Origin of the sequence: Streptomyces sp. A1277 (assembly GCF_004795015.1) — a bacterium.
Lineage (GTDB): Bacteria > Actinomycetota > Actinomycetes > Streptomycetales > Streptomycetaceae > Streptomyces.
On record NZ_SSBI01000040.1, the window covers coordinates 1 to 55,749 of the forward strand.

General features: G+C 71.0%; 54 protein-coding genes and 1 pseudogene (1 of these 55 only partly in view). 21 read left to right on the forward strand and 34 right to left on the reverse strand.

Translation table 11 applies throughout. The features are described from left to right. Positions 1-543 (forward strand): hypothetical protein (locus tag E6R18_RS24150; protein ID WP_136319008.1); only part of this gene is annotated, 543 nt, incomplete at its 5' end. A gap of 15 nt (positions 544-558) precedes the next feature. Here the strand turns inward: E6R18_RS24150 and E6R18_RS24155 are convergent. The 11 genes from E6R18_RS24155 to E6R18_RS24205 form a co-directional block, all read right to left on the reverse strand. Further along, positions 559-1,650, reverse strand: a complete 1,092-nt coding sequence (locus tag E6R18_RS24155) for a pectinesterase family protein (RefSeq protein WP_136319009.1) — start codon at positions 1,648-1,650, stop codon at positions 559-561. 78 nt (positions 1,651-1,728) lie between these two features. Next, entirely contained in the window at positions 1,729-3,063 is a 1,335-nt protein-coding gene (locus tag E6R18_RS24160) for a polysaccharide lyase family 1 protein (RefSeq protein ID WP_136319010.1), read from the reverse strand. A 204-nt stretch (positions 3,064-3,267) separates the two neighbouring features. Then, entirely contained in the window at positions 3,268-4,602 is a 1,335-nt protein-coding gene (locus E6R18_RS24165) for a sugar ABC transporter substrate-binding protein (RefSeq protein ID WP_136319011.1), read from the reverse strand. 81 nt (positions 4,603-4,683) lie between these two features. Beyond that, positions 4,684-6,231 carry a glycoside hydrolase 43 family protein gene (locus tag E6R18_RS24170; protein WP_136319012.1) on the reverse strand — a complete coding sequence of 516 codons (1,548 nt, stop codon included), beginning with the start codon at positions 6,229-6,231 and terminating at the stop codon, positions 4,684-4,686. Further along, on the reverse strand, positions 6,228-7,055 hold the full coding sequence (locus E6R18_RS24175; RefSeq protein WP_136319013.1) for a PmoA family protein: 828 nt from the start codon (positions 7,053-7,055) through the stop codon (positions 6,228-6,230). Before E6R18_RS24175 ends, E6R18_RS24170 begins: the two co-directional genes overlap by 4 nt. Further along, complete coding sequence (locus E6R18_RS24180) at positions 7,052-8,239, reverse strand: Gfo/Idh/MocA family oxidoreductase (RefSeq protein WP_136319014.1); 1,188 nt, start codon at positions 8,237-8,239, stop codon at positions 7,052-7,054. Before E6R18_RS24180 ends, E6R18_RS24175 begins: the two co-directional genes overlap by 4 nt. Next, positions 8,236-9,153, reverse strand: coding sequence for a carbohydrate ABC transporter permease (locus tag E6R18_RS24185; RefSeq protein WP_136319015.1), 918 nt, complete (start codon positions 9,151-9,153; stop codon positions 8,236-8,238). The genes E6R18_RS24180 and E6R18_RS24185 overlap by 4 nt, the downstream gene beginning before the upstream one ends. After that, a complete protein-coding gene (locus E6R18_RS24190; protein WP_136319016.1) occupies positions 9,150-10,079 on the reverse strand; it encodes a sugar ABC transporter permease in 930 nt (309 codons plus the stop codon). The genes E6R18_RS24185 and E6R18_RS24190 overlap by 4 nt, the downstream gene beginning before the upstream one ends. Positions 10,080-10,216: 137 nt before the next feature. After that, positions 10,217-11,950, reverse strand: coding sequence for an L-arabinonate dehydratase (gene araD, locus E6R18_RS24195; RefSeq protein ID WP_136319017.1), 1,734 nt, complete (start codon positions 11,948-11,950; stop codon positions 10,217-10,219). Further along, positions 11,947-12,849, reverse strand: a complete 903-nt coding sequence (locus E6R18_RS24200; RefSeq protein ID WP_136319018.1) for a dihydrodipicolinate synthase family protein — start codon at positions 12,847-12,849, stop codon at positions 11,947-11,949. The genes araD and E6R18_RS24200 overlap by 4 nt, the downstream gene beginning before the upstream one ends. A 29-nt stretch (positions 12,850-12,878) precedes the next feature. Continuing rightward, entirely contained in the window at positions 12,879-13,535 is a 657-nt protein-coding gene (locus E6R18_RS24205) for a GntR family transcriptional regulator (RefSeq protein ID WP_136319019.1), read from the reverse strand. 265 nt (positions 13,536-13,800) lie between these two features. Between E6R18_RS24205 and E6R18_RS24210 the strand changes: the two genes are divergently transcribed. After that, entirely contained in the window at positions 13,801-15,009 is a 1,209-nt protein-coding gene (locus E6R18_RS24210) for an MFS transporter (RefSeq protein ID WP_136319064.1), read from the forward strand. Here the strand turns inward: E6R18_RS24210 and E6R18_RS24215 are convergent. Continuing rightward, the gene (locus E6R18_RS24215) at positions 14,995-16,170 is read right to left on the reverse strand and encodes a hypothetical protein (RefSeq protein WP_136319020.1); all 1,176 of its coding nucleotides are present in this window, start codon (positions 16,168-16,170) and stop codon (positions 14,995-14,997) included. The two genes, E6R18_RS24210 and E6R18_RS24215, sit on opposite strands and share 15 nt — an antisense overlap. After that, the gene (locus tag E6R18_RS24220; protein ID WP_136319021.1) at positions 16,167-17,126 is read right to left on the reverse strand and encodes a 5-dehydro-4-deoxyglucarate dehydratase; all 960 of its coding nucleotides are present in this window, start codon (positions 17,124-17,126) and stop codon (positions 16,167-16,169) included. The genes E6R18_RS24215 and E6R18_RS24220 overlap by 4 nt, the downstream gene beginning before the upstream one ends. Positions 17,127-17,510: 384 nt before the next feature. Here E6R18_RS24220 and E6R18_RS24225 point away from each other — a divergent pair, with 384 nt between their 5' ends. From E6R18_RS24225 to E6R18_RS24235, 3 genes are all read left to right on the forward strand, one after another. After that, positions 17,511-18,326, forward strand: a complete 816-nt coding sequence (locus E6R18_RS24225; RefSeq protein ID WP_136319022.1) for an NAD(P)-dependent oxidoreductase — start codon at positions 17,511-17,513, stop codon at positions 18,324-18,326. Between the two features lie 51 nt (positions 18,327-18,377). Next, positions 18,378-18,596, forward strand: a complete 219-nt coding sequence (locus E6R18_RS24230) for a hypothetical protein (RefSeq protein ID WP_136319023.1) — start codon at positions 18,378-18,380, stop codon at positions 18,594-18,596. 101 nt (positions 18,597-18,697) lie between these two features. Next, entirely contained in the window at positions 18,698-19,927 is a 1,230-nt protein-coding gene (locus E6R18_RS24235; RefSeq protein ID WP_206308415.1) for a TerD family protein, read from the forward strand. Positions 19,928-20,006: 79 nt separating this feature from the next. Here the strand turns inward: E6R18_RS24235 and E6R18_RS35010 are convergent, their stop codons facing one another. The 3 genes from E6R18_RS35010 to E6R18_RS24245 form a co-directional block, all read right to left on the reverse strand. Next, positions 20,007-20,237, reverse strand: a complete 231-nt coding sequence (locus tag E6R18_RS35010; protein WP_037711258.1) for a hypothetical protein — start codon at positions 20,235-20,237, stop codon at positions 20,007-20,009. A 151-nt stretch (positions 20,238-20,388) separates the two neighbouring features. Further along, a complete protein-coding gene (locus E6R18_RS24240; RefSeq protein ID WP_136319024.1) occupies positions 20,389-21,897 on the reverse strand; it encodes an alkaline phosphatase PhoX in 1,509 nt (502 codons plus the stop codon). 203 nt (positions 21,898-22,100) lie between these two features. Next, on the reverse strand, positions 22,101-23,603 hold the full coding sequence (locus E6R18_RS24245; protein WP_136319025.1) for a hypothetical protein: 1,503 nt from the start codon (positions 23,601-23,603) through the stop codon (positions 22,101-22,103). 266 nt (positions 23,604-23,869) lie between these two features. Here E6R18_RS24245 and E6R18_RS24250 point away from each other — a divergent pair, with 266 nt between their 5' ends. The 3 genes and pseudogenes from E6R18_RS24250 to dapA all read left to right on the forward strand — a co-directional run bounded on the left by E6R18_RS24250 (position 23,870) and on the right by dapA (position 25,774). After that, positions 23,870-24,301: a GNAT family N-acetyltransferase gene (locus E6R18_RS24250; RefSeq protein WP_136319026.1), complete on the forward strand. Its 432-nt coding sequence runs from the start codon at positions 23,870-23,872 to the stop codon at positions 24,299-24,301. 44 nt (positions 24,302-24,345) lie between these two features. Further along, positions 24,346-24,767 (forward strand): annotated as a pseudogene (locus tag E6R18_RS24255) (recombinase family protein); the annotation flags it as partial. A 113-nt stretch (positions 24,768-24,880) separates the two neighbouring features. Then, positions 24,881-25,774 carry a 4-hydroxy-tetrahydrodipicolinate synthase gene (gene dapA, locus E6R18_RS24260; RefSeq protein WP_136319027.1) on the forward strand — a complete coding sequence of 298 codons (894 nt, stop codon included), beginning with the start codon at positions 24,881-24,883 and terminating at the stop codon, positions 25,772-25,774. On the opposite strand, the gene dapD is transcribed toward dapA, so the two are convergent. Continuing rightward, positions 25,771-26,760: a 2,3,4,5-tetrahydropyridine-2,6-dicarboxylate N-succinyltransferase gene (gene dapD / locus E6R18_RS24265; protein ID WP_136319028.1), complete on the reverse strand. Its 990-nt coding sequence runs from the start codon at positions 26,758-26,760 to the stop codon at positions 25,771-25,773. The genes dapA and dapD overlap by 4 nt on opposite strands. A 73-nt stretch (positions 26,761-26,833) precedes the next feature. Between dapD and E6R18_RS24270 the strand changes: the two genes are divergently transcribed. Continuing rightward, complete coding sequence (locus tag E6R18_RS24270) at positions 26,834-27,145, forward strand: hypothetical protein (protein ID WP_136319029.1); 312 nt, start codon at positions 26,834-26,836, stop codon at positions 27,143-27,145. Beyond that, complete coding sequence (locus E6R18_RS24275) at positions 27,145-27,477, forward strand: hypothetical protein (protein ID WP_136319030.1); 333 nt, start codon at positions 27,145-27,147, stop codon at positions 27,475-27,477. Before E6R18_RS24270 ends, E6R18_RS24275 begins: the two co-directional genes overlap by 1 nt. A gap of 18 nt (positions 27,478-27,495) precedes the next feature. Here E6R18_RS24275 and E6R18_RS24280 read toward each other — a convergent pair whose 3' ends face one another. Both E6R18_RS24280 and E6R18_RS24285 read right to left on the reverse strand, forming a co-directional pair. Further along, complete coding sequence (locus E6R18_RS24280; RefSeq protein WP_136319031.1) at positions 27,496-28,032, reverse strand: TetR family transcriptional regulator; 537 nt, start codon at positions 28,030-28,032, stop codon at positions 27,496-27,498. After that, positions 28,032-28,352 (reverse strand): multidrug efflux SMR transporter, encoded by a 321-nt coding sequence (locus E6R18_RS24285; RefSeq protein WP_136319032.1) that lies wholly within the window; start codon positions 28,350-28,352, stop codon positions 28,032-28,034. Before E6R18_RS24285 ends, E6R18_RS24280 begins: the two co-directional genes overlap by 1 nt. A 207-nt stretch (positions 28,353-28,559) precedes the next feature. On the opposite strand from E6R18_RS24285, the gene E6R18_RS24290 reads away from it, so the two are divergent. The 3 genes from E6R18_RS24290 to E6R18_RS24310 all read left to right on the forward strand — a co-directional run bounded on the left by E6R18_RS24290 (position 28,560) and on the right by E6R18_RS24310 (position 33,635). Further along, on the forward strand, positions 28,560-29,579 hold the full coding sequence (locus tag E6R18_RS24290; protein ID WP_136319033.1) for a hypothetical protein: 1,020 nt from the start codon (positions 28,560-28,562) through the stop codon (positions 29,577-29,579). Between the two features lie 1,329 nt (positions 29,580-30,908). Then, complete coding sequence (locus E6R18_RS24300) at positions 30,909-32,153, forward strand: helix-turn-helix transcriptional regulator (protein ID WP_136319034.1); 1,245 nt, start codon at positions 30,909-30,911, stop codon at positions 32,151-32,153. 582 nt (positions 32,154-32,735) lie between these two features. Beyond that, the gene (locus E6R18_RS24310) at positions 32,736-33,635 is read left to right on the forward strand and encodes an IS982 family transposase (RefSeq protein ID WP_136319035.1); all 900 of its coding nucleotides are present in this window, start codon (positions 32,736-32,738) and stop codon (positions 33,633-33,635) included. Positions 33,636-33,760: 125 nt separating this feature from the next. Here the strand turns inward: E6R18_RS24310 and E6R18_RS24315 are convergent, their stop codons facing one another. The 8 genes from E6R18_RS24315 to E6R18_RS24350 form a co-directional block, all read right to left on the reverse strand. Further along, complete coding sequence (locus E6R18_RS24315; protein ID WP_136206906.1) at positions 33,761-34,099, reverse strand: metal-sulfur cluster assembly factor; 339 nt, start codon at positions 34,097-34,099, stop codon at positions 33,761-33,763. After that, positions 34,096-34,551, reverse strand: coding sequence for a Fe-S cluster assembly sulfur transfer protein SufU (sufU, locus tag E6R18_RS24320; RefSeq protein WP_026250374.1), 456 nt, complete (start codon positions 34,549-34,551; stop codon positions 34,096-34,098). Before sufU ends, E6R18_RS24315 begins: the two co-directional genes overlap by 4 nt. A 19-nt stretch (positions 34,552-34,570) precedes the next feature. Next, positions 34,571-35,827, reverse strand: a complete 1,257-nt coding sequence (locus tag E6R18_RS24325) for a cysteine desulfurase (protein ID WP_136319036.1) — start codon at positions 35,825-35,827, stop codon at positions 34,571-34,573. Beyond that, positions 35,824-36,588, reverse strand: coding sequence for a Fe-S cluster assembly ATPase SufC (gene sufC / locus E6R18_RS24330; protein ID WP_136319037.1), 765 nt, complete (start codon positions 36,586-36,588; stop codon positions 35,824-35,826). The genes E6R18_RS24325 and sufC overlap by 4 nt, the downstream gene beginning before the upstream one ends. Positions 36,589-36,595: 7 nt before the next feature. Further along, entirely contained in the window at positions 36,596-36,913 is a 318-nt protein-coding gene (locus E6R18_RS24335; RefSeq protein WP_018555702.1) for a bifunctional 3-phenylpropionate/cinnamic acid dioxygenase ferredoxin subunit, read from the reverse strand. Next, positions 36,913-38,094, reverse strand: a complete 1,182-nt coding sequence (gene sufD, locus E6R18_RS24340) for a Fe-S cluster assembly protein SufD (protein ID WP_136319038.1) — start codon at positions 38,092-38,094, stop codon at positions 36,913-36,915. Before sufD ends, E6R18_RS24335 begins: the two co-directional genes overlap by 1 nt. Before the next feature lie 83 nt (positions 38,095-38,177). Continuing rightward, on the reverse strand, positions 38,178-39,599 hold the full coding sequence (sufB, locus tag E6R18_RS24345; RefSeq protein ID WP_136319039.1) for a Fe-S cluster assembly protein SufB: 1,422 nt from the start codon (positions 39,597-39,599) through the stop codon (positions 38,178-38,180). Continuing rightward, on the reverse strand, positions 39,596-40,339 hold the full coding sequence (locus E6R18_RS24350; RefSeq protein ID WP_136319040.1) for a metalloregulator ArsR/SmtB family transcription factor: 744 nt from the start codon (positions 40,337-40,339) through the stop codon (positions 39,596-39,598). The genes sufB and E6R18_RS24350 overlap by 4 nt, the downstream gene beginning before the upstream one ends. Positions 40,340-40,475: 136 nt before the next feature. On the opposite strand from E6R18_RS24350, the gene E6R18_RS24355 reads away from it, so the two are divergent. The 3 genes from E6R18_RS24355 (at position 40,476) to E6R18_RS24365 (ending at position 43,276) form a co-directional block, all read left to right on the forward strand. Further along, complete coding sequence (locus E6R18_RS24355) at positions 40,476-41,423, forward strand: ABC transporter ATP-binding protein (protein ID WP_136319041.1); 948 nt, start codon at positions 40,476-40,478, stop codon at positions 41,421-41,423. Continuing rightward, positions 41,420-42,187, forward strand: a complete 768-nt coding sequence (locus E6R18_RS24360; RefSeq protein ID WP_136319042.1) for an ABC transporter permease — start codon at positions 41,420-41,422, stop codon at positions 42,185-42,187. Before E6R18_RS24355 ends, E6R18_RS24360 begins: the two co-directional genes overlap by 4 nt. Positions 42,188-42,262: 75 nt before the next feature. Continuing rightward, positions 42,263-43,276 (forward strand): COX15/CtaA family protein, encoded by a 1,014-nt coding sequence (locus E6R18_RS24365; RefSeq protein WP_136319043.1) that lies wholly within the window; start codon positions 42,263-42,265, stop codon positions 43,274-43,276. 82 nt (positions 43,277-43,358) lie between these two features. Here the strand turns inward: E6R18_RS24365 and E6R18_RS24370 are convergent, their stop codons facing one another. Beyond that, complete coding sequence (locus tag E6R18_RS24370) at positions 43,359-43,724, reverse strand: hypothetical protein (RefSeq protein ID WP_136319044.1); 366 nt, start codon at positions 43,722-43,724, stop codon at positions 43,359-43,361. 92 nt (positions 43,725-43,816) lie between these two features. Further along, on the reverse strand, positions 43,817-44,770 hold the full coding sequence (locus E6R18_RS24375; RefSeq protein WP_168712423.1) for a heme o synthase: 954 nt from the start codon (positions 44,768-44,770) through the stop codon (positions 43,817-43,819). A 446-nt stretch (positions 44,771-45,216) separates the two neighbouring features. Here E6R18_RS24375 and tkt point away from each other — a divergent pair, with 446 nt between their 5' ends. Genes tkt through pgl form a run of 5 tightly spaced genes read left to right on the forward strand, consistent with a single transcriptional unit; the run spans position 45,217 to position 51,781 of the window. After that, complete coding sequence (tkt, locus tag E6R18_RS24380) at positions 45,217-47,304, forward strand: transketolase (RefSeq protein ID WP_136319045.1); 2,088 nt, start codon at positions 45,217-45,219, stop codon at positions 47,302-47,304. 34 nt (positions 47,305-47,338) lie between these two features. Beyond that, positions 47,339-48,457, forward strand: a complete 1,119-nt coding sequence (gene tal / locus E6R18_RS24385) for a transaldolase (protein ID WP_136319046.1) — start codon at positions 47,339-47,341, stop codon at positions 48,455-48,457. Positions 48,458-48,462: 5 nt separating this feature from the next. Beyond that, a complete protein-coding gene (gene zwf, locus E6R18_RS24390; RefSeq protein ID WP_136319047.1) occupies positions 48,463-49,995 on the forward strand; it encodes a glucose-6-phosphate dehydrogenase in 1,533 nt (510 codons plus the stop codon). Beyond that, the gene (opcA, locus tag E6R18_RS24395) at positions 49,992-50,999 is read left to right on the forward strand and encodes a glucose-6-phosphate dehydrogenase assembly protein OpcA (protein WP_136319048.1); all 1,008 of its coding nucleotides are present in this window, start codon (positions 49,992-49,994) and stop codon (positions 50,997-50,999) included. The genes zwf and opcA overlap by 4 nt, the downstream gene beginning before the upstream one ends. Next, positions 50,996-51,781 (forward strand): 6-phosphogluconolactonase, encoded by a 786-nt coding sequence (gene pgl, locus E6R18_RS24400; RefSeq protein ID WP_136319049.1) that lies wholly within the window; start codon positions 50,996-50,998, stop codon positions 51,779-51,781. The genes opcA and pgl overlap by 4 nt, the downstream gene beginning before the upstream one ends. A 67-nt stretch (positions 51,782-51,848) precedes the next feature. Here the strand turns inward: pgl and pgi are convergent, their stop codons facing one another. The 5 genes from pgi to E6R18_RS24425 all read right to left on the reverse strand — a co-directional run. Further along, positions 51,849-53,516: a glucose-6-phosphate isomerase gene (pgi, locus tag E6R18_RS24405; protein ID WP_136319050.1), complete on the reverse strand. Its 1,668-nt coding sequence runs from the start codon at positions 53,514-53,516 to the stop codon at positions 51,849-51,851. Positions 53,517-53,663: 147 nt separating this feature from the next. After that, positions 53,664-53,999: an RNA polymerase-binding protein RbpA gene (locus E6R18_RS24410; protein WP_136207022.1), complete on the reverse strand. Its 336-nt coding sequence runs from the start codon at positions 53,997-53,999 to the stop codon at positions 53,664-53,666. 109 nt (positions 54,000-54,108) lie between these two features. Next, positions 54,109-54,345, reverse strand: a complete 237-nt coding sequence (gene secG / locus E6R18_RS24415) for a preprotein translocase subunit SecG (RefSeq protein WP_018104607.1) — start codon at positions 54,343-54,345, stop codon at positions 54,109-54,111. Positions 54,346-54,455: 110 nt separating this feature from the next. Further along, positions 54,456-55,232 (reverse strand): triose-phosphate isomerase, encoded by a 777-nt coding sequence (gene tpiA, locus E6R18_RS24420; RefSeq protein WP_136319051.1) that lies wholly within the window; start codon positions 55,230-55,232, stop codon positions 54,456-54,458. Between the two features lie 6 nt (positions 55,233-55,238). Continuing rightward, a protein-coding gene (locus E6R18_RS24425; RefSeq protein WP_136319052.1) for a phosphoglycerate kinase crosses the window boundary here: on the reverse strand, positions 55,239-55,749 show its 3' portion. It continues 701 nt past the right edge of the window; the window shows 511 of its 1,212 coding nt (coding positions 702-1,212); its start codon lies beyond the right edge, outside the window — the gene reads right to left on this strand; it ends in the stop codon at positions 55,239-55,241.

Sequence of the window (55,749 nt, forward strand, 5' to 3'; positions counted from 1 at the left end):
GATCTGTTCGCCGTCACCTCGGCGGGCGGCGACGACGGGGCGCACGGCCGGCGGGTGGCGGCGGCGCCGTCCGCCCAGGAACCGGACCCGGGCCCGTCCCCCTCCGCGGCCGTGACACCGCCGCCGGCGCTCGGCGGGCTGCGCCCCGAGGACGGGCCGCTGTGGACGGGCGGCGTGGTCGACCCGCACAGCAACGCGTACTGGGCGCAGAGCAATGTGACCCTGCGGACCACCGAGCCGCTGTCCTCGCTCACCGTGGAGCTGCGGATCGCGCTCACCGGCGGGGTGAACAGCACCGGCTCCTGGCGTTCGCTTCCGGAGACGGACTTCACCGTGTCGGCGACCGAGGACGGCGGCTACCTGGTCTACCGGTGGACGCTGAGGACCGGGCGCACGGTCCCGGCCGGCACGCACACGTTCGCCGGGCAGTACAACCACGCGGAGGGCGAACGCGACGCCACCGGCGACTACGTGAGCGCGCACGCCGTCCGGGTCACGGGCCAGAAGGCGGCGGTGGGCGACCGCTTCGGCCAGGACCGCTGACCGGCAGGGCACTCCTCAGGGGCGCCAGTCGCCGAACCAGGCGGCCGGGGTGTGCAGCCGCGCCTCGGACGCGGTGAGCCGGGGGCGGTTGGCGGGTACGGTGACGCGCGCGCCGGGGCCCGTGTTGCGGTACTCGGCGAAGCGCTGCTCCTGCCAGGGGAAGCCAGCCGACATCTTCCCGTACGGCTCGTCGGTGTCGATGCCCGCGCCGAGGTGGCTGTCGCGCACGGTCAGCACGGGGCGGGCGGTGAGGTCGGAGGAGGGCACCCAGGGGCGGGCCAGCTTGAAGCAGCCGTCGGGGGCGGTGCTCGTGACGCGGGAGCGCAGCACCAGGAAGCCGTGCGGGTTGGCGCCCGCGGTGCTGGGGGCGAAGACGAAGCCGTAGGGCGGGGCCGGCAGGTCGGTGCGGGTCAGGGTGCGGAAGTGGCAGCGCTCCAGGACGGCGGACGCGCGGCCGAAGACGAAGTCGACGTCCCCCTCGACGTAGCAGTCCCGGTAGTACTGGCGGGAGAAGGCGGTGAGGGACGGGGAGTCGGCGTACAGGGTGTCCTGGTGGCCGAGGAAGCGGCAGCCGTGGAAGGCCGAACGGTCGCCCGTCACCTTGACCGCCACGGCCTGGGTGCCGGTGTACTCGGGGTGGCCGGCGCGCAGCCAGTCGTTGGCGAAGGTCAGGTGGCGGGCGGTGAGTCCGGCGGGGCGGGCGGTGACGGTGGCGGACCCGCTGGTGCCGTACGTGCCGGAACCATCGGGCAGCGGGGTGCCGTTGGCGTGGTCGTACACGATCACGGTGTCGCGCGGGTCGCCGCTCGCGCCGATGAGGGTGAGGCCGGTCCGGTCGGCGGGGATGTCGACGGTCTCCCGGTAGGTGCCGGGGGCGATGACCAGGGTGCGGCCGGTGCCGGTCGCGGCGTCCACGGCGGCCTGGACGCGGGTGTGGTCGCCTCTGCCGTGCGCGTCGACGTAGAGGGTCGCACCGTTCAGGCGGCGGACGGGTGAGCCGTAGCGCCCGAAGGGGCGGCCGTGGGCGAGGGCCGCGGGGGCCGTGCCGAGGGCGAGGGCCGTGGTGCCGCCCGCGAGGAGGGCCAGGGCGGTTCGTCGGCTGGGCATGGGTGTACTCCAACTTCCTTGCGGGGGCGAAGGCCCCGCCGGCGCCGTGCGCGGCGCCGGCGGGGAGGGAGATCCGGATCAGGCGCCGGGCAGCCGGCCGGTGCCCGCGCCGAGGCCCACGACGAGGGGGACGAGCAGCGGGTGGTCGATCCGGTTGCGCAGGGTCGGGGTCCAGCCGGCACCCGAGGTGAGGTGCTCCTCCGGGACGCCCGCGTTGTGGACGGCGATCAGGTCGGTCCGGCGGCCGTTGACGTAGTTGTCGGCCGCCGTGAGCGAGGACTCGGACCACTTCTTGATGATCTTCGCCTTGTCGAACTCGCCGCTCAGCGAGAACGCGTTGCGCTCGGCGACGAGGTGCGACTCGGCGCCGACGCCGAAGGAGTAGCCGTAGACGCTGCCCCGGGTGGCGACGAAGTAGTTGTTGTACGAGTCGACCTGGCCGAAGCGGACGCGGGGCGCGCGCTCGTTGACGTCCTTGAAGAGGTTGTGGTGCAGGGTGACGCGGAGCTTGCCCCGGTCGGTGGCCCCGGCGCCGTCGCTGTTGCCCAGCAGCATCGTCTTGTCGTGGTCCTTGAGGACGTTCCAGGAGGCGGTGACCAGGTCGGCGCCCTTGACGATGTCGAAGAGGCCGTCGTGCTGCTGGTAGAGCTCGTTGAAGTAGCGGGGCTGGTCGGCGTCGGGGCGGTCGCCGTCGCTGAAGGAGTTGTGGTCGACCCAGACGTGGTCGGAGCCGTAGACGACGAGGTTGTCGTACTCGGAGTTCCAGTGGCCGGTGTCGCCGTCGGTCGGGTCCCACTGCGGGAAGCAGTCGTAGGTGTCCTCGAAGGCGATGTTGCGGACGATGACGTTGGAGACGTTCTGGATCTGGATGGAGGCGCCGATGACCGTGGCGTCCCTGCCGACGCCGATCAGCGTGGTGTTGGACGGCACGTAGACGTTGACGGCGGCCTTCTGGAGCTTGGCGGAGGCGAGCCGGGCGTCCTCCAGCGGGCCGGAGGGGACCTCCTCGCGGCCCCAGGTGCCGGGGTCGTAGGCGGCGAGGTACTTGTCCAGCGTGTAGCCGTCCGTCTGGTACGCCTCGCAGTCGATCGGGTTGCCCTGGGCGTCGGCGTTGCCGTGGACGGTGCCGTCGATCCGGACGATCTTCGGGGCGTCGCCCGCGTCCTTGAAGGCGGCGATGAGTTCGGCGCGGTTGTGCACGGTGTAGACGTGGTCGAGGGTGGCGGCGGCGCCGCCGGTGGTGGAGCCCTCGGCGGAGGCCCAGCCGTCGCCCTTGGCGAGGACGGCGCGCTCGACGCCCTTCGTGCCGGGGCGGGGGGCGGATGCCTGGGCGGGGACGCTCAGGGCGAGGGCCAGTGACGCGCAGCCCATCGCGACGGCGATGGCACGGGCGTGCATTCTGCGTGTGGACATGACAAATCCTCGGTTCTCGGGCGGGGCCTGCGGGAAAGGAAGAGGGGGTGGCGCTGTTGCGGTGTGGAGCTGCCTCTCTCGTGGATGTGTACGCAGAGGTCGTGCTCGGCGGGTCAGAAGGGCGGGGGCGGCGGCGGGGCCCGTTCGGTGCGTCCCGCCGCCGGCCCCGCGTCACGGAGCGGGCGGTCCGGTGCGGAGGCCGGGTCAGCCGTTGCCGATCTCCTTCCACTCCTTCTGGGCCTTGTTCAGCTCGTCGGCCATCTTGTCCAGGAAGTCCTTGGCCGTGGTCTTGCCGAGCAGCAGCTTCTGGAACTCCGGCTCGTTGTCGGCCTTGCTGATGTTGTTCCAGTCGGGCAGGTAGTACGGCAGCTGCACGATCTCGGTGGAGCCGTCGGTGAGGGCCTTGGCGGCGAGCTCGGTCGGCGCCGCCTCGCTGATCCACGGGTCCTTGGCGGCCTCGGTGTTGGCCGGGATGGCTCCGGCGGACTCGTTCCACTTGCTGTTGGCCTCGTGCGAGGCGGCGAACTCGATGAACTTCCAGGCGGCCGTCTTGTTCTTGCTCGACCGGAACAGGCCGAGGCCGTCGACCGGGTTGGAGACCTGGACGCGGGTGCCGCTGTCGCCGATCGGGTTGGGGACGCCGGCGAACTTGTCCTTGCCGAGGGCCTTCAGGTGGTCCTGGTAGGAGCCGAGGTTGTGGCTGAGCATCCCGATGGTGCCGGTGTCGAACTGGGCGACCATCTTGGTGAAGTCGTTGTTGACGTCGGCGGAGGGCGTCGTCTTCTTGTAGAGCGCGACGTACTTCTCCAGCGCCGCCACGTTCTTCGCGTCGTTGAGGGTCGTCTTGTCGCCGTTCCAGAACTCCGTGATGCCCGACTGCCCGTAGGCCGCGTCGATGGCCTGGGCGATGGAGCCGGCGCCGCCGCGGATGGTGTAGCCGAACTTGTTGTGCTTGGAGTCGGTGAGCTTCTCGGCCGCCTCGTAGAACTTGGCCCAGGTGGTGGGCGCGTCGAGGCCGGCCGCCTTGAACAGGTCGGTGCGGTACCACAGGGCGCCGTTGTTCGCGGAGGTCGGCACGGTGTACATGTCGTCGCCCCGGCCGGCCGCGTCCTTGACGCTCTCGACCATGCCCTCGACGAGCTTGCCGTTGAGCGACGAGTCCTTGATCCGGTCGCCCAGCGGCTCCAGGGCCTCCTGCGACACCATGTTGGCGAGGTAGGCGGTGCCGACGCCGCCGACGTCCGGCAGACCGCCGCCCGCGATGGCCGTGTCGTACTTGGACTGCACGTCGGCGATCGGGATCGGCACGTACTTGACCTTGATGTCCGGGTACTTCTTCTCGAAGTCCTTGATGATCTCGGTCCAGACGGCGGTACGCGGCCCGCCGTTGTTGTCCCAGAAGGTGATCTCGCCCTTGCCGCTGCCCTCGTTGCCGGTGTCGCTGCCGTCGTCACCGCACGCGGTCGCGGTCAGGGCGAGCACCGCCGCGAGGGATACGGCGGCCGTGGCGCGCCCCCGCTGCGACTTCGAGATGTTCATGATCGGCTCTTCTCTCTCGGTTCTCTCGGTTCGTACGCATGAGTGGGGGGTTTCGGTGGCCGGATGCCCGGCCCGTACGGGTTACGCGGTGACGTGGAAGCGGGTGAAGCGGGCGGTTCCCGCCGGGCCCGTGCCGGGCGGCGCGGTGGCGAACAGCCCGAGCAGCGCGCCGACCCAGCGCCACGGGGTGGCGGCGAAGACCTGGCCGGACGGCCGGAACCCGGCCCCGTCCCCGGTGTCGGCGAAGAACCGGCAGCGGGCGCCCGGGGCGACCTCGATCCGGAGCCGGACCGTGGCACCGGGAGCCGGCCTGCCCGGTGCGGCGTCGCGTTCGGCCGTGGCGGACGGCTCGGCGAACCGGTGCGCGAGCCGCGCCCCGCCCTCCGCCTCCCGCTCCAGGCCGATCCAGCAGAACGCGTCCCCGAGCACGGCCAGCCCCGCCTTCGCCCCGGCGACCGGGCTGTCGAGGGCGAGTTCCACCTCGGCGGTGAACGTCTCGGCGGGCAGCCGCTGGACCAGTACGTGGGGCAGGGCACGCAGGTCGTGCGCGTACTCCGTCCGCACGCAGCTGAGCCGCAGCCCGTCCCCGGCGTGCTCGACGGTCCAGCCGGGGCGCGGGTTCGCGGTCCACTGCCACTGCCTGCCGTAGCGGCCGCCCGGGAAGCTGTCGTCGCAGGCCGGGGCCCCGACTGGCTGGGCGGGCAGCGCGGGCTTGGCGTGCGTGGTGACGGGTTCGCCCGCGTCGCCGATGACCGGCCAGCCGCCGCCCAAGGTGTCCCAGCGCATCGGCTGGAGGTGGACCACGCGCCCGTAGGCCCCGCGCTCCTGGAAGTGCAGGAACCAGTCCTCACCGGCCGGGGTCGTGACCCAGGCGCCCTGGTGCGGGCCGTTGACACCGGTGCGGCCCTGGGCGAGGACGACACGCTCCTCGTACGGGCCGAAGAAGTCGCGGGAGCGGAAGGCGCCCTGCCAGCCCGTCGCCACCCCGCCCGCAGGGGCGAGGATCCAGAACTCGCCGTCGCGCCGGTGGAGCTTGGGGCCCTCCAGGGTGAACCAGCCGGGGAGCGTGTCGGCGTCGATCAGGGTCTTGCCCTCGTCCAGCAGTTCCCGCCCGTCGGGGCTCATCCGGTGGCCGGTGAGCCGGTTCTTGACGCCGGAGCGGGACTTGGCCCAGGCGTGCACGAGGTACGCCTCGCCGGTCTCCTCGTCCCACAGCGGACAGGGGTCGATCAGCCCCTGACCGGCCTTGAGCAGGTGCGGCGCGGTCCACGGGCCCCGGATGTCCTCGGCGCTGATCTGCTGGACGCCGTGGTCGGGGTCGCCCCAGAAGATCCAAAACCGTCCGGCGTGGTGGCGCAGCGAAGGCGCCCACACCCCGCAGTCGTGGCGGGGCACGGCGAAGTCGGCGGCCGGCTCCAGGCGGTCCAGGGCGTGCCCGATCAGCGTCCAGTTGACGAGGTCGCGCGAGTGCAGCAGCGGGAGGCCGGGGGCGCGGCCGAAGCTGGAGGCGGTGAGGTAGAAGTCGTCACCGACCCGCACGGCGTCGGGGTCGGACCAGTCCGCGTTGAGCACCGGGTTGCGGTAGGTGCCGTCGCCGAGATCGGCGGTCCAGGGGCGCTCGGCGCTCACGCGGTCACCGCCCGGCGGACGAGGGCGGCGCCGCCGGCCCGGTCGAGCCGGCCGTCCGCGACGACGGTGACGATCCGGCGCACGATCGTGGCGCCCGCGGGGAGCGGCAGCCGTTCGGCGGCGGCGAGGGATGAGCCGACGCCCGGGTACTCGGCGGTCCGCACGAACCACGGGTCGCGGCGGGTCTCCTCGGTCGCCCCGGCGAAGACCAGGGTCCAGCCGTCGCCGCACATCGCGACCCAGTCGGCGGCCCGCCCGTGCACCGCCTCCTCGCCGTCCGCCGAGGCGCTGAACACGGCGGGCGCGGCTGCCTCCTTGGGGGCGCGCCAGAAGAAGCCGCCGTATCCGGCGCCGGGGCGGCCGTTGGTCGCGGGGCTGCCGATCGACAGGTCCGTGGCGCCGGGGTTGGTGAGCGAGAAGGAGAAGTCCAGCGCCCAGGCGGTCTCCGAGAGCGCGGCGGCGGCCACCGTGCGGTGCTCGCGCAGCAGTTCGCCGCCGTCGGCCTCCCAGCTGAGCTCCTGGACGAATCCGTCCGGGTCGCGCAGCTTCCAGCCGAGGTGGCGCTGCACGCCGTGGTTGTCGAGCGCGGTGGGTCCCTGGCCCCGGACGAAGGTGCGGCCGCCCCAGAAGTTGTGCCCGGAGACGTCGGGGACGGCGACACAGGCGCCCAGGTGGTGGCGGTGGTCGGCCGGGCGCTCCTCGGTGACGGGGGTGCCGGCGAGGGTGGTGACCGGGTGGAGGTAGGGGCGGCCCCCGGCGTCGGGGAGGTAGGTGTAGCGGCCGACCGGGCGGCCTGCGCAGCTGAGCAGGGCGGTGGTGGTCATGGGGAACTCACCTCGGTGGGGAGCGCCCAGGGGGCGCCCAGTTCGGAGAAGAGCGCGAGGGTCTCGGCGCCGGACGCGACCAGGGCGTCGATGCCGCGCACCACCCGGCGGGTGGCGCCGGAGCCGGGCACGGGGGCGGTGTGCCAGGCGTCCGACGGCAGGGGGCGGGGTTCGGGGGCGGTGCGTACGGCCTCGACGACCTCCATGAACGCGCCGGTGTTCCGTGGCGGCACGAGGAGCGGCGCGCCCCGCAGCAGGTGGTCGACCAGGTTCTCCAGGAGGTCGGTCCGCCCGTGCACCGTCTCCAGGGGGCCGTGCCCGGCGCGCTGGACGAGGACGCGGTCCTGCTTGTACCAGAAGGTGATGCGGCCGCGGTCGCCGTGGACGATCACGTAGGGCTCGCCGGCCTGTTCCGCGCAGAGGGTGACGGCGGCGGTGACGGGCGGCCCGGAGACGGGGGTGACGCGTACGCAGGAGGTGTCGTCGGCCTCGATGTCGTGGGCGCGGAAGAGTTCCGTGTCGATGGCGGCGATGTCCTCGGCGGCGGTGGTGCCGGCGAGTTCGAGGGCGGTGGCGACGGCGTGGGCGAGCGGGTTGGTCAGGACGCCGTCGACCACGTCGGTGTCGCCGAGCCTGCGCCGCCCGGCCCAGGGTGCCCGCCGGTAGTAGGCGTCGTCGCGGACCCAGGCGCCCGCGGCCCCGTAGCCCTGGACGGCGCCGATGGCTCCGGTGCGGACGAGTTCGCGGATGGCGGGCACGGCGTGCGAGCCGAAGGACTGGAAGCCGACCTGGCAGGCGATGCCGGCGTCGCGCACCCCGGCCAGGACGCGGTCGAAGTCGGCGCGGGTGGCGGCGGGCGGTTTCTCCAGGAGGAGGTGGACGCCGCGTCCGGCGGCGGTGAGGGTGAGGGCGGTGTGGGTCTGGATGGGGGTGCAGATGACGGCGGCGCGGGCCCCGGTGGAGTCCAGGAGGGCGCCGAAGTCGGCCGACTGGTCGGGGAGTTCGCCGGCGAAGGCGTCGAGTTCGGCGGCGTCGAGCGGGGTGAGTTCGCAGATGCCGGCGAGCCGGACGAGGCCCTGGTGCTGGAGGCGGCGGATGTTGGCGAGGTGCCAGCGGCCGTGCCCCCTGGCACCGGCGAGGACGATCGGGACGGGGGCGGCGGGCTGCGAGGACATGTCCGTCATCCCTTCACCGCGCCGGCGCTGAAGCCGGTGATCAGCCACTTCTGGATGAAGGCGAAGACGATCACCACGGGGACGGCGGCGATCACCCCGCCCGCGGCGAGCGCGCCCAGGTCGACGCTGTCCGCGCCGATGAGGGTGTTCAGGCCGACCGGGATCGTCTGCTTGTCCTGCTCGCTGAGGAACATCAGCGCGAACAGGAAGTGGTTCCAGCTGTGCACGAAGGCGAAGGAGCCGACGGCGATGAGGCCCGGCCGCAGCAGCGGCAGCACGACCGCGCAGAAGGCCCGGAAGCGCGAGCAGCCGTCCACCCAGGCGGCCTCCTCCAGCGAAGGGGGCACGTTCTTGATGAATCCGCTGATCAGGATGATGGAGAGGGGCAGTTGGAAGACGGTCTCGGCGATGACCACGCTCCCCAGGGAGTTGATCAGCTGGAGGTTCTTGAAGATCTCGAAGAGCGGTACGAGCATCAGCGCGCCGGGGATGAACTGCGAGCAGAGCAGCGCCAGCATGAAGCCGTTCTTGATCTTGAAGTCGAAGCGGGCGAGCGCGTAGCCGCCGGCCAGTGCGACGAGGGTCGTGCTGATCAGGGTGCAGATCCCGACGATCATGCTGTTCTGGAAGAAGACGGCGAAGCTCCGCTCGTTCCAGACCTTGGAGAAGTGCTCCCCGGTCATCGGCCACGGCACCAGCGAGGTGGAGCCGGCGGGCCGGACGGCGAAGAGGAACATCCAGTAGAACGGGACGAGCGTGAAGACCAGGTAGACGCCGAGCGGCACGTAGATCTGCCAGCGCGGCACCTCGTCGAAGGCGCGTTCGCGGCCGGGCCTGCGGCGGGGCGTGGCGGGCGGCGGGCCGGCGGGGGCCGCCGGGTGTGCGGAGTGGGTGCCGTTCTTCTCGGCGAGGGCGGCAGTCACTTGTGGTCGCCTCCGAACTTGCTCAGGCGCAGATAGACGATCGAGCAGAAGAGGAGGATCACGAAGGCGACGGTGGTGAGCGCGGAGGCGTAGCCGAAGTCGTGGCCCTCGATGCCGGTGTTGGCGACGTAGAGCGGCAGGGTGGTGGTCTCGCCGGCCGGTCCGCCGCCGGTGAGCGTGTAGAGGAGGTCGACGTTGTTGAACTCCCAGACGCCGCGCAGCAGCGTGGACAGGATGATCGCGTCGCGCAGGTGGGGCAGGGTGATGTGGAAGAACTGCCGCATCCGTCCGGCGCCGTCCACTGAGGCCGCCTCGTACAGCTCCTTGGAGACGGACTGGAGGTCGGCGAGGATGAGGATGGCGAAGAACGGGACGCCGCGCCACAGTTCGGCGACGGTCGCGGCCCAGAAGACCGTGCCGGTGTCGGAGAGCACGGAGGTGCCGTAGTCGCCGATCCCGGCGTCCGCGAGGTAGCGGCTGAAGCCCGTCGAGGAGTTGTAGAGCAGGATCCAGATGGTGCTGGTCAGCACGCCGGAGACGGCCCACGGCGAGAAGACCATGGCGCGGGAGATGCCCCGGCCGATGAAGCTCTGGTTGACGATGAGGGCCAGTGCGAGCCCCAGGGTGAGCTGGAGCGCGACCTGCACGACGACCCACTGGGCGCTGAAGCCGAGCGTCGTCCAGAACTGGTCGTCCTCGGTGAAGATCCGGGTGAAGTTGTCGAGGCCCGCGAAGCCGTTCCGCCAGGGCTTGGTGACGTTGTAGTTCTGCAGGCTGTAGTAGAAGACGCTGACCACCGGGTAGGCGATGAAGCCGAGCATCAGCAGCCCCGCGGGGGCGATCAGCAGATACGGCAGCCGGCGGGGGCTCGCGGAGCGGCGCCTGGGCACCTTGGGCGGTGTGGCCGCGGCGGAGGCTTGGGCCATGACACGTCTCCGTTCTCTCTGTACGGGGGGTGCGGATGGTGCGGGGTGGTGCCGGCGGTGTGTGTAGTGCGCAAGCGCTTGCCGCATGGTGTTCGGTATGCCGAACAAGGCGGGCGCTGGAATTCCGGTGGGGCCGTTCAGCCGGCGTACGGGTCGGGCACTTCTCCCGGCCGGGCCAGGAAGGCGAAGTCGCAGCCGGTGTCGGCCTGGGTGATCTGGTCCTGGTAGAGCGCGCCGTAGCCGCGCTCGTACCGCTGGGGCGGCGCGGTCCACTCGGCCCGGCGCCGGGCCAGCTCCTCGTCCGACACGCCGAGGTCCAGCCGCCGCGCCGCGACGTCCAGGGTGATGAGGTCACCGGTGCGGACGAGCGCGAGGGGCCCGCCGACGTAGGACTCGGGCGCGATGTGCAGCACGCACGCCCCGTAGCTGGTACCGCTCATCCGGGCGTCGGAGATCCGCACCATGTCCCGTACGCCCTGCTTCAGCAGGTAGTCGGGGATCGGCAGCATGCCGTACTCGGGCATGCCCGGGCCGCCCTTGGGTCCGGCGTTGCGGAGCACCAGCACGTGGTCGGGGGTCAGGGCGAGCGCCGGGTCGTTGATGGTGCGCTGCATCTCCTTGTAGTCGTCGAAGACGACCGCGGGACCGGTGTGGCGCAGCAGGTGCGGTTCGGCGGCGATGTGCTTGATGACCGCGCCGTCCGGGCAGAGGTTGCCGCGCAGCACCGCCACCCCGCCCTCGTCGGCCAGCGGGTGGTCGCGCTCCCGTATGACGTCGTCGTTGTGCACGAGCGCCCCGGCGAGCTGTTCGCGCAGGGTGTCGTGGGCGACGGTGGGCCGGTCCAGGTGCAGGACGTCGGTGAGCCGGGCGAGGAAGCCGGGCAGCCCGCCGGCGAAGTGGAAGTCCTCCATGAGGTACTTCCCGCCGGGCCGGAGGTTGGCGAGCACGGGGACGGTACGGGCGATGCGGTCGAAGTCGTCCAGGGTGAGCTTGGTCCCGGAACGCCCGGCCATCGCGATGAGGTGGATGACGGCGTTGGTGGAGCCGCCGAGCGCGAGGACGGTGGCGACGGCGTCCTCGTACGCATCCGCCGTGAGGATGTCCGACAGCTTCCGCTGCCGCCACACCAGTTCGACGATACGGAGCCCGGACCGCGCGGCCATCCGGTCGTGGCCGGAGTCGACGGCCGGGATGGAGGAGGCGCCGGGGACGGTGACGCCGAGCGCTTCGGCGGCGGCGGTGAGGGTGGAGGCGGTGCCCATGGTCATGCAGTGGCCGGGCGAGCGGGCGAGGCCGTTCTCCAGTTCGCCCATCTCGCAGTCGCCGATGAGTCCGGCGCGCTTGTCGTCCCAGTACTTCCACATGTCGGTGCCGGAGCCGAGGACTTCGTTGCGCCAGTGCCCCGGCAGCATCGGCCCGGCCGGTACGAAGACGGTCGGCAGGTCGACCGATGCGGCGCCCATCAGCAGCGCCGGGGTCGACTTGTCGCAGCCGCCGAGCAGCACCGCGCCGTCGACCGGGTAGGAGCGCAGCAGCTCCTCGGTCTCCATCGCCAGCATGTTGCGGTAGAGCATCGGGGTCGGCTTCTGGAACGTCTCCGAGAGCGTGGAGACCGGGAATTCGAGCGGGAAGCCGCCCGCCTGCCAGACCCCGCGCTTGACGGCCTGCGCGCGGTCGCGCAGGTGGACGTGGCAGGGGTTGATGTCGGACCAGGTGTTGAGGATCGCGACGACCGGCTTGCCGAGGTGCTCCTCGGGGAGGTAGCCGAGCTGGCGGGTGCGGGCGCGGTGGCTGAAGGAGCGCAGCCCGTCGGTGCCGTACCACTGGTGGCTGCGCAGCTCCTCGGGGGCGATGCGGCGGTCGGCGGTCATATGGACCACCCGGCGATCTGGTCGGCGACCTCGGCGCGCTGTGCCTCGGGCAGCTCCCGGCTGGGCGGGCGCACCGCGCGGTCGCACAGCCCGAGGGCGGCCAGGGCCTCCTTGATGACGGTGACGTTGTTGGCGGACTGCCGGTCGGCGCGCAGCTCCTCGAAGCGGCGGATCTGCTCCCAGACCTTCATGGCGGCCGGGTGGTCACCGGCCCGCAGCGCCTCCAGCATGGCCAGCGAGACGCCGGGCGCGACGTTGACGAGCCCGGAGGTGAATCCGGTGGCCCCGGCGGAGAAGTAGGACGGCGCGTACAGCTCGGCGAGCCCGGCGACCCAGGTGAACCGCTCCAGACCCGCGTCCCGGGCGAACGCGGCGAACCGGGCGGCGTCCGGGACGGCGTACTTGACGCCGATGACGTTGGGGCAGCTGTCGGCGAGGGCCGCGAGGCAGGCGCCGTCGAGGTGCGGGTTGCGGATGTAGGGGACGACGCCGAGTCCGGGGACGGCCCCGGCGATGGCCCGGTGGTAGTCGACCCAGCCGTCCTGCGAGACGTACGGGTGGACGGGCTGGTGCACCATCACCATCTCGGCGCCCGCGTCCCGGGCGTGCTCGGCGGCGGCGACGGCGGTCGGCACGTCGTGCCCGACGCCGACCAGGACCGCGGCCCGGCCGCCGGCCTCCTCGATGGTCAGCTCCGTGACGGTGCGCCGCTCCTCGGGGGTGAGCGCGTAGAACTCCCCGGTGTTGCCGTTCGGGGTGACGATGCGCACGCCGCCGTCGAGCAGCCTGTGCAGCAGGGCGCGGTGCGCCGCCGTGTCGATGGTCCCGTCCCCGGCGAACGGGGTGACCGGGATCGCCACGACATCTGCGAGGGCCGCCTTCAGCGGTGTGAGGTCCATGCGGACTGGCCTTTCGTCGGTGTGCGGGGTCACGCCGCGTCGCCCCCGTCCTCGTCGTCGGGGAAGGCGCGGCGGACGAACGACGCGATGTGGTCGTGCAGAGCCCCGGCCGCCGCGTCCGCGTCGTCGGCGAGCGCGAGCCGCAGGATCTCCCGGTGCTCGGCCGCCTCCCGCTCCCAGGACGGGATGGCCGACCAGGCGACGGTCGACACGAGCGCGGCCTGGTCGCGGACCTCGTCCAGCATCCGCGCCAGCAACGGGTTGCCGCAGGGCAGGTAGAGCGCCCGGTGGAAGTCCCGGTTGGCGAGCGAGCGGTCGGCCTTGTCGCCCGCCGAGTCCGCCCGCTCCAGGGCCTCCTGCGCCGCGTCGAGCGACGCCTTGCGGGTGATGGAGCGGCGCAGCGCCTCGGGTTCGAGCAGCAGCCGTACGTCGTACACCTCCCGGGCCATGGCCGCGTCGACCAGCCGCACGGTGGCGCCCTTGTACTGGCTCATGACGACGAGCCCGGTGCCGGCGAGCGTCTTCAGCGCCTCACGGACGGGGGTCTTGGAGACCCCGAACTGTGCGGCGAGCTCCGTCTCCACGAGCGCCTGCCCGGGCCTCAGTTGCGCCGTGAGGATCGCGTGCTTGATCGCCTCCAGCACGTACTGGGTGCGGGACGGAATCGGGGTGGGCGCAAAGGTCATGGGTGAAGGGCTCTCACATCTCGCGTATCGCGTCTCATATATGACGTACGAAGTACGACGCGATGAAGCTAGAGGCGCCACGAATGTTTCGTCAACGCTTCTGGCAAAAGAACTTCGCGGGACCGGGACATGTGCCGTACACGGATTCCGCGCCCGCGCCCGCGAGTTCACCGGCGTACGGCATCCGCCCGATGCCTCGCGGGGGCCTCAGCCGCCAGCCTGACTGCGTAACGGACGTGCAGGTCAGGAAGGTTCGGTGGGCACCATGGCGGCGGGGCGGGTACTGAGGGACAGGACGGCAGGGCTGTTCCTGGCGGCGGTCGTCGTGTCCGGATTCGGCAGTTCGGCGATGACTCTGGCGGCCGGGATCTGGGTCAAGTCGCTGACCGGCTCGGACGGTCTGGCCGCGCTGGCCCTGTTCGCCGTCTGGCTGCCGGTCCTGTTCGGCCCGCTGCTCGGCGCACTGGCCGACCGCCTCCCGCGCAAGCCGCTCCTCGTGGGCGCCAACATCACCATGGCCGCCCTCCTGACCACCCTGACGGCGGTGGACTCGGCGGGCCGGGTCTGGCTGCTGTACGCGGTCCTGGTGCTGTACGGCTGCGGCTCGGTGCTGATGGACTCCGCGGAATCGGCCCTGGTCGCGGGGGCCGTCGCACCCGCCCTGCTGGGGGACTTCAACGGCCTGCGGATGATGGCCAACGAGGGCATGAAGCTGGTGGCCCCGCTGACCGGCGCCGGTCTCTACGCCCGCTTCGGCGGCGGCGCGGTGGCCCTCCTGGACGCGGTCTCCTTCGCCCTGGCCGCCGGCCTCTACGGCCTGCTGCGGGTACGCCGGACGGCCGCCGCGCCCCACGGCCGGGGCGGCTGGAGTGCCGGACTGCGGCAGCTGTGGGGCTCGCCGGTGCTGCGCCCCCTCGTCCTCGCCGCCTCGGCCACGATGCTGTGCGCGGGGTTCAACGGGGCGACGCTGTATGCCGTCGTGGACGGCACGCTCGGCCACTCCCCCGCGTACGCGGGGGTGCTCTCCGTCGCGCAGGGGCTCGGGTCGGTCACGATCGGGCTGCTGGCGGGGCCGCTGCTGCGCCGGCTGCCGGAGCGGGTGTTCGCGGCGGCGGGGATCGCGGTGTTCGGCGTCGCGGTGGGGCTGCGGGCCGTGCCGTCCGACGCGGTGGCGCTCACCGCCTGTGCCCTGATCGGGGCCGGTCTGCCGTGCGTGCTGGTCGCCGCGCTGACCGCGGTGCAGCGGGAGACGCCGGACGCGGTGCTGGGCCGCACGGCCGCGAGCGCGGACACGCTGATGATGTCGCCCAACGCGGTGGCGCTGGGGCTCGGCGCGGGGCTGGTCGCGCGGATGGACATGCCGGTGCTGCTGCCGCTGGTGGGCGCGGTGGCCCTGCTGACGGCGGCGCTCCTGCTCACGGGCCGGCGGGAACCACTGGCCCCCGCCGGCCCGCACGTGTCAGCCGAGGCGTGAGAGCGCCCCGGCGACGGCTGCCAGATCGGGGTCCGGGGCCAGCCCCGCGTGATACAGCCGCAGTTGGTTCGCCCCGAGCGAGGCCGCGTGGGCGGCGTCCCGCTCCAGCGTGTCCGGGCTGCCGCCCATCCCCCGCACCACGGTGAGGTTGGCCGCGAAGACCCCCTGCGCACCGGTGAACGGCCCGAGCACGGCCTCCCGGACCGCGTCCGCCCCCGTGCAGGGCAGCACCACTCCGTCCGCCACGGACAGGATGTGCCCGGGCTCGACGCCCACGTTCGCCCCGCACCGGTACGGGGACGGGTCGGCGTGCAGCAGCACCTGGAACCCGGGCGCCGCGGCCGCCCGCACCGCCCCGGCCACCGCCGCCTGAAGCCCCCGGGCCACCTGGGACCGCCACCGCAGGGTGGCCTCCGCGCGGTCCGCGCCGAGCAGCTTGCGCACCGCGTCCCACCCGGCGCCCGCCGCCCCCGCCCCGGCCCAGACCGGCTCCAGCGCACCCCGCACGGCCGCGCCGAGCTGCTCGGCGTCCAGCCCCTGCCCGGCGTAACCGGCCCGGCAGGCGGAGCAGAAGCACAACGACATCAGATACTGCGCCGCGTCGCCCAGCCCCACTCCCCCCACCTTGTCGTGGGCGTGCAGATGGGCGAAGCCGTACCAGCCGCAGGACTCCAGCTCGGTGCCCCGGGCCCCGTCCCGTACCGCGGCCTCCGCCGCCAGGTCCACCAGATACGCCCGGACCTCCGGCTGCGCGATGCAAGGTGCCCACGGGTAGAGGTCCCCGTAGGCATTGACCACGGACGTGCGCGGGTGTTCCGCGCCCAGCCGGGAGTTGTGCGCGAGCACCACCCAGCTGTGCACCTCCAGACCGGCACCGGCCAGCGCGTCCGCGGCCTCGGCGAAGGGGTCGTCCGAGGCGACCCACGCCTGTTCGTACGGGCGCAGCGCCCGCCCCGCCCACCGCTCGGCGTCCGGCGGATAGAGCACCGCCGCGTGTTCGGCCGTCACGATGCGACGGGCCGGGTGGCGCGGGGTCAGCGCCCGGGTCGAGTGGTAGGCGGAGGCGAGCGTCACCTGCTGGACGCCGAGGTCCGCGATGCGGGCGGGGGCGTCGGGGTCCCCCACGACGTCCCACGGATAGAGGAAGACGGAGGTCTTCACCCGCGCCCTCCGGCCCCGTGCCGCTCCAGCAGCGCGCGGCCGCTCGCGATGATCTCCGTCAGCTCCTCGATGTGCGCGGCCGGCGGCTCGGTGAGCGGGCTGCGCACCTCCCCGACGTCCAGCCCCTGGAGCCGGACCGCCGCCTTGACCAGCGATACGGCGTAGCCGCGCCCCTTGGCCCGCAGCTCGACGAGCGGCCGGTAGAAGGTGTCGAGCAGTGCGTTGACCAGTCCGTCGTCGCCGGAGTCCAGGGCCCGGTAGAAGGCCAGGGCGATGTCCGGTGCGAAGGCGAAGACGGCGGACGAATAGAGCGTGACGCCGATGCCGCGGTAGGCGAGGCCGGTGAGCTCCGCGGTGGGCAGCCCGTTGAAGTACAGGAAGTCCTGCCCCGGCAGCCCGGTCCGGACCGCGCTGACGATGCGCTGCATCAGGTCCAGGTCGCCGTAGCCGTCCTTGAGCCCGATGATCCCCGGCGTCCGCGCCAGCGCGACGACCGTCTCCGGCGCGAAGACGGCGTTGTCGCGCTGGTACACGATCGTCTCCAGCCGCGTGGCGGCGGCCAGCGCCGTGTAGTGCGCCAGCAGCCCCGCCTGGTCCGCCTGCACCAGGTACGGCGGCATCGCGAGCAGCCCGTCCGCGCCGGCCTCCTCGGCGAGCTGCGCGAACCGGACCGCCAGCGCGGTGCCGTATCCGGCTCCCGCCACGACCGGCACCTGCCCCGCGGTCTCCTCCACCGCGGCGGCGACGACGAGCCGGAACTCCTCCGGTGTCAGCGCGTGGAACTCCCCCGTACCGCAGCACGCGAACACCGCCGCCGCGCCGGCGTCTACGCCCCGGCGGACGTGCGCCCGGAAGACGTCCACGTCCACGGAACCGTCCGCGCGGTAGGCGGTGACGGGGAAGAAGAGCGGCCCGGCTACGGCGGTGAGCCGGGCGGCAAGCGGGTCTGAGGTCACGGGCGCTCCCTGGGGCGTGCGCATCTCTGATTGACGTCCACACATATGAACGATGCCTAAGCTAGGGCCCTCCGGGCGCGGGGTCAAGACGACGCCGCCCCTTCCCCGGGCGCGGGGTTCCGTCCCCAATCGCCGGACGGGCTCAAAGGCGCGCCCCGGCGCTGCGGGCGGGTCCCGTACGCCGGTTGGCACGATGGCCGCAGAAGCAAGACGGCCCCACCGGGCAGGGGCGGCCCGCACCGCGCAGAGCACCCGCACGAACCCAGCCCGTCCGGCACTTGAGGACGGAACCCCGCACCCCGGACCGGGCAAGCACCTTGACCCCCCGCACCCCCACCTCATACCTTGTCCACGCATGTGAACCTGATCCAAAAGGAGACCCGCATGCCCGCCCCAACCCCCCGCACCGTCCTGCTCACCGGCGCCGCAGGCGGCCTCGGCACGCTGATGCGGGAACTGCTGCCCGCCCACGGCTACGCGCTGCGCCTGTTCGACATGGTGCCGATCGAGGGCGAGCCGGACGCGATCACCGCCGACCTCGGAGACAAGGACGCGCTGCGCGAGGCCGTGCAGGGGGTCGACGCGATCATCCACCTCGCGGGCATCTCCCTGGAAGCCCCGTTCGAGAAGATCCTCAGGGCGAACGTCGAGGGCACCTACAACCTGTACGAGGCCGCGCGAGCGGCCCACGTGCCGAGGATCGTGTTCGCCTCGTCCAACCACGCCATCGGCTTCACACCGCGCCCGCAACCGGGCGACCCGCTGATCCCGGTGGACACGCCGCGCCGACCGGACACGTTCTACGGCCTGTCGAAGTCGTTCGGAGAGGACCTCGCCCAGCTGTACTGGGACCGCCACGGCCTGGAGACGGTGTCCGTCCGCATCGGTTCCTGCTTCCCGGAGCCGACGTCGGTGCGGATGCTTTCGGTGTGGATGAGCCCCGCCGACGGCGCCCGCCTGTTCGACGCCGCGCTCACCGCGGCCGACGTGGGGCACACGGTCGTGAACGGCTCCTCGGACAACACCCGCCTGTGGTGGGACCTGACGTCGGCGCGGGCGCTGGGTTACGAGCCGCAGGACGACTCGGAGCCGTACGCGGCGAAGCTCATCGCGGAGCAGGGCGAGCTGGACCCGGAGAACCCGGACCACGCGCACCTCGGGGGCCACTTCTGCACCAATCCGCCGATCTGGCCGCACTGAGGGCGGGAAAAACACCGGCCCCGGGCGGCGCCCGGCAGGCATGATGCGCTCATGGCGAGACCTTCGGGATTCCGGTACGAGCAGCACGGCGACGCGAGCGTCACCATCACCCACCGCGGCCGCCCGGCCGGCGCCCTGCGCGGCAGCCGGGCGGAGAAGTTCCTGGCGGAGGCGGAGGCGGGGGACGCCCAGCTGGTGATGGCCCGCTGGACGGGGGCGTACAAGCACGGCAACGAGCGGACCGCGCGCAACCACCCCAGAAACCGGTGACATGAGCTGATAAGTACGGACGGGACAGGCGCTGCGTCCGTACGGGCGAACCCGGCGGAAGGTAAGGGAACGGCAAAGCCGGGTCGTTCGTTCATCCGGACATGACCGCTATGACACCTGGCTCGAACCTTCCGCTCCCCGCCGTCCGCCTGGCGGTCGACGTCGCCGCGCCGGTGCGGCTCGACGTGTCGGGCCTGCTGCTCGCCGCCGACGGCAAGGTGCGCTCCGACGACGATTTCATCTTCTACAACCAGCCCTCGGGCCCCGGTGTGACCTACCGCTCCGGCGGCGGCAGCGCACCGGACGCCATCGTGGTGGACACCGCGTCCGTGCCCGCCGGCATCGAGAAGATCGTCGTCACGGCGAGCCCGGACGGCGCGGGTCAGACGTTCCAGGGCATCGAGCCGACCGCCACCGTGCGCAACGCGGCCGACGGCAGCGTGCTCGCCTCCTTCACGCCGCCCCGGCTGGGGGCGGAGACCGCGCTCGTGGTCATGGAGGTCTACCGGCGCGGCGGGGCCTGGAAGGTCCGCGCGGTCGGCCAGGGCTATGCGAACGGGCTGGCCGGCATCGCCACGGACTTCGGCGTCACGGTCGACGAGGAGCCCACCGCCACCCCCGCCCCGGCGGCCCCCGTCGCAGCCCCGGCACCGCCCGCCCCCGTCGCAGCCCCGGCGGACCCGCGCATCGCGCCCCCGCCGCCGGCCGCGCCCCCGACTCCCCCGGCGGCTCCCGCCGCCCCCGCCACTCCCGGCAGGATCAGCCTCGACAAGGGCCGGGTCAGTCTGCGGAAGAACGAGACGGTGTCGCTGGTCAAGGCCGGGCGGCCGCTGCTGTCCCGGGTGAAGATGGGCCTCGGCTGGGAGCCCGCGTACCGCGGCAAGGACATCGACCTGGACGCCTCGGTCATCGCGTACGGGCCCCGGCGCAACCACCTGGACAGCTGCTACTTCGGCAAGCTGTCCATCCTGGACGGCGCGATCAAGCACTCCGGGGACAATCTCACCGGCGAGGGCGAGGGGGACGACGAGGTGATCGTCGTGGACCTGGGCCGGATTCCCCAGGAGGCGACCGGCCTGGTGTTCACGGTCAACTCGTTCACGGGCCAGAAGTTCACCGAGGTGGCCAAGGCGTACTGCCGGCTGGTCGACGCGGCGACGGACGAGGAGCTGGTCCGCTTCGATCTGACGGGGGCCGAGCCGCAGACGGGCGTGATGATGGCCAAGCTGATCAGGCAGTTCACCGGGGAGTGGGAGATGACCGCGCTGGGCGACTTCGTGAAGTCGCGCACCGTCCGCGGCATGGTCAAGCCCGCCGCCCAGGCCCTGTAGCCACCGGGAACGTCTTCAGGGGCCCCGCGCGGTCGGCGGGGCCCCTGAGGACGGTCGGCGGAAGAGGTGCGGGGCCCTATCAGAGCTTGGTCAGCTTGGAGTAGGGGCTCAGGATTCTGCCCTGGCGCCCCGAGAAGTCGATGAGTACCGCGTCGTTGTCGCCCTCGACCGCAAGGACGCGTCCGAGGCCGAACTGGTCGTGCGAAACCCTGTCGCCCACATCGAACAATTCGACCGGTGGGGCCGCCTGGGCCGGGCGGTTGAAGGGACTGGAAGGCAGGTGGCGCCGGGATCCGGCTGACTGTTTCATTACCTTGAGTATGCGCCTCGGGAACGCCCGACGCCATGCCCTGCCACCTCCGGGGCCCCACCGATACCGGATTGGTAATCAGGGAGTCCGGTCCCGGCCGCCTCCCGGAAGCGCTTCCGCCCAAGCGCCACCGGGCCGCAAGCCCCTACCGCTACCGGTTGGGCTGGCGCTTCCACGGGCCGGTGATGGCGACCATGATCCCCGGCGTCTGGATGTTGGCGTACAGCGTCCTGCCGTCCGGCGAGAACGTGACGCCGGTGAACTCGCTGTACTCCGGCTCCGCCTCGGTGCCGAGGTTCAGCTCGTTGCGCGCGATCGGGTAGGTGCGGCCGCTCTCGGTCGCCCCGAAGAGGTGCTGGACGCCCTCGCCGTCCTCGGCGATGACCAGGCCCCCGTACGGCGAGACGGTGATGTTGTCCGGGCCGTCGAAGGCGCCGTCCTCGGACGGGTCGGGGTTGACACCGAGGAGCACCTTCAGGGTCAGCGTGCGGCGCTTCGGGTCGTAGAACCAGACCTGGCCGTCGTGCTGGACGGGGCTCTCGTCCCGGGCGAACGAGGAGACGATGTAGACGCCGCCGTCGCCCCACCACATGCCTTCCAGCTTGCGGGCACGGGTGACCTCCTTGTCGCCGAACTGCTTGCGCACCGAGACGCTCCTGGCGTCGCGGTCGGGCACGTCGACCCAGTCCACGCCGTACACGGTGCCGATCTCCGTGGCCCGGGAGAGGTCGTCGACGAACGTGCCCCGCCTGTCGAAGCACCTGGTGGCCTGGAGCACCCCGGCGTCGTCGGCGAGGGTGCGCAGCTTGCCGCGGCCGTGCCGGAAGCCGTGCGGCGGGACCCAGCGGTAGAGCAGCCCGTTGGGGCCGGCCGCGTCCTCGGTGAGGTAGGCGTGGCCCTGCTTGGGGTCGATGACGACCGCCTCGTGCGCGTACCGGCCGAAGGCCCTGATGGGGCGCGGGGAGCGGTTGGCGCGCCTGTCGTAGGGGTCGACCTCGAAGACGTAGCCGTGGTCCTTGAGCAGGCCGTTCTTGCCGGCCCTGTCCTCGGTCTCCTCGCAGGTGAGCCAGGTGTCCCACGGGGTGGCGCCGCCGGCGCAGTTGGTGGAGGTGCCGGCGATGCCGACCCACTCGGCGGTGCGGCCGTCGCGGCGGGTCTCCACGACGGTGCAGCCGCCGGCCGCGACGGGGTCGTAGACGAGGCCGTCGGTGAGCGGTACCGGGTGTTCCCAGTCGGCGCGGGTGCCGCTCAGCTCGTGGTTGTTCACCAGCAGCGTCACGCCGCGCGCGCCCTCGAAGGCGGCCGTGCCGTCGTGGTTGGAGGGCGTGTACTCGCCGGACTCCAGCCTGGTGACACCGCAGTGCGTGATGATCTTGTACGAGAATCCGGCGGGCAGCGCGAGTATGCCCTTCGGGTCGGGGCGCAGCGCCCCGTATCCGGGCTCGCGGCCGTGGCCGTGGCCGTCGTGTCCGTGGCCGTGGCCGTCGTGTCCGTGGCCGTCGTGTCCGTGGCCGTGGCCGTCGTGTCCGTGGCCGTGCTTGGGGTCCCCGGCGGCGAGGGCGCCGGGCGCGGTGGCCAGCGCGGCGACGGTTCCGGTGAGGGCGATGCCGGCACCGGTGAGGGCGGACTGTGTGGTGAATTCCCTGCGCGTGAAGGCCATCACGTACTCCTGCTGCTACGGGGGCGTGCTGTTGACGGCCTCACCGTTGCGCCCGTGCCCCAACACCAGGTGAACCGACGACGGCTTCGGGGCGATCCTTTCGGTGAACATCGGCGCGGGCGGGGCGGGCGGCCCGTCTCCGGCCGCCCGCCCCTCACGCCTCCCCGCCCCTCACGCCTCCCGGGCCCTCTTCGCGGCAGGCCCTAGTCGGCCGAGCCGCCGCGCGAGCGGGCCTTGAACGCGGCCTTGCGGGCGTCCTTGGCCTGCTTCTTGTCGCTGTGCAGCCGCCCCATCGCCTCCAGCACGTCCGCGGTCGCCGGGTGGTCGACCCGCCACGCCTCCTCGAAGAAGCCGCTGTGCTGGCCGGACAGCCCCTCGACCAGGTCTTGGAGCTCGTCGAGGTCGCCGTCCGCCTCCAGTTGGGCGGCGATCGTGTCGATGGCGAGCCAGAAGATCATCGCCTCGGAGGGTGCGGGGACGTCGGCCGCGCCGCGTTCCGCCAGCCAGACCCGGGCCAGGCCGCCGAGTTCGGGGTCGCCGAGCACCGCGCGTACAGCCGGTTCCGCCTCGGCGCCGACCAGGGCGAGCGCCTGCTGGCAGTGCAGCCGGCGCAGGGGGGCCAGGGGATCCTCGCCCCGGGCCGCGTCCAGGAGCTCGGCGGCGGCGCCGTCGGAGCCGCGGCGGGTCAGCCACAGCTGGATTTCAGCGCGGGCGGCCGCCTCCGGGTAGTAGGCGACGCCGCCGAGGAGCGTGTCGGCGCCCTTGTCCGCGAGGTCGCCGATGGCCGGGGCCTCCACCCCGGCCTCCAGCATGCGGGCGCGGATGCCGTAGATGCCGAGGGGGGTCAGCCTGACCATGCCGTACCGGGTGACGTCCTCGTCGTCGGCGGGGGACGCGGTCTCCTCGCCCTCCTCCACGAGCAACGCCTCGTCCACCGGGTGGTATTCGACGATGCCGATGGGTTCGAGGACGCGGAACTGGTCGTCCAGGCGCATCATCGCGTCCGAGACCTGCTCCAGGATGTCGTCGGTGGGCTCGCCCATGTCGTCGGGGACGATCATCGAGGCGGCGAGCGCGGGCAGCGGCACGGGCGAACCGTCCGCCCCCTCGCCGACGGTGAGCAGGTAGAGGTTGCCGAGGACCCCGTCGAGGAATTCCGCCTCCGTCTCCGGGTCCCAGTCCAGCGCGTCGAAGTCGATCGAGCCGTCCTCGCCGACGAGGTCCGCGAAGTCGTCGAAGAGGGGCGCGGTGGCGTCGGCGTGCGCGGCCTCCAGGCCGTCGAGCCAGATCGCCAGGACGTCGGCCGGTGAACCGCCGGTGAGCAGCGCCAGGTTCTCCCCCGCGGTGACGGTCCCGTGCGCGTCCTCGCCTGCGGCTTCCTCGTCGTCCTCGTCCGGGCCGTTCTGCGGACCGTCCTCCTCCGGGGAGGGGTCCTCGACCTCGACCAGTCCGGTGTCGACGGCGAGCCGCCACGCCTCGCTGGCCTCCGCCGCGCCGTCCTCGTCGGGCGTGAGGCCGAGGTGCTCGGCGGCGGCGGGCAGTTGTGCGTCGGCGAGTTCGCCGCCGGCCCCGACCCTGGTGTCCGGGCCGGCCCAGCGGGCGAGCCGTGCGGCGCGGGCGAGCAGCGGCGCGGCAAGCGCGTCCCGTGCCAGCTCCGCCTCGGTGTGCAGCAGGGCCGGCGGCAGGGTCGGGCGCTCTGCGGACATCAGGGGGTCTCCTCGGAACAGGGGGGCGTGGCGGCCGCCGGGATGCGGCACCGGGTGCGTACCGGGCCGGGCGGCTCAGGACGTGTTCCGCGAGGGTCTCCGCCCGTCCGGAGGGTGTCGCACAGCGGACGGGACATACGGAACACGGCCTAAGCCTAGACGCATTTCGCCGCGTGCCGGCCGGAATGCGGGCACGGCCGCCGGTGCCCGGTGCGGGGCGCGGGTGCGCTGCCGGTGCCGCGGACGGCCGTGCCAGAGTCCGGGGCGTGAATCTGCGTACCGCCACCCGCTCGGACCTGCCCGCCGTGCTCGCCCTGCTGGCCGACGAGGACGTGGTGGTGGACCCCGCGTCGGTCGTCGTCGGTGAGGCGTACGAGAAGGCGTTCGCCGACATCGTGAGCGACGCGCGCAACGAGATCCTGATGCTGGAGGACGGCGGGACGGTGGTGGGCTGCCTCCAGGCCACGTACATCCCGGGGCTCGGACGCGACGGCGCGGAGCGGGCGCTTATCGAGGCCGTGCGGATCAGGGCGGACCGGCGGGGCGGCGGGCTCGGGCGGCAGCTGATGGAGCGGGCGGTCGAGCGGGCCCGGCTGCGGGGTTGCGCACTGGTGCAGCTGACCAGCAGCCGGCGCCGGACGGACGCGCACCGCTTCTACGCGTCGCTGGGGTATCCACCTGCTGTTCCTCAGAGTTGAGGGAGTGAGCGTAACCACGTCTGAGTGAGTGTCGTTCTCAGGGCGTGAATCTGACGGAGTGGGCGAGGACGCAGGGTGTGCATCCGCAGACCGCGTATCGGTGGTTCCGTGAGGGAACGTTGCCGGTGCCGGCTCAGCGGGTCGGACCGCGAACAATCCTGGTGAACGTGGACGCGAACACCGCGTCTGGGGCCATTGGCGGAGTGGGTCTGTATGCCCGCGTGCCCTCGCACGACCAGAAGAGCGATCTGGAGCGCCAGGTCGCCCGGCTGTCGGCGTGGGCGGCGAAGGCCGGTCACCGGGTCGTTCGGGTCGAGGCAGAGATCGCCTCCGGGACGAACGGCTGCCGCCCCAAGGCCCGGCGCCTGCTGGCCGATCAGCACGTGACCTGCGTGGTGGTGGAGCACAAGGACCGGTTCACCGCAAGTCATGAGGGCTTCAAGCTCGCTCTCTGAGCGCCGCCGGTGGCGTCCGGGCCGCGAGGGTGCCGGGCAGCCACGCATCCTTGAGCGTTGCTTCACCTTCACCCGCAGCAGAACTAAGTGGACCTTCATGGTCCGGTGGGCCGAGACTGCGGTCATGACGCCTTCCGCCCCTTCGCGCCCGCGCCCCTTCGGCCGCGCCCTCTGCGCCATGATCACGCCCTTCACCGCCGCCGGCGCGCTCGATCCGGACGCGGCGGCCGCGCACGCCGCCGCGCTGGTCGCGGGCGGCTGCGACGGGCTGGTGCTCAGCGGCACCACCGGGGAGTCCCCGACCACCTCCGACGCGGAGAAGGCGGCGCTGCTGCGGGCGGTACGCGACGCGGTCGGCCCGGGCGTGCCGCTGGTCGCGGGCGTCGGCACCTCCGACACCCGGCACACGATCGAGCTGGCCCGCCAGGCCGAGCAGGCGGGCGCCGACGGTCTGCTCGTGGTGACCCCGTACTACAGCAGGCCCCCGCAGGCGGCCGTGGAGGCGCACTTGCGCCGGGTCGCCGACGCCGCGGAGCTGCCCGTGATGCTGTACGACATCCCCGGCCGCACCGGCACCCGCATCGAGCCGGAGACCATGCTGCGGCTGGCGGAGCACCCGCGCATCGTGGCGGTGAAGGACTGCGCGCAGGACCTGCTGGCGGCGACCCGGGTGATCGCGGCGGGCGGACTCGCGTACTACTCGGGCTGCGAGGAGCTGAACCTGCCGCTGTACGCGGTGGGCGGCGCGGGGTACGTCAGCACGGTCGCCAATGTGGTGCCCGGCCGGATGCGGGCGGTGCTGGACGCCTTCGACGCCGGGGACACGGCCGGGGCCGCCCGGCTGAACGCGCGGCTGGCACCGCTGACCGCGCTGATGATGGCGTCCGGTCTGCCGGGCACGGTCACGGCGAAGGCGCTGCTGGCCGCGGGCCCGGTCCGCGAACCGCTGCAGCCCGCCGGCCGCGAGGCGTCCGACGGGCTGCGCGAGGCGTACGAGGAACTCCTCGCCGCCGCTTAGCCGTTGCTGTGCAGGACGTCGTTGAGGCCGTCCCAGACCGCGTTGTTCGGGCGGGCCTCGACGGTTCCGGTCACCGAGTTGCGGCGGAAGAGGATGTTCGAGGCTCCGGAGAGCTCGCGGGCCTTGACGACCTGGCCGTCCGGCATGGTGACCCGCGTGCCGGCGGTGACGTACAGGCCGGCCTCCACGACGCACTCGTCGCCGAGCGCGATGCCGACCCCGGCCTCCGCACCGACGAGGCAGCGCTCGCCGATCACGATGCGCTCCTTGCCGCCGCCGGAGAGCATGCCCATGGTGGAGGCGCCGCCGCCGATGTCCGAGCCGTCGCCGACGACGACGCCGGCGGAGATCCGGCCCTCGACCATGGAGGTGCCCAGCGTGCCGGCGTTGAAGTTGACGAAGCCCTCGTGCATGACGGTCGTGCCGGAGGCGAGGTGCGCACCGAGCCGCACCCGGTCGGCGTCGGCGATCCGTACGCCCTTGGGCGCCACGTAGTCCGTCATGCGCGGGAACTTGTCGACGGAGGTGACCTGGAGGTGCAGGCCGTCGCCGCGGGCGTTGAGCCGCACCCTCTCCAGGTCGTCCACGGCGACCGGGCCCAGCGAGGTCCAGGCGACGTTGGTGAGCAGGCCGAAGAGCCCGTCGAGGTTCTGCCCGTGCGGCCGGACGAGGCGGTGCGAGAGCAGGTGCAGGCGCAGGTACGCGTCGTGGGCGTCGAGCGGCTTGTCGTCCAGCGACGCGATGACCGTGCGGACGGCGACGACCTCGACCCCGCGGCGGGCGTCCACCCCGATGGCCTTGGCGGCGCCCTCGCCGAGCAGGTTGACGGCCCGGTCGGGGGTGAGCCGCTCCGTTCCGGCCGGGCCGGGCTCGGCGGAGAGCTCGGGCGCGGGGAACCAGGTGTCGAGGACGGAACCGTCGCCGGCGATGGTGGCGAGGCCGGCGGCGACGGCGCCGGTAGTGCGGGTGGAAGTCGTGTCGGTCATACCAGAAACCTAACGGGCGGGAGGCGGCACGGGCGAACCGGTCTCAGCGTCCGGGCGTGGCCGGCGCGGCCCGGTGGCCGGCTTCTCGCAGGGCGCGTCGGTGGCCCTGCGGCTCGGCCGGGCCCTGGAGGCGGGGCAGGACAACTGGTTCCGGCTGGGCGCGCTGGCGCCGGTCGGCGGCGCGTACGACTTCGGGGGCGCGGAGCTGCGCGCGCTGCTCGCGGGCGACCTGGACGCCAAGTCCAGCGTGGTCTACGCCGCGTACACGCTGGTCGCCTTCAACCGGCTGCACGACACCTACGACAGCCCCGGGGAGGTCACCCGGGACGCGTACGCCGGTACGGTCGAGGCCCTTTTCGACGCGCGCACACGGGTCAGGACCTGATGCAGGGCACCCCGGAGACGCTGGACGGTCTGCTGACCGCCCACGGCCGCGCGCTCCTGGCGCATCCGACAGGCGCCCTGGCCGAGGCGCTGCTGACCACCGACGCGGTCTGCACCGGCTGGGCCCCGGTCGGCCTCTACATGGCGTCCGGCGACGAGCAGGCGAGGACCGAGAACACCGCGAACTGCCGGTCGGCGCTGGCCGCCAGGGGGGTGTCCGCCCCGGTCACCGATGTCGGCGCGGTGGACTACCACGGCTCGCGCCACCTGGGGTCCAACGTGGCGGCCACCTCGCGGATCGTGCGCTGGTTCGGCGAGCTGTCCCGGCGCTGACCCGCCCTTCCGGCCCGGTCAGCGCGCGATCCGGCCCAGCATCTCCCGCGCGTACGCCTCGTCGTACTCGCCGCCGGTGAGCAGCACCTGGAGGCAGATGCCGTCCATCAGGGCGACCAGGGCCCGCGCGGTGGCCGGGCCGGTGCGCGGCTGGAGCAGGGCGGCCGTGGCATCGGTCCACTCGGCGGCGACCGGCCGCAGCGCGGGCCGGCGCAGGGCGGCGAGGTAGAGCTCGTACTCCAGCTCGGCCCGGCCCCGGCCGCCGGCGAAGAACCGGCCGAGCAGCCGGGCGAGTTCGGCCGCGAGGTCGGCGACCGGGTCGGCGAGGGCCCGGCTCTCGCGCATGACGGCGGCGAAGTTCTCATTCGACCTGCGCAGCGCGGCGATCAGCAGCTCGTCCAGCGAGGCGAAGTGGTACGTGGTCGAGCCGAGCGGCACATCGGCCTCGGCGGCCACCGAGCGGTGGCTGAGTCCGGCGATGCCCCGCTCGCCGACCACGCGGATCGCCGCGTCGATGATCCGGCCGCGCCGCTCGGGGTCGTACCGCCGTGCCATCAGTGCGCCCCGCCCAGGTTGAGCACCACCACACCGGCGATGACGAGCAGGATGCCGGCCGCCTTGGCCGGCCCTGCGGACTCCCCCAGGAACAGCATGCCGATGAGGGCGACGGCGGCGGTGCCGACGCCGGCCCAGATCGCGTAGGCCGTGCCGACCGACAGGGTCTTGAGGGTCTGGGCGAGCAGCGAGAAGGCCAGCAGATAGCCGGCGACGGTGATCAGCGAGGGCCAGAGCCGGGTGAATCCCTCGCTGTACTTCATGGCGGTCGTCCCCGCCACCTCCGCTGCGATGGCCGCGGCGAGCAGTCCGTATCCCATGTGTACGAGTGTACGCAACGGCTGCTCGCCCACGGCCCGGAGTCACCGGCCGGGCGGGGCGCTACCGTGGTTCGTCCAGTACATGATCGACGGACCGACGGAGCAGCAGTGGCGCAGGACGCAGGGTGGGGCGGCGGGGCCTATGGAGGCGCGCCGTACGGGGGACCGTCCGGGGCTCCCGGGTGGGGTGGCCGGGGCGGTGGCTGGATGCCGCCCCAGCCGGGGGTGATACCCCTCGGGCCGCTGAGGCTGGGGGACATATTCGGCGGGGCGTTCGCCACCCTGGGCCGCTACGGCAAGCAACTGCTCGCCGTGGGCGCGGCCCTGTACGGCGGCGCGCTGGTCGTGGTGGGCGCGGTGGTCGCCATCGCGTACGCGGCCGTCGCGGACCATCTGGACCGGCTGTTCGCGCTGACCGAGTACGAGGACCCCGCCGCGCGGGACCTGACGCCGGTGCTGGTGGCCTTCGGCGTGGTCTGGCTGCTCTCGATGCTCTCGATGCTGGTCGCCACGGCCGTGGTCTACGCGGCGGTGCCGGTGGTCCTCCAGGAAGCGGTGCTGGGCCGGCCGACCACGTTCTCCGCGGTCTGGCGGCGGGCCTGGTCGCGGGTGCCGGCGGTGATCGGCGCCGTCCTGCTGACCGGGCTGATCACGTTCGTTCCGATGCTGCTCGCCATGGGCGCCCTCATCGCCTGCATCATCGGCGCGGTCACCATGGACAACGGCGGGGGCTCGGCGGCCCTGATCGTGGTGGGCGTGCTCTGCTTCCTGGCCTGCATCCCGCTGGCCGTCTGGCTCTGGGTGAAGTACTCCCTCGCCCCTGCGGCCGCCGTCTTCGAGGACCAGCGGCCGGTCGCCTCGATGCACCGCTCGGCCACGCTGATACGCGGCGACTGGTGGCGGGTCTTCGGGATGACGATGCTGGCGGGGATGATCGCCGGTGTCGCGAGCTATCTGATCCAGCTGCCGTTCAGCTTCCTCGGCATGTTCACCGGCATGCTGGGCTCCGCCGATCTGAGCGACGACCCGAACCCCACGGCGGTCCTCGCCGCGGTGAGCGGGTACGTGGTGCTCCTGGTGCTCGGGCAGCTGGTGAGCCAGCTGATCGTGGCCGTGTTCCCGCCGCTGGTGACCGGGCTGCTCTACGTCGACCGCCGCATCCGCACCGAGAACCTCGCCCCGGTGCTCGCCCAGGCCGCCGCCGTACCGCCGCAGTACACGGCGTAGCGGCCCCGGCGGACCCCGCGTCAGTCGACGAGCGACTCCTTCGGGCGCAGCACGCAGAACTTTGCCCTCGGGACCGCCCCACACACGGAACTAGTAGTTCTGGAGTGTTGCTGTGGTGGCATCGACGCTGGTCAGGCCCGATACCGAGACTCGAACCCCTTCGGTCCCTACAGGAGGCATGACCCACGCACCCTGGAACCCTCTTGCGGGCACGGTCTACACCGAGACCCTTGCACTCCTGGCCGAAGAACCCTGGTTCGCTGCCCGTGTTGAATTCCGGGCGGCCCGCAAGGGCCGATACGACAAGCGATGCTGCGACCGTAATGCCAGGGGAGTTCAGCGGACTCGTCCCCCTGTCGGCAGGACCGGCCAGCTGGCAGGGAGCGGGGCGGCGCGCACATGAGCCGTCACCGCGTCGTGAGCCACGCCGCGAGTCCGCTTCCCGTGGTCGTGGCGAGGGCTGCCACCAACCATGCCGGGACACGCTGGATTGTCACATGCAGTCCCCCGCAACGGAGTTCAAAGGAAGGGGCACGGTTCTTGTCAGTTGTCATGGATGCATCCCATCAAGGTGTGCGGGTGTCGCGGCACGGGGCACCCGCGTGAACTTCCGTGAAGTGCGGGCCGGAACGTGAAATCGCGTGAAACCCATACTGCCGTGATCGCGATGGTGTATGCCCTGGCTAATTCGGGCCGCGAGGCCGAGCAACAGCGCGGTACGGCCAACGAGCGGGGCTACACCACACGGTGGCAGCACTTCCGGCAGGTCACCTGTACCGGCATCCGTGGTGTTTGCTCTGCGGTGGCACGGCGACGGTGGCTGATCACCTCCCCGAGTCCCGGCGTGAGCTGGTGGCGGAAGGGGTCGCCGAGCAGGACGCACCGAACCGCTTACGTCCGCTGTGCACGCAGTGTCACAACCGAGAGACCCTCGCAGAGGCAACCGGACGGTTGGGCTGCCGCGAATGCGAAGCCGATTCGGACATAGCTCACGGCTCGACCAGGGGAACTCCCCTGCCCTCGCCTGCCAGATCGGCAGGGGGGAAAAGACTCGCATGGCCCATTGGGGTAATTTGGTGGAGGTGAACGCCTGGAAGTTTCAGGTTAAATCCCCAACCCCCTAATGAGCCTAGGGAACGGCTCGCCATCGCCGAGCCTGGCTATAACGACTCGGACGCGTGGGACTGATCCGCAGCAACACAGAGCCCCCGTGCTCATCACCCACACCAGGGCGACGGGTGCGGGGGCTGATGTCATCCGGGCCCCGCTTGACGGATCGGCCTTGCCGAGCTACGGCAGGGGCATACGCTTGTCGTGAGGTGAGCGCTGATGTCCACAGGGTTGGCAGACAACATCCGGAAGTACCGGCGCACGGCCGGACTGAGCCAGGAAGGGCTGGCCGAGTCGGCCGGCCTTTCGCTAAGTACCGTTCGCAAGGTCGAACAAGGCGGGGATGTGCGAGTCGAGACCTTGCACGCCCTCGCCCGCGCGCTAAGGGTCAGTACATCTGCGCTGTTCGCTACCGAGGCTCCGCGATCCGTGGTCGGCCCCCAAGACGACGTCAACCGGCAGCATCTCGTTGAGTTGCGGCGCGCGCTGATGCCGCCCATCGGGCTTGCCGCCCCTCTCGGCGCCGATCCGGTGGAACCTGGGGGGCTGGACGCGACCCGTCGGAAGGTTCGGGACGCTCGGGCCCTGTATGACCAGGACCGCTATTCGTCCGTGGCAAAGTTGCTTCCCCCGCTCTTGCGTGGCTCTGAGGCCGCTGTGAACGTCCTGGATGGTGAGGAGCAGCAGCACGCGGTAGTCGCCCGCTGCCAAGTGCTGCTGATGACAGGCCAGTTCCTCACGCAGGTGCGGCAGTACGACATGGCTTACTACGCGCTGGCTGAGGCGACCCGCCTTGCCAGAGAGAACGGGCAGACCCTCACGGCGGCAACCGGTGTCGTCGGCATGTGCTGGTTGCTGCTGCGGCAAGACCGCTTCGACGAATGTGAGCAGCTTGCAGCGCAGACGGCCGCAGAAATTGAACCTCGACTTTCTTCGGCGTCCGCCACTCACCTGGCCGTATGGGGCGAGCTGTGGCTCAGGGTGGCCGCGTCCAGCGTGCGCAACAACCGCCCCGATGTAGCCACTGAGGCCCGGCGGATGGCAGCGACGGCAGCGAGCGCCATGGGGCGTGAGGACATGGGTTTTCCCGACCACTGGGGCGGGTTCGGTCCGGCAACGGTCGAAATGAAGGCGATCGAAGACCTGTCGTTGACTGGGGATGCGCGCGGGGTCCTGCGGCGCGCCGATGAGGGGCCCGTGGGCGCTCGCGGTTTGCGTAACCTCGGCGGAGTCACCTCTAACAACTGGAACCGCCACCGCCTGGACGTGGCCAAGGCTCATGTCGCATCTGGTGAACACCAGGACGCCATGGGCGAGCTGATGCAGATCAAGCAGCGCGCAGAGGGCTGGATCACTCATCAGCCCATGGCGCGTTACGTCATGGGCGACATTCTCAAGACTCGTAAGCGCACGCTGACCGAAGAGATGCGGAGCATGGCGGCACACCTCGGGGTCGCCGGCTGAGCTACTGCGGAGCGCGATACTTCGGCGCATAGGTCTGCTGAACTACCGCTCGTCGCATGTGGATTGACCCCATCGCCGCTCGTACGGTCCCCATATCAACCGAGCGGACCGAGGGGGCCGATGTGACGCACAGAACTATGGGTGACCGGAGGCGACGGCAGGACCTTGCCGACGCGGCTGCGGCCTTACCGCCCCGGTTGCTCCCATGGGCCAGGGACGGCAAGTCGTGCTATCTGAGCACGGACGGCGGACCGAACAGCGTCCTGTCCCGCCTCGCCGACGAGATGGAAGCCGTTCAGCTCGGGATGGGCGTGAACGTCCTGGAGTCGGCGGACAGGGTCTTGTCCGACCCCAAGTCGCCCCACTCCGAGGTGAGGTACACGGCCCTTCGTCTGTCCGAGTGCCTGCGAGACGCGCTCAGGGTCGCAGAGAGCCGAGGGGACCGCATCCCGGAGTCGGACGATGAAGACCACGAGAACGGTCCCACGCTGCCTGCTGAGGCGTTCGGCTGATCACTAGACGAGTAGTTCCGAATGTTGATGTTCGGTCCCGAGGCATGGCGAGGGCGTCCAAGATCGTTTTGTGACGAACGAAGACTTGGACGCCCTCATCACCGCACTGTACGTGAAGATTGACGACGAGATCGGAGGGACCCGATGCCTGGGCAGACCACCGCAGCTGAGCGATTCCGAGCTGGTCTGCCTGGCCGTCGCGCAGTCCCTGCTGGGCTTCACCTCGGAAGCCCGCTGGCTGCGGTTCGCCCGCGACAACCTGAACGCGATGTTCCCGTATCTGCCCAAGCGGCCGGGATACAACAAGCGACTCCGCTCGGCGTTGCCGCTGGTCAAGGGGGCAATACGGTTGCTCGCGATGGACACGGCCTTCTGGTTCGACAACCACTGGATCGTCGACTCCACACCGGTGCCGTGCGGCATGTCCCGCCCCACGGTGAAGCGGTCGGACATGGCCGGCTGGGCCGGATACGGATACTGCGCCTCGCACTCCCGGTTCCACTGGGGCCTGCGCCTGTTCCTGATATGCACGCCCACCGGTATGCCGATCACCTGGGCACTGGCCACCAGCCCGAAGATCGACGAACGCGAGGTCCTGGCCGCAATGCTCGACCGCGAACCGCACCTGACTGCCGACCGGCCCGGCCTGCTCGTCATCGCGGACAAGGGCTTTGCCTCCAAGGAGTTCGAAACCGACCTCGGCTTCCGCGGAGCGGAGCTGCTCCGTCCGTCGTTCAAGCGGGAGAAGCGCCGCAAGGGCGAGTCGCTGCTCAAGTCGGTGCGGCAGCTGATCGAGTCGGTCAACGACACACTGAAGGGCCAGCTCGACCTGGAAGAACACGGCGGCCGGACCTTCGAGGGCGTCGCCGTCCGCGTTGCCCAACGCATCCTCGCGATGGCCGCCGCGATCTGGCACAACCACAAGACCCGACAACCGGTCCTGCGGTCCCTGACCGCATTCGATCACTGAACACATCGGAACTACTCGTCTAGGGCCGCGGCAGCCAAGGTTCGCCCCCGTCTGTCCGTGTCTCGGCGAACGGCCCCGGCACAGATGCCGGGGCCGTTCTCGCGCGTACGCCGGTACGCGGATGCTCAGACGTTGAAGCCCAGCGCGCGCAGCTGCTCGCGGCCGTCGTCCGTGATCTTGTCGGGGCCCCACGGCGGCATCCAGACCCAGTTGATCCGGAGTTCGTTGACGATGCCGTCCGTCGCGGACCGCGCCTGGTCCTCGATGACATCGGTCAGCGGACAGGCCGCGGACGTCAGGGTCATGTCGAGGGTGGCGATGTTGGCGTCGTCGATGTGGATGCCGTAGATCAGCCCCAGGTTGACGACGTCGATGCCCAGCTCGGGGTCGACCACGTCGTACAGCGCTTCGCGGACCTCCTCCTCGGAGGCCGGCTTGGTGGTCATGGTCTCGTTGTCGCTCATGCGGTCTTCCCTTCGGACAGCACCTTCGCCGTCGCGTCCTTCCACGCCATCCAGCTCAGCAGCGCGCACTTGACCCGGGCCGGGTACTTGGAGACACCGGCGAACGCGACCGCGTCCTCCAGCACCTCCTCCATCGCCTCGTCGGGCTCCAGCTGCCCCTTCGACTGCATCAGCTCCAGGAAAGCGGCCTGGATCTTCTGCGCCTCGCCCAGCTCCTTGCCGACCAGCAGCTCGTTCAGTACGGAGGCGCTGGCCTGGCTGATGGAGCAGCCCTGGCCCTCGTAGCTCACATCGGCGATGGTCTCGCCGTCGTACCGCACCCGCAACGTGATCTCGTCACCGCACGTCGGATTGACGTGATGCACCTCGGCGTCGCCGTCCCGCAGGCCGCGCCCGTGGGGGTGCTTGTAGTGGTCCAGGATCACTTCCTGGTACATGGAATCAAGCTTCACGAGTCAATCCCCAGCCGCTCTAACCGAAAAAGTTCCGGACGTGTTCCAGCCCGTCCACCAGGGCGTCGACCTCGGCGGGCGTGGAGTACAGATAGAACGACGCTCGCGTCGTCGCAGGAATTCCGTACCGCAGGCACACCGGGCGGGCGCAGTGGTGGCCGACCCGGACCGCGATGCCCTGTTCGTCCAGGACCTGGCCCACGTCGTGCGGGTGGATGTCGCCGAGCGTGAAGGAGATCGTCGCGCCGCGGTCCTCCGCGGTGGCCGGGCCGATGATCCTGAGGTCCGGCACCTCCAGGAGCCGCTTCACCGCGTAGGCGGTGATGGCCTGCTCGTGGCGGTGGATGTTCTCCATGCCGATCGCCGTGAGGTAGTCCACGGCCGCGCCGAGACCGACGGCCTGGGCGATCGGGGGCGTACCGGCCTCGAACTTGTGCGGGGCGGGCGCGTAGGTCGAGGAGTGCATCGACACGGTCTCGATCATCTCGCCGCCGCCGAGGAACGGGGGCAGGTCCTCCAGGAGTTCCTGCCGTCCCCAGAGGACGCCGATGCCGGTCGGGCCGACCATCTTGTGTCCGGTGAAGGCCACGAAGTCGGCCTGGAGCGCCTGCACGTCGAGCACCATGTGCGGGGCGGCCTGGGAGGCGTCGATGCAGACGAGCGCGCCGACCTCCTGGGCGCGCCGGATGATCTTCTCGACCGGGTTGTGCGTGCCCATGATGTTCGAGACCAGCGTGAAGGAGACGATCTTCGTCTTCTCGGTGATGATCTCGTCGATGTTGGACAGGTCGAGGCGGCCGTCGTCGGTGATGCCGAACCACTTCAGCTTCGCACCGGTGCGCTGCGAGAGCAGCTGCCAGGGCACGATGTTGGAGTGGTGCTCCATCTCCGTGGTGACGATCTCGGTCTCGTGGTCGACCCGGTAGGGCTCGTCGGCCCAGCCGAGCATGTTGGCCACGAGGTTGAGCGACTCCGAGGCGTTCTTGGTGAAGATGACCTCGTTGCGGCTGGGCGCGTTGATGAACGCGGCGACCTTGTCACGGGCGCCCTCGTACAGCGCCGTGGCCTCCTCCGCGATCGTGTACACGCCGCGGTGCACGTTGGCGTTGTGCCGCTCGTAGTACTCGTTGAGGGCGTCCAGGACCTGCCGCGGCTTCTGCGAGGTCGCGGCACTGTCCAGGTAAACGATCTTCTTCCCGTCGTGGACCGTGCGGTCCAGGAGGGGGAAGTCCTTGCGGATCGCCTCGGTGTCGAGGAGGCCCGGCAGCTGTGTCACGCGGCAGCGCCACCCTTCACGTATGCCTCGTAGCCCTCGTTCTCCAGCTTGTCGGCGAGCTCGGCGCCGCCGGACTCGGCGATCCGGCCGTTGGCGAACACGTGCACGAAGTCGGGCTTGATGTACCGGAGAATCCGGGTGTAGTGCGTGATCAGCAGGGTACCGACCTCGCCGGACTCGCGGACGCGGTTGACGCCCTCGGAGACGACGCGCAGGGCGTCGACGTCCAGGCCGGAGTCGGTCTCGTCGAGGATCGCGACCTTCGGCTTGAGGAGCTCCAGCTGAAGGATCTCGTGGCGCTTCTTCTCACCGCCGGAGAAGCCCTCGTTGACGTTGCGCTCGGCGAAGGCGGGGTCCATCTGGAGCGCGGCCATCGCCTCCTTGACCTCCTTCACCCAGGTACGCAGCTTGGGCGCCTCGCCGCGAACGGCGGTGGCGGAGGTGCGCAGGAAGTTGGAGACCGAGACACCGGGGATCTCGACCGGGTACTGCATGGCGAGGAACAGGCCGGCGCGGGCCCGCTCGTCCACGGACATCTCCAGGACGTCCTCGCCGTCCAGGGTGACCGTGCCGCTGGTGACGGTGTACTTCGGGTGACCGGCCAGCGAGTAGGCGAGGGTGGACTTGCCGGACCCGTTGGGGCCCATGATGGCGTGGGTCTCGCCCTGCTTGACGGTCAGGTCGACGCCCTTGAGGATCTCCTTCGTGGCGTTGTCGGCCTCGACGGTGACGTGCAGGTCGCGGATTTCAAGCGTTGCCATGGGTGACTCAGGACTCCTGGGTGACGGAGACGAGCACATCGTCCCCTTCGATCTTGACGGGGTATACGGGGACGGGGCGCGTCGCGGGAAGACCGGACGGCTTGCCGGTACGCAGGTCGAAGCTCGATCCGTGCAGCCAGCACTCGATCGAGCAGTCCTCGACCTCGCCCTCGGACAGCGAGACGTTCGCGTGCGAGCAGATGTCGTTGATCGCGAACACCTCGCCCTCGGTGCGGACGACGGAGACCGGCGTGCCGTCGAGTTCCACCCGCTTGGGGGTGTCATCCTCCAGCTCGCTCAGCGCGCAGGCTTTCACGAAGGCCATCAGACCGATGCCTTCAGCTCGGTCTCGATCTTGTCGAGCAGGCGGGCCTCGACGTCGGGCAGGCCGATCTGCTGGACCAGCTCGGCGAAGAAGCCGCGCACGACGAGGCGGCGGGCCTCCTCGGCCGGGATGCCGCGCGACTGGAGGTAGAACAGCTGCTCGTCGTCGAAGCGGCCGGTCGCCGAGGCGTGGCCGGCGCCGACGATCTCGCCGGTCTCGATCTCCAGGTTCGGCACCGAGTCGACCCGCGCACCGTCGGTCAGGACCAGGTTGCGGTTCATCTCGTAGGTGTCGGTGCCCTCGGCGGCGGCCTGGATGAGCACGTCGCCGATCCACACGGCGTGCGCCTCCTCGCCCTGGAGCGCGCCCTTGTAGGCCACGTTGGACTTGCAGTGCGGGGTGTTGTGGTCGACCAGGAGGCGGTGCTCCTGGTGCTGGCCCTTGTCGGTGAAGTAGAGGCCGAACAGCTCGGCCTCGCCACCGGTGCCCGCGTACGCGATCCGGGGGTGGAGCCGGACCAGGTCGCCGCCGAAGGTGACGACGATGGACTTGAACGAGGCGTCCCGGCCGACCAGGGCGTTGTGCTGGCCGACGTGCACGGCCCGCTCGTCCCAGTCCTGCACGGAGACGACGGTCAGCTTGGCCCCGTCGCCCAGGACGTAGTCGACGTTGGCGGCGAGCACCGCGTCACCGGTGTGGTCGATGACGACGACGGCCTCGGCGAAGGCGCCCAGCTCGACCACCAGGTGGCCGTAGGCGACGCCGCCCTCGCCGTGCACGGCGACCCGGACCGGCTCGGAGAGCACGGCCTCCTTGGCGACCGTGACCACGTGGGCCTGCTCGAAGGACGCGTACGCCTGGGCGGCCACCCGGTCCACCGGCGTGCCGGCCTTGCCGAGCCGGGCGTCGTCCCGTCCGACGGTCTCGACCGTGACGCCCTCGGGGGCCTCGATCGCGACCTTCACACCGCTGCCGGTCGCGACGGCGGTGCCGTCGTGCAGACCGCGCAGCCGCTCCAGCGGGGTGAACCGCCACTCCTCCTCGCGGCCGTGCGGGACGGGGAAGTCCGCGACGTCGAAGGACGGGGGCGCGCTCATGCGCGTGGCGACGGTCGACTCCGCGGCCACCGCGATGGAACCGGCGGTCGTGGACCCCGCAGGAATGTTCTGAGCCTCAGCCATGGCTGTCGTAGTGCTCGCTTTCTCAGTCGGACAGATGTCAGGGGGATTCGGGGGCCGGCCCTGCCGGGCCGGCCTCGGCGGTACTAGCCGACCGAACCCTCCATCTGCAGCTCGATCAGCCGGTTGAGCTCCAGGGCGTACTCCATCGGGAGCTCCTTCGCGATCGGCTCGACGAAGCCGCGCACGATCATGGCCATGGCCTCGAACTCGGTCATGCCGCGGCTCATCAGGTAGAAGAGCTGGTCCTCGGAGACCTTGGAGACGGTCGCCTCGTGGCCCATCGACACGTCGTCCTCGCGGACGTCGACGTACGGGTAGGTGTCGGACCGGGAGATCGTGTCGACCAGCAGCGCGTCGCACAGCACGTTGGACTTCGCGCCCGGCGCGCCCTCGCCGATCTCGATCAGACCGCGGTAGGAGGTGCGGCCGCCGCCTCGCGCCACCGACTTGGAGACGATGTTGGACGAGGTGTTCGGGGCCATGTGGACCATCTTGGCGCCGGCGTCCTGGTGCTGGCCCTCGCCCGCGAAGGCGATGGACAGGGTCTCGCCCTTGGCGTGCTCGCCCATCAGGTAGACGGCCGGGTACTTCATGGTGACCTTGGAGCCGATGTTGCCGTCGACCCACTCCATGGTCGCGCCCTCGTAGGCCACGGCGCGCTTGGTGACCAGGTTGTAGACGTTGTTCGACCAGTTCTGGATCGTCGTGTAGCGGCAGCGGCCGCCCTTCTTCACGATGATCTCGACGACCGCGGAGTGCAGCGAGTCGGAGGAGTAGATCGGAGCGGTGCAGCCCTCGACGTAGTGGACGTAGGCGTCCTCGTCGACGATGATCAGCGTCCGCTCGAACTGGCCCATGTTCTCCGTGTTGATACGGAAATACGCCTGGAGCGGGATGTCCACGTGGACACCCTTGGGGACGTAGATGAACGACCCGCCCGACCAGACGGCCGAGTTCAGCGAGGCGAACTTGTTGTCACCGACGGGGATGACGGTGCCGAAGTACTCCTTGAAGAGCTCCGGGTGCTCCTTCAGCGCCGTGTCGGTGTCGAGGAAGATGACGCCCTGCTCCTCCAGGTCCTCGCGGATCTGGTGGTAGACGACCTCGGACTCGTACTGCGCGGCGACACCGGCGACCAGGCGCTGCTTCTCCGCCTCCGGGATGCCGAGCTTGTCGTACGTGTTCTTGATGTCCTCGGGCAGGTCCTCCCAGGACTCCGCCTGCTTCTCCGTCGAGCGCACGAAGTACTTGATGTTGTCGAAGTCGATGCCCGAGAGGTCCGAGCCCCAGTTCGGCATGGGCTTCTTCTCGAAGAGCTTGAGGCCCTTGAGCCGCAGCTTCAGCATCCAGTCGGGCTCGTTCTTCTTCTCCGAGATGTCGCGGACGACGGCCTCGGAGAGGCCGCGCTTGGCCGTCGCACCTGCCGCGTCGGAGTCGGCCCAGCCGAATTCGTACGTGCCCAGACCTTCGAGCTCAGGGTGGGCAGTCTCCGTGGGGAGCGTCATGCGGGGTTCCTCCCGGCCGTGGTGCTTGCAGAAGCTGAATCGGTGGTCTGTGGGGTGGGGTGTCCGCTGCGCGGAATGTACGTCGTGCACACCCCGTCGCCGTGGGCGATGGTGGCCAGACGCTGCACATGGGTCCCCAGGAGGCTGGAGAAGATCTCCGTCTCCGCCTCGCACAGCTGCGGATACTGCTCGGCGACATGCGCGACCGGGCAGTGGTGCTGGCACAGCTGCTCACCCTGCTGCGGGCCCGGCGCGCTGCGCGCCGTAGCAGCGTACCCGTCGGCGGACAGGGCCTTGGCCAACGCCTCCGTACGGGCTTCGGGGTCCGCGGCCTCGATCGCCGCGCGGTAGGCCGCCGACTGCTCGGCGGTCCTGGCCCGGGCGAACGCCATGACCGCTTCCTCGCCCGCGAGCTCTGCGATCCAGCGCAGGGCGTCGGCGGCGAGCGAGTCGTAGGACTGGTCGAAAGCGTCCCGGCCGCAGTCGGTGAGGGCGAACACCTTGGCCGGACGGCCACGGGTACGCGCCCCGTACACCCGCTTCTCGCGGGCCTCCACGACGCCGTCACAGGTGAGGGCGTCGAGGTGGCGGCGGACGGCGGCCTGGGTGAGCCCCAGGCGCTTCGCCAGGTCGGCGACGGTGGACGGGCCGTGGTCCAGGATGGAGCGCGCGACCCGGTTGCGCGTCGAGCGCTCACCGGTCGCGAGTTCCTCCTGCGGAGCCTCGCCCGTGTATTTCACAACGCCATTGTTGCGTAATTCATCCGGCCCTGACAACCACGTTCCGAAACGATCAACCGTGCAATCCATCACTTAGGGTCACCTAATCAAGCCCCCGGACCAGGGGCTCCCGGGCGGCTGCCTACACTCGATTCCCATGAACAGCGAGCCCGCTCCACCCTCCTCCGGCCCGGCTGTCCGGATCAGCGGCCTGGTCAAGCGGTACGGCGAGAAGACCGCGGTGGACGGCCTCGACCTGGAGATCCCGGCCGGCGCGGTCACCGCCGTACTCGGCCCCAACGGCGCCGGCAAGACCACCACGATCGAGACCTGCGAGGGCTACCGCCGCCCCGACGGCGGAACGGTCAGGGTCCTCGGCCTCGACCCCGTCGCCGACGCCGCACGGCTGCGCCCGAGGATCGGCGTGATGCTCCAGTCAGGCGGTATCCACTCCGGCGCCCGCGCCGACGAGATGCTCCGCCACATGGCGAAACTGCACGCCCACCCGCTCGACGTGGACGCCCTGATCGAGCGCCTCGGCCTCGGCTCCTGCGGCCGCACCACCTACCGCAGGCTCTCCGGCGGCCAGCAGCAGCGGCTCGCCCTGGCCATGGCCGTGGTCGGCCGGCCGGAGCTGGTCTTCCTGGACGAGCCGACCGCCGGCCTCGACCCGCAGGCCCGCCGCTCCACCTGGGACCTGGTCCGGGAGCTGCGCGCCGACGGCGTCAGCATCGTGCTCACCACCCACTTCATGGACGAGGCCGAGGAGCTGGCCGACGAGGTCGCCGTCATCGACTCGGGCCGGATCGTCGCTCAAGGCAGCCCCGAGGCTCTGTGCAGGGGCGGCGCCGAGAACACCCTGCGCTTCACCGGCCGCCCGGGGCTCGACCTCGGCTCGCTGCTGAAGGCGCTGCCCGACGGCACCGGGGCGGCCGAGCTGAGCACCGGCGCCTACCGGATCACCGGCGACATCGACCCGCAGCTGCTGGCCACCGTCACCTCCTGGTGCGCGCAGCACGGCGTGATGCCCTCCGGCATCTCCGTGGAGCGCCACACCCTGGAGGACGTCTTCCTGGAACTGACCGGCAAGGAGCTGCGCGCATGAGCGCCGGTACGTACACCCCCCGGCCGGGCGCCGCCCCGCTGCCGCGCATGATCGCCGCGCAGACCGCGCTGGAGACGCGGATGCTGCTGCGCAACGGCGAGCAGCTGCTGCTGACCGTGGTCATCCCGACGCTGCTGCTGGTGCTGTTCAGCTCCGTCGACATCGTGGACACCGGCTCCGGTGAGCCGGTCGACTTCCTGACACCGGGCGTGCTGGCGCTGGCCGTGATGTCGACGGCCTTCACCGGGCAGGCCATCGCCACCGGTTTCGAGCGGCGCTACGGGGTGCTCAAGCGGCTCGGCGCCTCGCCGCTGCCCCGCTGGGCGCTGATGACCGCGAAGACCCTCTCCGTGCTGGTCACCGAGGTGCTCCAGGTGGTCCTGCTGACGGTGATCGCCTTCGCGCTCGGCTGGTCGCCGCACGGCGATCCGTTCGCCGTGCTGCTGCTCCTGGTGCTGGGGACGGCCGCGTTCTCCGGGCTCGGGCTGCTGATGGCCGGGACGCTGAAGGCGGAGGCGACGCTCGCCGCCGCCAACCTGGTGTTCCTGCTGCTGCTGGTGGGCGGCGGGGTGATCGTGCCGCTGGAGAAGTTCCCGGACGCCGTGCAGTCGGTGCTGGGGCTGCTGCCGATCGCGGCCCTGTCGGACGGGCTGCGGGACGTCCTCCAGCACGGTGCCGGGATGCCGTGGGGCGATCTGGGCATCCTCGCGGGCTGGACCGTGCTGGGGCTCGGCGCGGCGGCCCGGTTCTTCCGCTGGGAGTGAGAGGACGGATGCGTTCCGTTGCCGTTTCGGGCAACTCGTCCCCCTCGTGAAAGCTTGCACAAGCGGCGTCCTACCATGGTGCGCGTGCCCAAGCTGACGAGAGCCGAAGTCGCTCAAGCCCTGCGCAATCCGCTGCTGTACATCGCCGAGCGCTGGACGCCCGAGCCCCGTACGGTGCGCCGCGCCACCATGTCGGCGGTCGTGATGGCCGTCGTCATCGTCGTGACCGGCGGCGCCGTCCGGCTGACCGGTTCCGGTCTCGGCTGCCCGACCTGGCCCAAGTGCACCGACGAGAGCCTGACGGCGACGAGCGCGATGGGCTTCCACGGCGCCATCGAGTTCGGCAACCGGATGCTGACGTACGTCCTGTGCGCGGCGGTCGGCTGGGCGATCATCGCGGCCCGGTCCGCGAAGCCCTGGCGGCGCAGCCTCACCCGGCTCGGCTGGGTGCAGTTCTGGATCGTGATGGGCAACGCGGTGCTCGGCGGCATCGTGGTGCTCGTCGGCCTCAACCCGTACACCGTGGCGGCGCACTTCCTGCTGTCCACCGCGCTGCTCGCGGTCGCCCTGGTGACCTGGCAGCGGGTGCGTGAGGGCGACGGGGCGCCGCGCCCGCTGGTCGGCAAGGCGGTCGCGCAGCTGTGCTGGCTGCTCGCGGTCGCGGCGGGGCTGCTGATCGCGGTCGGCACGGTGGTCACGGGCGCCGGGCGGCACGCGGGCGACTCCAGCGATGTGCACCGCATCCCGATCGACTGGAAGATGATCACCCAGCTGCACGCCGACCTGGCCTGGGTCGTGGTTGCCCTGACCGTCGCGCTCTGGTTCGCCCTGAAGGCCGTGGACGCCCCCGTCGGGCCGCTGCACCGGGCCCGGGACCTGTTCCTGATCCTGATGGCTCAGGGGCTGGTGGGGTACGTGCAATATTTCACCGACACGCCGGAGATCCTGGTCGGCATCCACATGTTGGGCTCGTGCCTGGTCTGGATCGGGGTCGTACGGGTCCTGCTGTCGCTGCGTGAGCGGCCGGTGGCCGTCACCCGGATGCCGGAGCCGGCGGCCGAGCAGCCCGAGCCCGCGGCGGCCGGCTGACACCGCACTTCACAACGGATCAGGGGCTCCCGCTCACGGCGCACAGCCGTGGAGCGGGAGCCCCTGATCCGTTGTGCGGGTCTCAGGCCCTGTTGGACGGGCCGCCGACCTGGATGCCGGCCATCCGGGACCACTCGTACGGGCCCGTGTGCACCTTCGCCGCGAACTCGCCGTCGAACTCGTCGTGGAGGGTGATCCCGGACTTCCGCGCGGCGCTCTCGGCGACCGCGTACGAGGGGGCCACCAGGTCGCCCCAGCCGCCGTCCTCGCCGACGAGGACGATGCGGGTGCCCGTCTGCCCGAGGTAGGCGAGCTGCCCCTCGGCGCCGCCGTGCGCCTTCGCGAAGGCGCCGATCTGCTTGGCCAGCCGGGCCGCCCTGCGTTCCGCGCGCGCCGCCTGCTTGCCGTCCACCTGCTGGGTCTCAGCCGTATCTGCCGTCTCTGCCATGGACAGGATGCTACCGGCGGGTAGATCAACCGGCGACGGGCGGGGAGGGTGGCTTGTGCCACGCTCCCCGCCCGTCGGGCGGAGCTGGGGACCTACCGCAGGAAGGGGTCCACCGCCACGGCCACGAACAGCAGCGACACGTAGGTGATCGACCAGTGGAACAGCCGCATCTCCTTGAGCTTCGCACCGGTCACCCCGGCCTTGGCCCGGCCGAGCAGCGCGTGCGCCTCCCAGAGCCAGAACCCGCCGGTCAGCAGCGCCACCGCGGTGTAGAACCAGCCGGTGTAGCCCAGCGGGGTGAGCAGCAGCGAGACGGCGACCATCACCCAGCTGTAGGCGACGATCTGGCGGGCGACCACCTTGTTGGAGGCGATGACCGGAAGCATCGGGACGCCGACCCGCGCGTAGTCGTCCTTCACCTTCATGGACAGCGGCCAGTAGTGCGGCGGCGTCCAGAAGAAGATGACGGCGAAGAGGATCACCGCGGCCCAGGAGAGCTCGTTGGTCACGGCCGACCAGCCGATGAGGACCGGCATGCAGCCCGCGATGCCGCCCCACACGATGTTCTGCGAGGTGCGGCGCTTCAGCAGCATCGTGTAGACCACGACGTAGAAGAGCAGGGCGCCCAGCGCGAGGGCCGCCGACAGCCAGTTGACCAGCAGACCGAACCAGGCCGTCGAGATCACCGCGAGGCAGATGCCGAAGGCCAGGCACTCGCGCGGGCTCACCATGCCGGTGACCAGCGGGCGCTGCGACGTGCGGTCCATCAGCGCGTCGATGTCGCGGTCGATGTACATGTTCAGTGCATTGGCACCACCGGCGGACAGGTAGCCGCCGACGGTGGTAGTGAGCACGAGCCAAAGGTCGGGTACACCCTGAGCGGCCAGGAACATCACCGGAACAGTGGTGATCAGCAACAGCTCGATGATCCGAGGCTTGGTCAGTGCCACGAATGCCTTGACACGGGCCCCGAATGGGCGTTGGCCCCCTGGGCTCGGAGTCAAGGCGACCCCTGCGGGTCGGGACTCGACGGCCGTCACGCACACCCCTGACAGAGAAATCCCAGCAAGCTCCGGGCATGAGGGCCCAGTGAAGACTTGCGCGAACCCGACCACTGTAGACGTTGGGGACAGGCCGCCCTTCGCGGGGGTGGGGTCGTGTTGATGTGGCGCCGGAGGCCGTCGCGGCGCACCCGCGCGGCGCTTCGCACGTACGAGTGACGCACAGGTGTCGCAGGGTTGGCGCGGGGCGCGTCCGGGAGCCCGCGGCCGTGCTCCCGCCTGCTCGTCGGAGCGCCTCAGGAGTGGGGCCGCACGCTCATCGGAGAGGCCCATCGGTGCCCCCTCCCGCTCATACGGGAGGCGGATTCCGCGGGCCGCCCGCACCCTGGTAGGAGCCGGAAATCGCGGGTACGGACGGGGGTAGGCTCGACAGCATCCGGTGCGGTCGAAGTCACCGGTCTACAACAGTTGGAGAGGAGCCCTGACTCAGGGTGAGCACCAAGCCGACCACCACAGACCTCCAGTGGACCGAATTGGACCAGCGGGCCGTGGACACCGTCCGCGTCCTCGCCGCGGACGCCGTACAGAAAGTCGGAAACGGCCACCCGGGTACGGCCATGAGCCTGGCTCCCGCCGCGTACACCATCTTCCAGAAGGTGATGCGGCACGACCCCGCCGACGCGGAGTGGACCGGCCGCGACCGGTTCGTGCTCTCGGCGGGCCACACCAGCCTGACCCTGTACATCCAGCTCTACCTGGCCGGCTACGGCCTGGAGCTCGATGACCTGAAGGCATTCCGCACCTGGGGCTCCAAGACCCCGGGCCACCCGGAGTACGGCCACACCACCGGGGTGGAGACGACCACGGGCCCGTTGGGCCAGGGTGTCGCCAACGCCGTGGGCATGGCCATGGCCGCCCGCTACGAGCGCGGTCTGTTCGACCCGGAGGCGGCCCCCGGCACCTCCCCCTTCGACCACATGGTGTGGGCCGTCGCCGGTGACGGCTGCCTCCAGGAGGGCATCTCCGCGGAGGCGTCCTCGCTGGCCGGGCACCAGAAGCTGGGCAACCTGGTCCTGCTGTGGGACGACAACCACATCTCCATCGAGGGCGACACGGAGACCGCGGTCTCCGAGGACACCGTCAAGCGCTACGAGGCGTACGGCTGGCACGTCCAGCGCGTCGACCAGCTGCCCAACGGCGACCTGGACCCGGAGGGGCTGTACAAGGCCCTGCTGGCCGCCAAGGCCGAGACGGAGCGCCCGTCGTTCATCGCGGCCCGCTCGATCATCGCCTGGCCCGCCCCGCACGCCCAGAACACCGAGGCATCGCACGGCTCGGCGCTCGGCGACGACGAGGTCGCCGCGACCAAGAAGGTACTGGGCTTCGACCCGGAGAAGTCCTTCGAGGTCTCCGACGAGGTCATCGGGCACACCCGCCGCGCCCTGGACCGGGGCCGCGAGGCCAAGGCCGAGTGGCAGCAGACCTTCGACGCGTGGCGCGCCGCCAACCCGGAGCGCGCCGCCGACTTCGACCGCGTGCGCGCGGGCGAGCTGCCCAAGGGCTGGGAGGACAGCCTGCCGGTCTTCGAGACCGGCAAGGGCGTCGCCACCCGCGCCGCGTCCGGCAAGGTGCTCCAGGCGCTCGGTGAGATCATCCCCGAGCTGTGGGGCGGCTCCGCCGACCTGGCGGGCTCCAACAACACCACGATCGACAAGACGTCCTCGTTCCTCCCCGCGGGCAACCCGCTGCCGGAGGCCGACCCGTACGGGCGCACGATCCACTTCGGCATCCGCGAGCACGCCATGGCCGCCGCCATGAACGGCATCGCGCTGCACGGCAACACCCGCATCTACGGCGGCACCTTCCTGGTGTTCTCCGACTACATGCGCAACGCCGTGCGGCTGTCCGCGCTGATGCACCTGCCCGTGACGTACGTCTGGACGCACGACTCGATCGGTCTCGGCGAGGACGGCCCGACCCACCAGCCGGTGGAGCACCTGGCCTCGCTGCGCGCCATCCCGGGCCTGAACGTCGTGCGCCCGGCCGACGCCAACGAGACCGCCATCGCCTGGCGCGAGATCCTGCGCCGCTACACCAAGGTGTTCGGCAAGGGCGCCCCGCACGGTCTGGCGCTGACCCGCCAGGGCGTGCCGACGTACGAGGCGAACGAGGACACGGCGAAGGGCGGCTACGTGCTGCGCGACGCCGAGGGTGGCGAGCCGCAGGTCGTGCTGATCGGTACGGGCTCCGAGGTCCAGCTCGCCGTGGAGGCGCGCGAAGAGCTCCAGGCGGCCGGAATTCCGACCCGTGTGGTGTCGATGCCGTGTGTCGAATGGTTCGAGGAGCAGGACCAGGGTTACAAGGACAGCGTGCTGCCGCCGTCGGTCAGGGCCCGAGTGGCCGTCGAGGCAGGCATCGGTCTGACCTGGTACCGGTACGTCGGGGACGCCGGCCGGATCGTTTCGCTGGAGCACTTCGGCGCTTCGGCGGACGCCAAGGTGCTGTTCCGTGAGTTCGGCTTCACCAGCGAGCACGTCGCCGCCGCCGCGCGGGAATCCCTCGCCGCCGCCGTGCGCTGACGCCGTTATACGACTAGTAGGAGATGCAATTCTCATGACAGACGCACTCAAGCGCCTCTCCGACGAGGGCGTGGCGATCTGGCTCGACGACCTCTCGCGCAAGCGGATCACGTCGGGCAACCTGGCCGAGCTGATCGACCAGAGCCACGTCGTGGGCGTCACGACCAACCCCTCGATCTTCCAGAAGGCGATCTCGCAGGGCGACGGTTACGACCAGCAGCTCGCCGACCTCGCCGCCCGCCGGGTGACCGTCGAGGAAGCGATCCGCATGATCACCACCGCGGACGTCCGGGACGCGGCCGACATCCTGCGCCCGGTCTTCGACGCGACCGACGGCCAGGACGGCCGGGTCTCCATCGAGGTCGACCCGCGCCTGGCCCACAACACGAAGGCCACGGTCGCCGAGGCCAAGCAGCTGGCCTGGCTGGTGGACCGGCCGAACACGCTCATCAAGATCCCGGCCACCGAGGCGGGTCTGCCGGCGATCACCGAGACGATCGGCCGGGGCATCAGCGTCAACGTCACGCTGATCTTCTCCCTGGAGCGCTACCGCGCGGTCATGGACGCCTACCTGGCGGGCCTGGAGAAGGCGAAGGCCGCGGGCCTGGACCTCTCCGAGATCCACTCGGTGGCGTCGTTCTTCGTGTCCCGCGTGGACACCGAGATCGACAAGCGCCTGGACGCGGTCGGCAGCGACGAGGCGAAGGCCGCGAAGGGCAAGTCCGCCCTGGCCAACGCACGCCTGGCCTACGAGGCGTACGAGGAGGTCTTCTCCGGTGAGCGGTGGGACGCCCTCGACAAGGCGCACGCCAACAAGCAGCGTCCGCTGTGGGCCTCCACCGGCGTGAAGGACCCGGCGCTGAAGGACACCCTGTACGTGGTGGACCTCGTCGCGCCGAACACGGTCAACACCATGCCCGAGGCGACTTTGGAGGCGGTGGCGGACCATGGGGAGGTCACCGGCAACACCGTCGCCGGTGCGTACGACCGGGCTCGTGCCGACCTCGACGCGATCAAGAAGCTCGGCGTCGACTACGACGACGTCGTGCAGGTACTGGAGGACGAGGGCGTCGAGAAGTTCGAGACGTCCTGGAACGAGCTGCTCAAGTCGACCGAGGCCGAACTCGAGCGCCTCGCTCCTTCGAAGGGCTGACCACTTTGTCTGGTGTTCCCGGAGCCAACCCGCTCCGTGACGCCCAGGACCGACGGCTCCCGCGCATCGCGGGGCCGTCGGGCCTGGTCATCTTTGGCGTCACGGGCGATTTGTCCCGTAAAAAGCTGATGCCCGCCGTCTACGACCTGGCCAACCGCGGCCTGCTGCCGCCGGGCTTCTCGCTCATCGGTTTCGCGCGCCGCGACTGGGAGGACGAGGACTTCGCCCAGGTCGTGCACGACGCCGTCAAGGAGCATTCCCGCACCCCCTTCCGCGAAGAGGTCTGGCAGCAGCTCAGCCAGGGCATGCGGTTCGTGCAGGGCAACTTCGACGACGACGTGGCCTTCGAGACCCTCAGAGCCACGATCGAGGAGCTCGACAAGGCACAGGGCACGGGCGGCAACTTCGCCTTCTACCTGTCCGTGCCTCCGAAGTTCTTCCCCAAGGTCGTCCAGCAGCTCAAGAAGCACGGGCTGGCCGACCAGAAGGAAGGCAGCTGGCGCCGGGCCGTCATCGAGAAGCCGTTCGGCCACGACCTGGAGAGCGCGCAGGAGCTCAACCAGATCGTGCACGACGTCTTCCCGCCGAACGAGGTCTTCCGCATCGACCACTACCTCGGCAAGGAGACGGTCCAGAACATCCTGGCGCTGCGCTTCGCCAACACGATGTGGGAGCCGATCTGGAACAGGTCGTACGTCGACCACGTCCAGATCACGATGGCCGAGGACATCGGCATCGGCGGCCGGGCCGGCTACTACGACGGCATCGGCGCGGCCCGTGACGTCATCCAGAACCACCTGCTCCAGCTGCTGGCGCTGACCGCGATGGAGGAGCCCGGCTCCTTCCACCCCAAGGCCCTGGTCGCCGAGAAGCTCAAGGTGCTCACGGCGGTGGAGCTGCCGGACGACCTGGGCAAGCACACCGTGCGCGGCCAGTACACGCACGCGTGGCAGGGTGGCCAGGAGGTGCCCGGCTACCTGGAGGAAGAGGGAATCGACCCCAAGTCGAAGACCGACACCTTCGCCGCGATCAAGCTGACGATCAACAACCGCCGCTGGGCGGACGTGCCGTTCTACCTGCGGACCGGCAAGCGGCTCGGCCGCCGGGTCACGGAGATCGCGGTCGTCTTCAAGCGCGCCCCGTACCTGCCCTTCGAGTCCGGCGCCACCGAGGAGCTGGGCGGCAACGCCCTGGTCATCCGGGTGCAGCCGGACGAGGGCGTCACGGTGCGGTTCGGCTCCAAGGTGCCCGGCACCTCGATGGAGGTCCGGGACGTCACGATGGACTTCGCGTACGGCGAGTCCTTCACGGAGTCCAGCCCGGAGGCGTACGAACGGCTCATCCTCGACGTCCTGCTCGGCGACGCCAACCTCTTCCCGCGCCACCAGGAGGTCGAGCTCTCCTGGAACATCCTCGACCCGATCGAGGAGTACTGGGACAAGCACGGCAAGCCCGCCCAGTACCCGGCCGGAACCTGGGGACCGGCCGAGGCGGACGAGATGCTCGCACGCGACGGACGGAGCTGGCGCCGGCCATGAAGATCGATCTCACGGAAACCACGTCCAGCAAGATCAACCAGGCCCTGGTCTCGGCCCGGCGCGCGGTCGGCGCCCCCGCGATCGGGATGGTGCTCACCCTCGTCATCGTCACCGACGAGGAGAACGCCTACGACGCGCTCAAGGCGGCCAGCGACTCCTCCCGCGAGCACCCCTCGCGGATCATCGCGGTCATCAAGCGGGCCAGCCGTTCGCCGCGGGCCCGCCGTGACGCGCGGCTCGACGCCGAGATCCGGGTCGGTTCCGACTCCGGCTCCGGCGAGACCGTCGTGCTGCGCCTGCACGGCGAGCTCGCCAACCACGCCCAGTCGGTCGTCCTGCCGCTGCTGCTGCCGGACGCCCCGGTGGTGGTGTGGTGGCCGCAGGACGCCCCCGCCGACCCGGCGAAGGACCCGCTCGGAGCCCTCTCCCAGCGCCGGATCACCGACACCTACTCGGCCGAGCACCCGCTCGACGAGCTGGCGGTGCGCGCGGCGACCTACCAGCCCGGTGACACGGACCTGGCCTGGACCCGCATCACGCCGTGGCGCTCGATGCTGGCGGCGGCGCTCGACCAGCAGCCGGCCGAGGTCGTCTCGGCCACGGTCGAGGGCGAGTCGGACAACCCGAGCTGCGAGCTGCTGGCCATGTGGCTGGCGGACCGGCTCGGCGTGCCGGTGGAGCGCACCACGTCCGGCGGCCCCGGCCTCACCGCCGTCCGGATGACGACGAAGAACGGCGACATCGTCCTGGACCGGGCCGACGGTTCGCTCGCCACGCTCTGCATGGTGGGCCAGCCGGACCGCGCGGTGGCGCTCAAGCGCCGCGAGACGGCGGAGCTGCTCGCGGAGGAGCTGCGGCGTCTGGACCCGGACAACGTCTACGAGTGCACGGTGAAGTTCGGGGTGGAGCGCCTGGACAAGGCGGGCGCGCCCGCCGCCGAGGCACCCGCCAAGGCGCCCGCCGCCAAGAAGGCCGCCCCGGCGAAGAAGGCGGCGTCGAAGTGACCGGGGTCCCGCAGCTCGTCGTGCACCGCGACAAGGAGCTGATGGCGCAGGCCGCCGCGGCCCGGCTGATCACGAAGATCGTGGACGCCCAGGCCGCGCGCGGCGACGCCTCGGTGGTGCTCACCGGCGGCCGCAACGGCAACGGCCTGCTGGCCGCGCTCGCCGCCGCGCCCGCCCGGGACGCGGTCGACTGGTCGCGGCTCGACCTGTGGTGGGGCGACGAGCGGTTCCTGCCCGAGGGCGACCCGGAGCGCAATGTCACCCAGGCCCGCGAGGCCCTGCTGGACGCGGTGGGGCTGGACCCGTCCCGGGTGCACGTCATGCCCGCGTCCGACGGCCCCTACGGCCCGGACGCCGACGCCGCGGCCGCCGGGTACGCCGCGGAGCTGGCCGCCGCCTCGGCCCCGCAGGACCACGGCCCGGTGCCGGAGTTCGACGTGCTGATGCTGGGCGTCGGCCCGGACACCCATGTCGCCTCGCTCTTCCCGGAGCTGCCGGCGGTACGGGAGACCGAGCGCACCGTCGTCGGTGTGCACGGCGCGCCCAAGCCGCCGCCCGTCCGGATCTCGCTGACGCTGCCGGCCATCCGGGCGGCGCGCGAGGTGTGGCTGCTGGCGGCGGGCGAGGACAAGGCGGAGGCCGTGGCCATCGCCCTGTCGGGGGCCGGGGAGATCCAGGCCCCGGCGGCCGGAGCGTACGGCCGCGGCCGCACCCTGTGGCTGCTGGACGCGGCGGCGGCCTCCCGCCTGCCGCGCGCCCTGTACCCGCCGGCTTCCGCCTGACCGGCCGTCACCGGCCGTGCTCCCGGGCCCGGTCCGCTCTCGCGAGCGGACCGGGCCCAGCGGGTTCTCAGCGGCCGCGCAGCTCGCGGTAGGCGGAGACGAGCGCGGCGGTCGAGCTGTCCAGCTGCTCGGCGCCCTCGCTCTCGGCCCCCTGGCCCTCGGTCAGCACGGGCTCGATCTTCTTGGCGAGGACCTTGCCGAGCTCGACGCCCCACTGGTCGAAGGAGTCGATGTTCCAGATCGCGCCTTGGACGAAGACCTTGTGCTCGTACAGGGCGATCAGCTGGCCGAGCACGGACGGGGTCAGCCGGTCGGCGAGGATCGTCGTCGTCGGGTGGTTGCCCCGGAACGTCTTGTGCGCCACCAGCTCCTCGGGGACGCCCTCGGCGCGCACCTCGTCCGGCGTCTTGCCGAAGGCGAGGGCCTGGGTCTGGGCGAAGAAGTTGGCCATCAGCAGGTCGTGCTGGGCGACCAGGCCGGGCAGCAGGTCCTCGACCGGCTGGGCGAAGCCGATGAAGTCGGCCGGGATGACCTTCGTTCCCTGGTGGATCAGCTGGTAGTAGGCGTGCTGCCCGTTGGTGCCGGGGGTGCCCCAGACGACCGGCCCGGTCTGCCAGTCGACCGGATTGCCGTCCCGGTCCACGGACTTGCCGTTGGACTCCATGTCCAGCTGCTGGAGGTACGCCGTGAACTTGGACAGGTAGTGGCTGTAGGGCAGCACCGCGTGCGACTGGGCGTCGAAGAACGCGCCGTACCAGACGCCCAGCAGGCCGAGGAGCAGCGGGGCGTTCTCCTCGGCGGGGGCGGTGCGGAAGTGCTCGTCTACGAGGTGGAAGCCGTCGAGCATCTCGCGGAACCGGTCCGGGCCGATGGCGATCATCAGGGAGAGCCCGATGGCGGAGTCGTAGGAGTAACGGCCGCCGACCCAGTCCCAGAACTCGAACATGTTGGCCGTGTCGATACCGAAGTCCGCGACCTTGTCCGCGTTGGTCGACAGCGCCACGAAGTGCTTGGCCACCGCGTCCTGACCGGCCCTCAGCCCGGTCAGCAGCCAGTCGCGGGCGGAGGTGGCGTTGGTGATCGTCTCGATCGTGGTGAAGGTCTTCGAGGCGATGATGAACAGCGTCTCGGCCGGGTCGAGGTCGCGCACGGCCTCGTGCAGGTCGGCGCCGTCCACGTTGGAGACGAAGCGGAAGGTGAGCGAGCGGTCCGTGAAGGAGCGCAGCGCCTCGTACGCCATGGCGGGGCCCAGGTCGGAGCCGCCGATGCCGATGTTGACGATGTTCTTGATCGGCTTGCCGGTGTGACCGGTCCACTCCTTTGACCTGACGCGGTCGGAGAAGGCCGCCATCTTGTCGAGCACCGCGTGCACGGCCGGCACCACGTTCTCGCCGTCGACCTCGATCACGGCGTCCCGCGGGGCGCGCAGCGCGGTGTGCAGGACGGCGCGGTCCTCGGTGGTGTTGATCTTGTCGCCGCGGAACATGGCGTCGCGCAGCCCGGCGACGTCGGTGGCGACGGCGAGCTCGCGCAGCAGCGCCAGCGTCTCGTCGGTGACCAGGTGTTTGGAGTAGTCGAGGTACAGGTCGCCGACCCGCAGGGTGTACCCGGTGCCGCGCGCCGGGTCGTCCGCGAACAGCTGGCGCAGATGGGTCGCCCCGAGCTGCTCACGGTGCTTGCCCAGCGCCGCCCATTCCGGCGTCTGGTTGAGCCTGGTACGGCTTGTTGCGTTCATCCCGGACATCAGCCCACTTCTCTCGTAACCGCAGTTCCCCGCTGCCCCTCCAACCTAATTGATCAGGCGGCCGGACGTGACGGCGGCGGGCTGCGGCACGAAAGCATTCCGGCCGGGCACCCGTGGGGTGTCCGGCCGGTGAACGATTCAGATCTCGCCGCGGAGTTTCGCGAGGGCTTCGGCGAGGATGGCCTCGCCGTCCGCGTCGCTGCGCCGCTCGCGCACGTACGCGAGGTGCGTCTTGTACGGCTCGGTGCGCGGCGGGTCGGGCGGGCTGTCCCGGTCCTGGCCGGCCGGGAAACCGCAGCGCGGGCAGTCCCAGGTCTCCGGTACCTGCGCGTCATGGGCGAAGCTCGGCTGCGTCTCGTGCCCGTTCGAGCACCAGAAGGAGATGCGGAGCCGTGGCGCGGACTCGCCGCGCTCGGCCTCCCCCATCGGCCCCGCTCCGACCCGGCTTCCCCGGATCGCGTTGCCACTTGCCACGGTCGTAACTCCCTGCGTGATGGTGCTCGAAGATGCCCCAGTCTACGTAAGGCCCAACGCGCGTCCAGTGAAAGGAGTTACACCGTCACCGGGAATCGCGTACGACGGGTCAGTTGTCCAGCTTGATGAGCAGACCAAGCACCACGATGCACGCGAACCAGCCCAGACCGACCACGACGGTGATCCGGTCGAGGTTGCGCTCGGCGACCGAGGAGCCGCCGACGGACGACTGCATGCCGCCACCGAACATGTCGGAGAGACCGCCGCCCTTGCCCTTGTGCATCAGCACCAGCAGCATCAGCAGCAGGCTGAAGACGATCAGGGCGATCTCGAACCCCAAAATCACGGCTGGTCCCTACTTTCCGGAAATCCTGACTGCATGTGCGAACAACGGGGGCCGGGAGGCTGCCCTCCCCGGCCCCCGCAAGGGTACGACGGATCCGCGCTACCGCATACTCACTGGTCGCGGAAGCGGACGATCTTGACGAACTCGTCGGCGTCCAGCGCCGCGCCGCCGATCAGTGCGCCGTCGACGTCGGGCTGGGCCATGATCGCGGCCACGTTGCCGGACTTCACCGAGCCGCCGTACTGGATGCGGACCGCGTCGGCCAGCTCCTGCGAGTACAGCTCGGCGAGGCGGCCGCGGATCGCACCGCAGACCTCCTGCGCGTCCTCGGGGGTGGCGACCTCGCCGGTGCCGATGGCCCAGACCGGCTCGTAGGCGACCACGATGGTCTCGGCCTGCTCGGCCGGGATGTCCTTCAGGGCGCCGTCGAGCTGCGCGAGGGTGTACGCGACCTGCTCGCCGGCCTTGCGGACGTCCAGGCCCTCGCCGACGCACAGGATCGGGGTCAGGCCGTGCTTGAAGGCGGCCTTCACCTTGGCGTTGCAGACCTCGTCGTTCTCGCCGTGGTACTGGCGGCGCTCGCTGTGGCCGACGGCGACGAAGGCGCACTTCAGCTTGGCGAGCATGGGGCCGGAGATCTCACCGGTGTACGCGCCGGAGTCGTGCGCCGAGATGTCCTGGGCGCCGTACTTGATCTTCAGCTTGTCGCCGTCGACCAGCGTCTGCACGGAGCGCAGGTCGGTGAAGGGCGGCAGGACGGCGACCTCTACGGCGTCGTAGTCCTTGTCGGCCAGGGCGAAGGCGAGCTTCTGGACGTGGGCGATGGCCTCGAGGTGGTTGAGGTTCATCTTCCAGTTGCCCGCCATCAGCGGGGTGCGGGTGGTCATGAAAGGTCAGTCCTCCAGAGCGGCGAGGCCGGGAAGCGTCTTGCCTTCGAGGTATTCGAGGCTGGCGCCGCCACCGGTCGAGATGTGTCCGAACGCGTTCTCGTCGAAGCCCAGAATGCGGACGGCCGCGGCGGAGTCGCCACCGCCGACCACGCTGAAGCCCGAGGAGTCGACGAGGGCCTGGGCGACGGCCCGGGTGCCCTCGGCGAAGTCGGGGTGCTCGAAGACGCCCATCGGGCCGTTCCAGAAGACGGTGGCCGCGTCGGCGAGCTTCGATGCGTAGAGCTTGTTGGTCTCCGGGCCGTTGTCCAGACCCATCTGCCCGGCCGGCATGGCGTCGGCGGCGACGGTGGAGGGGTCGGCCGGGGCCTTGGTCTTGAGGTCGGGGAACGCGGGGGCGACCACGACGTCGACGGGGAGCACGAACTCCACGCCCTTCTCCTCGGCGCGCCGCAGGTACTCGCGCACCGCCGGGATCTGGTCCTCCTGGAGCAGCGAGCTGCCGACCTCGTGGCCC

What these genes read in the sequence shown, in the direction of transcription:
- E6R18_RS24155 (WP_136319009.1), bottom strand. Translation starts at nt 1,650, where the DNA reads ATGCCCAGCCGACGAACCGCCCTGGCCCTCCTCGCGGGCGGCACCACG.
- E6R18_RS24160 (WP_136319010.1), bottom strand. Translation starts at nt 3,063, where the DNA reads ATGTCCACACGCAGAATGCACGCCCGTGCCATCGCCGTCGCGATGGGC.
- E6R18_RS24165 (WP_136319011.1), bottom strand. Translation starts at nt 4,602, where the DNA reads ATGAACATCTCGAAGTCGCAGCGGGGGCGCGCCACGGCCGCCGTATCC.
- E6R18_RS24175 (WP_136319013.1), bottom strand. Translation starts at nt 7,055, where the DNA reads ATGACCACCACCGCCCTGCTCAGCTGCGCAGGCCGCCCGGTCGGCCGC.
- E6R18_RS24180 (WP_136319014.1), bottom strand. Translation starts at nt 8,239, where the DNA reads ATGACGGACATGTCCTCGCAGCCCGCCGCCCCCGTCCCGATCGTCCTC.
- E6R18_RS24190 (WP_136319016.1), bottom strand. Translation starts at nt 10,079, where the DNA reads ATGGCCCAAGCCTCCGCCGCGGCCACACCGCCCAAGGTGCCCAGGCGC.
- araD (WP_136319017.1), bottom strand. Translation starts at nt 11,950, where the DNA reads ATGACCGCCGACCGCCGCATCGCCCCCGAGGAGCTGCGCAGCCACCAG.
- E6R18_RS24200 (WP_136319018.1), bottom strand. Translation starts at nt 12,849, where the DNA reads ATGGACCTCACACCGCTGAAGGCGGCCCTCGCAGATGTCGTGGCGATC.
- E6R18_RS24205 (WP_136319019.1), bottom strand. Translation starts at nt 13,535, where the DNA reads ATGACCTTTGCGCCCACCCCGATTCCGTCCCGCACCCAGTACGTGCTG.
- E6R18_RS24210 (WP_136319064.1), top strand. Translation starts at nt 13,801, where the DNA reads ATGGCGGCGGGGCGGGTACTGAGGGACAGGACGGCAGGGCTGTTCCTG.
- E6R18_RS24225 (WP_136319022.1), top strand. Translation starts at nt 17,511, where the DNA reads ATGCCCGCCCCAACCCCCCGCACCGTCCTGCTCACCGGCGCCGCAGGC.
- E6R18_RS24230 (WP_136319023.1), top strand. Translation starts at nt 18,378, where the DNA reads ATGGCGAGACCTTCGGGATTCCGGTACGAGCAGCACGGCGACGCGAGC.
- E6R18_RS24235 (WP_206308415.1), top strand. Translation starts at nt 18,698, where the DNA reads ATGACCGCTATGACACCTGGCTCGAACCTTCCGCTCCCCGCCGTCCGC.
- E6R18_RS35010 (WP_037711258.1), bottom strand. Translation starts at nt 20,237, where the DNA reads ATGAAACAGTCAGCCGGATCCCGGCGCCACCTGCCTTCCAGTCCCTTC.
- E6R18_RS24240 (WP_136319024.1), bottom strand. Translation starts at nt 21,897, where the DNA reads ATGGCCTTCACGCGCAGGGAATTCACCACACAGTCCGCCCTCACCGGT.
- E6R18_RS24245 (WP_136319025.1), bottom strand. Translation starts at nt 23,603, where the DNA reads ATGTCCGCAGAGCGCCCGACCCTGCCGCCGGCCCTGCTGCACACCGAG.
- dapA (WP_136319027.1), top strand. Translation starts at nt 24,881, where the DNA reads ATGACGCCTTCCGCCCCTTCGCGCCCGCGCCCCTTCGGCCGCGCCCTC.
- dapD (WP_136319028.1), bottom strand. Translation starts at nt 26,760, where the DNA reads ATGACCGACACGACTTCCACCCGCACTACCGGCGCCGTCGCCGCCGGC.
- E6R18_RS24275 (WP_136319030.1), top strand. Translation starts at nt 27,145, where the DNA reads ATGCAGGGCACCCCGGAGACGCTGGACGGTCTGCTGACCGCCCACGGC.
- E6R18_RS24280 (WP_136319031.1), bottom strand. Translation starts at nt 28,032, where the DNA reads ATGGCACGGCGGTACGACCCCGAGCGGCGCGGCCGGATCATCGACGCG.
- E6R18_RS24285 (WP_136319032.1), bottom strand. Translation starts at nt 28,352, where the DNA reads ATGGGATACGGACTGCTCGCCGCGGCCATCGCAGCGGAGGTGGCGGGG.
- E6R18_RS24290 (WP_136319033.1), top strand. Translation starts at nt 28,560, where the DNA reads ATGCCGCCCCAGCCGGGGGTGATACCCCTCGGGCCGCTGAGGCTGGGG.
- E6R18_RS24300 (WP_136319034.1), top strand. Translation starts at nt 30,909, where the DNA reads ATGTCCACAGGGTTGGCAGACAACATCCGGAAGTACCGGCGCACGGCC.
- E6R18_RS24315 (WP_136206906.1), bottom strand. Translation starts at nt 34,099, where the DNA reads ATGAGCGACAACGAGACCATGACCACCAAGCCGGCCTCCGAGGAGGAG.
- sufC (WP_136319037.1), bottom strand. Translation starts at nt 36,588, where the DNA reads ATGGCAACGCTTGAAATCCGCGACCTGCACGTCACCGTCGAGGCCGAC.
- E6R18_RS24335 (WP_018555702.1), bottom strand. Translation starts at nt 36,913, where the DNA reads ATGGCCTTCGTGAAAGCCTGCGCGCTGAGCGAGCTGGAGGATGACACC.
- sufD (WP_136319038.1), bottom strand. Translation starts at nt 38,094, where the DNA reads ATGGCTGAGGCTCAGAACATTCCTGCGGGGTCCACGACCGCCGGTTCC.
- sufB (WP_136319039.1), bottom strand. Translation starts at nt 39,599, where the DNA reads ATGACGCTCCCCACGGAGACTGCCCACCCTGAGCTCGAAGGTCTGGGC.
- E6R18_RS24355 (WP_136319041.1), top strand. Translation starts at nt 40,476, where the DNA reads ATGAACAGCGAGCCCGCTCCACCCTCCTCCGGCCCGGCTGTCCGGATC.
- E6R18_RS24360 (WP_136319042.1), top strand. Translation starts at nt 41,420, where the DNA reads ATGAGCGCCGGTACGTACACCCCCCGGCCGGGCGCCGCCCCGCTGCCG.
- E6R18_RS24365 (WP_136319043.1), top strand. Translation starts at nt 42,263, where the DNA reads ATGGTGCGCGTGCCCAAGCTGACGAGAGCCGAAGTCGCTCAAGCCCTG.
- E6R18_RS24370 (WP_136319044.1), bottom strand. Translation starts at nt 43,724, where the DNA reads ATGGCAGAGACGGCAGATACGGCTGAGACCCAGCAGGTGGACGGCAAG.
- tal (WP_136319046.1), top strand. Translation starts at nt 47,339, where the DNA reads ATGACAGACGCACTCAAGCGCCTCTCCGACGAGGGCGTGGCGATCTGG.
- opcA (WP_136319048.1), top strand. Translation starts at nt 49,992, where the DNA reads ATGAAGATCGATCTCACGGAAACCACGTCCAGCAAGATCAACCAGGCC.
- pgi (WP_136319050.1), bottom strand. Translation starts at nt 53,516, where the DNA reads ATGAACGCAACAAGCCGTACCAGGCTCAACCAGACGCCGGAATGGGCG.
- tpiA (WP_136319051.1), bottom strand. Translation starts at nt 55,232, where the DNA reads ATGACCACCCGCACCCCGCTGATGGCGGGCAACTGGAAGATGAACCTC.